The 56,336-nt window shown below is 65.4% G+C and carries 57 protein-coding genes (1 of these 57 running past the window's edge); 14 read left to right on the top strand and 43 right to left on the bottom strand.

What is annotated here, in order from left to right; genetic code table 11:
• Nucleotides 1-56: 56 nt before the first annotated feature.
• Nucleotides 57-2,600 carry a phenylalanine--tRNA ligase subunit beta gene (gene pheT / locus J2808_RS15230; RefSeq protein ID WP_309818268.1) on the bottom strand — a complete coding sequence of 848 codons (2,544 nt, stop codon included), beginning with the start codon at nt 2,598-2,600 and terminating at the stop codon, nt 57-59.
• Between the two features lie 2 nt (nt 2,601-2,602).
• Entirely contained in the window at nt 2,603-3,664 is a 1,062-nt protein-coding gene (gene pheS, locus J2808_RS15225) for a phenylalanine--tRNA ligase subunit alpha (protein ID WP_309818266.1), read from the bottom strand.
• Nucleotides 3,665-3,959: 295 nt separating this feature from the next.
• On the opposite strand from pheS, the gene J2808_RS15220 reads away from it, so the two are divergent.
• Together J2808_RS15220 and J2808_RS15215 are read left to right on the top strand one after the other, a co-directional pair.
• A complete protein-coding gene (locus J2808_RS15220; protein ID WP_309818340.1) occupies nt 3,960-4,406 on the top strand; it encodes a hypothetical protein in 447 nt (148 codons plus the stop codon).
• Nucleotides 4,407-4,408: 2 nt separating this feature from the next.
• Nucleotides 4,409-5,053: an SIMPL domain-containing protein gene (locus tag J2808_RS15215; protein ID WP_309818265.1), complete on the top strand. Its 645-nt coding sequence runs from the start codon at nt 4,409-4,411 to the stop codon at nt 5,051-5,053.
• Nucleotides 5,054-5,125: 72 nt separating this feature from the next.
• On the opposite strand, the gene J2808_RS15210 is transcribed toward J2808_RS15215, so the two are convergent.
• From J2808_RS15210 to J2808_RS15200, 3 genes are all read right to left on the bottom strand, one after another.
• Nucleotides 5,126-6,469, bottom strand: a complete 1,344-nt coding sequence (locus J2808_RS15210; RefSeq protein WP_309818263.1) for an MFS transporter — start codon at nt 6,467-6,469, stop codon at nt 5,126-5,128.
• Between the two features lie 113 nt (nt 6,470-6,582).
• Nucleotides 6,583-7,596 (bottom strand): PDR/VanB family oxidoreductase, encoded by a 1,014-nt coding sequence (locus tag J2808_RS15205; protein WP_309818261.1) that lies wholly within the window; start codon nt 7,594-7,596, stop codon nt 6,583-6,585.
• A gap of 29 nt (nt 7,597-7,625) precedes the next feature.
• Nucleotides 7,626-8,720, bottom strand: coding sequence for an aromatic ring-hydroxylating dioxygenase subunit alpha (locus tag J2808_RS15200; protein WP_309818258.1), 1,095 nt, complete (start codon nt 8,718-8,720; stop codon nt 7,626-7,628).
• Nucleotides 8,721-8,883: 163 nt separating this feature from the next.
• Between J2808_RS15200 and J2808_RS15195 the strand changes: the two genes are divergently transcribed.
• Together J2808_RS15195 and J2808_RS15190 are read left to right on the top strand one after the other, a co-directional pair.
• Nucleotides 8,884-9,483, top strand: a complete 600-nt coding sequence (locus J2808_RS15195; RefSeq protein ID WP_309818257.1) for a PadR family transcriptional regulator — start codon at nt 8,884-8,886, stop codon at nt 9,481-9,483.
• An 82-nt stretch (nt 9,484-9,565) separates the two neighbouring features.
• The gene (locus J2808_RS15190) at nt 9,566-10,681 is read left to right on the top strand and encodes an Rv2578c family radical SAM protein (RefSeq protein WP_309818256.1); all 1,116 of its coding nucleotides are present in this window, start codon (nt 9,566-9,568) and stop codon (nt 10,679-10,681) included.
• A 91-nt stretch (nt 10,682-10,772) separates the two neighbouring features.
• On the opposite strand, the gene J2808_RS15185 is transcribed toward J2808_RS15190, so the two are convergent.
• The gene (locus tag J2808_RS15185; RefSeq protein ID WP_309818254.1) at nt 10,773-11,225 is read right to left on the bottom strand and encodes a (deoxy)nucleoside triphosphate pyrophosphohydrolase; all 453 of its coding nucleotides are present in this window, start codon (nt 11,223-11,225) and stop codon (nt 10,773-10,775) included.
• A 217-nt stretch (nt 11,226-11,442) separates the two neighbouring features.
• Here J2808_RS15185 and J2808_RS15180 point away from each other — a divergent pair, with 217 nt between their 5' ends.
• Nucleotides 11,443-12,651, top strand: coding sequence for an MFS transporter (locus J2808_RS15180; protein ID WP_309818252.1), 1,209 nt, complete (start codon nt 11,443-11,445; stop codon nt 12,649-12,651).
• 78 nt (nt 12,652-12,729) lie between these two features.
• On the opposite strand, the gene J2808_RS15175 is transcribed toward J2808_RS15180, so the two are convergent.
• Entirely contained in the window at nt 12,730-13,677 is a 948-nt protein-coding gene (locus J2808_RS15175) for a cation diffusion facilitator family transporter (protein WP_309818250.1), read from the bottom strand.
• 203 nt (nt 13,678-13,880) lie between these two features.
• Here J2808_RS15175 and J2808_RS15170 point away from each other — a divergent pair, with 203 nt between their 5' ends.
• The gene (locus J2808_RS15170; RefSeq protein WP_309818249.1) at nt 13,881-14,156 is read left to right on the top strand and encodes a GlsB/YeaQ/YmgE family stress response membrane protein; all 276 of its coding nucleotides are present in this window, start codon (nt 13,881-13,883) and stop codon (nt 14,154-14,156) included.
• Between the two features lie 94 nt (nt 14,157-14,250).
• Here the strand turns inward: J2808_RS15170 and J2808_RS15165 are convergent, their stop codons facing one another.
• From J2808_RS15165 to infC, 4 genes are all read right to left on the bottom strand, one after another.
• Complete coding sequence (locus J2808_RS15165; protein ID WP_309818247.1) at nt 14,251-15,177, bottom strand: TrmH family RNA methyltransferase; 927 nt, start codon at nt 15,175-15,177, stop codon at nt 14,251-14,253.
• Nucleotides 15,178-15,227: 50 nt separating this feature from the next.
• Nucleotides 15,228-15,611, bottom strand: a complete 384-nt coding sequence (gene rplT / locus J2808_RS15160; protein WP_164201051.1) for a 50S ribosomal protein L20 — start codon at nt 15,609-15,611, stop codon at nt 15,228-15,230.
• Nucleotides 15,612-15,727: 116 nt separating this feature from the next.
• Nucleotides 15,728-15,922 (bottom strand): 50S ribosomal protein L35, encoded by a 195-nt coding sequence (gene rpmI, locus J2808_RS15155; protein ID WP_009358635.1) that lies wholly within the window; start codon nt 15,920-15,922, stop codon nt 15,728-15,730.
• Between the two features lie 115 nt (nt 15,923-16,037).
• Complete coding sequence (infC, locus tag J2808_RS15150; RefSeq protein WP_397428065.1) at nt 16,038-17,123, bottom strand: translation initiation factor IF-3; 1,086 nt, start codon at nt 17,121-17,123, stop codon at nt 16,038-16,040.
• A gap of 388 nt (nt 17,124-17,511) precedes the next feature.
• Here infC and J2808_RS15145 point away from each other — a divergent pair, with 388 nt between their 5' ends.
• Nucleotides 17,512-17,898 (top strand): DUF1844 domain-containing protein, encoded by a 387-nt coding sequence (locus J2808_RS15145; RefSeq protein WP_309818171.1) that lies wholly within the window; start codon nt 17,512-17,514, stop codon nt 17,896-17,898.
• 211 nt (nt 17,899-18,109) lie between these two features.
• Here the strand turns inward: J2808_RS15145 and J2808_RS15140 are convergent, their stop codons facing one another.
• From J2808_RS15140 to J2808_RS15105, 8 genes are all read right to left on the bottom strand, one after another.
• Nucleotides 18,110-19,426 carry an MFS transporter gene (locus J2808_RS15140; protein ID WP_309818170.1) on the bottom strand — a complete coding sequence of 439 codons (1,317 nt, stop codon included), beginning with the start codon at nt 19,424-19,426 and terminating at the stop codon, nt 18,110-18,112.
• A gap of 58 nt (nt 19,427-19,484) precedes the next feature.
• Nucleotides 19,485-20,381, bottom strand: coding sequence for an SseB family protein (locus J2808_RS15135; protein ID WP_309818168.1), 897 nt, complete (start codon nt 20,379-20,381; stop codon nt 19,485-19,487).
• An 8-nt stretch (nt 20,382-20,389) separates the two neighbouring features.
• Nucleotides 20,390-21,136: a bifunctional 1-(5-phosphoribosyl)-5-((5-phosphoribosylamino)methylideneamino)imidazole-4-carboxamide isomerase/phosphoribosylanthranilate isomerase PriA gene (gene priA, locus J2808_RS15130; protein ID WP_309818166.1), complete on the bottom strand. Its 747-nt coding sequence runs from the start codon at nt 21,134-21,136 to the stop codon at nt 20,390-20,392.
• Between the two features lie 55 nt (nt 21,137-21,191).
• Nucleotides 21,192-21,350, bottom strand: coding sequence for a hypothetical protein (locus tag J2808_RS15125; protein WP_309818164.1), 159 nt, complete (start codon nt 21,348-21,350; stop codon nt 21,192-21,194).
• Complete coding sequence (hisH, locus tag J2808_RS15120; protein ID WP_309818162.1) at nt 21,351-22,082, bottom strand: imidazole glycerol phosphate synthase subunit HisH; 732 nt, start codon at nt 22,080-22,082, stop codon at nt 21,351-21,353. It abuts the gene before it with no gap.
• Entirely contained in the window at nt 22,079-22,705 is a 627-nt protein-coding gene (gene hisB, locus J2808_RS15115; protein ID WP_309818161.1) for an imidazoleglycerol-phosphate dehydratase HisB, read from the bottom strand. The genes hisH and hisB overlap by 4 nt, the downstream gene beginning before the upstream one ends.
• Before the next feature lie 60 nt (nt 22,706-22,765).
• Nucleotides 22,766-23,884, bottom strand: a complete 1,119-nt coding sequence (locus J2808_RS15110) for a histidinol-phosphate transaminase (protein ID WP_309818159.1) — start codon at nt 23,882-23,884, stop codon at nt 22,766-22,768.
• A gap of 143 nt (nt 23,885-24,027) precedes the next feature.
• Nucleotides 24,028-24,342, bottom strand: a complete 315-nt coding sequence (locus J2808_RS15105) for a LysM peptidoglycan-binding domain-containing protein (protein ID WP_397428064.1) — start codon at nt 24,340-24,342, stop codon at nt 24,028-24,030.
• Between the two features lie 512 nt (nt 24,343-24,854).
• Between J2808_RS15105 and lexA the strand changes: the two genes are divergently transcribed.
• Entirely contained in the window at nt 24,855-25,601 is a 747-nt protein-coding gene (gene lexA, locus J2808_RS15100) for a transcriptional repressor LexA (protein WP_309818157.1), read from the top strand.
• Between the two features lie 142 nt (nt 25,602-25,743).
• On the opposite strand, the gene J2808_RS15095 is transcribed toward lexA, so the two are convergent.
• Complete coding sequence (locus tag J2808_RS15095) at nt 25,744-27,801, bottom strand: ATP-dependent DNA helicase (protein WP_309818155.1); 2,058 nt, start codon at nt 27,799-27,801, stop codon at nt 25,744-25,746.
• The gene (hflX, locus tag J2808_RS15090; RefSeq protein WP_309818154.1) at nt 27,794-29,359 is read right to left on the bottom strand and encodes a GTPase HflX; all 1,566 of its coding nucleotides are present in this window, start codon (nt 29,357-29,359) and stop codon (nt 27,794-27,796) included. The genes J2808_RS15095 and hflX overlap by 8 nt, the downstream gene beginning before the upstream one ends.
• A 459-nt stretch (nt 29,360-29,818) precedes the next feature.
• Here hflX and J2808_RS15085 point away from each other — a divergent pair, with 459 nt between their 5' ends.
• A complete protein-coding gene (locus J2808_RS15085; RefSeq protein WP_309818152.1) occupies nt 29,819-30,433 on the top strand; it encodes a class I SAM-dependent methyltransferase in 615 nt (204 codons plus the stop codon).
• On the opposite strand, the gene dapF is transcribed toward J2808_RS15085, so the two are convergent.
• From dapF to J2808_RS15055, 6 genes are all read right to left on the bottom strand, one after another.
• Entirely contained in the window at nt 30,414-31,358 is a 945-nt protein-coding gene (gene dapF, locus J2808_RS15080) for a diaminopimelate epimerase (RefSeq protein ID WP_309818150.1), read from the bottom strand. The two genes, J2808_RS15085 and dapF, sit on opposite strands and share 20 nt — an antisense overlap.
• A gap of 113 nt (nt 31,359-31,471) precedes the next feature.
• Entirely contained in the window at nt 31,472-32,368 is an 897-nt protein-coding gene (gene miaA, locus J2808_RS15075) for a tRNA (adenosine(37)-N6)-dimethylallyltransferase MiaA (protein WP_309818148.1), read from the bottom strand.
• A 3-nt stretch (nt 32,369-32,371) separates the two neighbouring features.
• Nucleotides 32,372-33,922: a tRNA (N6-isopentenyl adenosine(37)-C2)-methylthiotransferase MiaB gene (miaB, locus tag J2808_RS15070; RefSeq protein ID WP_309818145.1), complete on the bottom strand. Its 1,551-nt coding sequence runs from the start codon at nt 33,920-33,922 to the stop codon at nt 32,372-32,374.
• A 42-nt stretch (nt 33,923-33,964) separates the two neighbouring features.
• On the bottom strand, nt 33,965-34,528 hold the full coding sequence (locus tag J2808_RS15065) for a regulatory protein RecX (RefSeq protein WP_309818143.1): 564 nt from the start codon (nt 34,526-34,528) through the stop codon (nt 33,965-33,967).
• A 149-nt stretch (nt 34,529-34,677) separates the two neighbouring features.
• Nucleotides 34,678-35,733, bottom strand: coding sequence for a recombinase RecA (gene recA, locus J2808_RS15060; RefSeq protein WP_309818142.1), 1,056 nt, complete (start codon nt 35,731-35,733; stop codon nt 34,678-34,680).
• 203 nt (nt 35,734-35,936) lie between these two features.
• Complete coding sequence (locus J2808_RS15055; RefSeq protein WP_309818140.1) at nt 35,937-36,158, bottom strand: DUF3046 domain-containing protein; 222 nt, start codon at nt 36,156-36,158, stop codon at nt 35,937-35,939.
• Between the two features lie 41 nt (nt 36,159-36,199).
• Here J2808_RS15055 and J2808_RS15050 point away from each other — a divergent pair, with 41 nt between their 5' ends.
• Nucleotides 36,200-36,790: a MarR family winged helix-turn-helix transcriptional regulator gene (locus J2808_RS15050; protein ID WP_309818138.1), complete on the top strand. Its 591-nt coding sequence runs from the start codon at nt 36,200-36,202 to the stop codon at nt 36,788-36,790.
• Between the two features lie 73 nt (nt 36,791-36,863).
• Here the strand turns inward: J2808_RS15050 and J2808_RS15045 are convergent, their stop codons facing one another.
• The 8 genes from J2808_RS15045 to J2808_RS15010 all read right to left on the bottom strand — a co-directional run bounded on the left by J2808_RS15045 (nt 36,864) and on the right by J2808_RS15010 (nt 45,712).
• Nucleotides 36,864-37,316, bottom strand: coding sequence for a helix-turn-helix domain-containing protein (locus tag J2808_RS15045; RefSeq protein ID WP_309818137.1), 453 nt, complete (start codon nt 37,314-37,316; stop codon nt 36,864-36,866).
• A 166-nt stretch (nt 37,317-37,482) separates the two neighbouring features.
• The gene (locus tag J2808_RS15040) at nt 37,483-37,962 is read right to left on the bottom strand and encodes a CinA family protein (RefSeq protein ID WP_309818136.1); all 480 of its coding nucleotides are present in this window, start codon (nt 37,960-37,962) and stop codon (nt 37,483-37,485) included.
• Nucleotides 37,963-37,970: 8 nt separating this feature from the next.
• Nucleotides 37,971-38,606 (bottom strand): CDP-diacylglycerol--glycerol-3-phosphate 3-phosphatidyltransferase, encoded by a 636-nt coding sequence (gene pgsA / locus J2808_RS15035; protein WP_309818134.1) that lies wholly within the window; start codon nt 38,604-38,606, stop codon nt 37,971-37,973.
• Nucleotides 38,607-38,615: 9 nt separating this feature from the next.
• Nucleotides 38,616-41,528 (bottom strand): FtsK/SpoIIIE family DNA translocase, encoded by a 2,913-nt coding sequence (locus J2808_RS15030; protein WP_309818132.1) that lies wholly within the window; start codon nt 41,526-41,528, stop codon nt 38,616-38,618.
• A gap of 161 nt (nt 41,529-41,689) precedes the next feature.
• On the bottom strand, nt 41,690-43,381 hold the full coding sequence (locus tag J2808_RS15025) for a ribonuclease J (protein WP_309818130.1): 1,692 nt from the start codon (nt 43,379-43,381) through the stop codon (nt 41,690-41,692).
• A gap of 41 nt (nt 43,382-43,422) precedes the next feature.
• Nucleotides 43,423-44,331, bottom strand: a complete 909-nt coding sequence (gene dapA, locus J2808_RS15020; RefSeq protein WP_309818128.1) for a 4-hydroxy-tetrahydrodipicolinate synthase — start codon at nt 44,329-44,331, stop codon at nt 43,423-43,425.
• Nucleotides 44,332-44,533: 202 nt separating this feature from the next.
• A complete protein-coding gene (locus tag J2808_RS15015) occupies nt 44,534-45,280 on the bottom strand; it encodes a carbon-nitrogen hydrolase family protein (protein ID WP_309818125.1) in 747 nt (248 codons plus the stop codon).
• Nucleotides 45,281-45,289: 9 nt separating this feature from the next.
• Nucleotides 45,290-45,712, bottom strand: a complete 423-nt coding sequence (locus J2808_RS15010; protein WP_309818123.1) for a hypothetical protein — start codon at nt 45,710-45,712, stop codon at nt 45,290-45,292.
• Nucleotides 45,713-45,842: 130 nt separating this feature from the next.
• On the opposite strand from J2808_RS15010, the gene J2808_RS15005 reads away from it, so the two are divergent.
• A complete protein-coding gene (locus J2808_RS15005; RefSeq protein WP_309818120.1) occupies nt 45,843-47,078 on the top strand; it encodes a heparan-alpha-glucosaminide N-acetyltransferase domain-containing protein in 1,236 nt (411 codons plus the stop codon).
• Between the two features lie 102 nt (nt 47,079-47,180).
• Here J2808_RS15005 and J2808_RS15000 read toward each other — a convergent pair whose 3' ends face one another.
• The 7 genes from J2808_RS15000 to J2808_RS14970 all read right to left on the bottom strand — a co-directional run bounded on the left by J2808_RS15000 (nt 47,181) and on the right by J2808_RS14970 (nt 52,902).
• Nucleotides 47,181-47,663, bottom strand: coding sequence for a hypothetical protein (locus tag J2808_RS15000; protein WP_309818118.1), 483 nt, complete (start codon nt 47,661-47,663; stop codon nt 47,181-47,183).
• 3 nt (nt 47,664-47,666) lie between these two features.
• Complete coding sequence (dapB, locus tag J2808_RS14995) at nt 47,667-48,437, bottom strand: 4-hydroxy-tetrahydrodipicolinate reductase (RefSeq protein WP_309818117.1); 771 nt, start codon at nt 48,435-48,437, stop codon at nt 47,667-47,669.
• A 168-nt stretch (nt 48,438-48,605) separates the two neighbouring features.
• The gene (locus J2808_RS14990) at nt 48,606-49,067 is read right to left on the bottom strand and encodes a molybdenum cofactor biosynthesis protein MoaE (protein ID WP_309818115.1); all 462 of its coding nucleotides are present in this window, start codon (nt 49,065-49,067) and stop codon (nt 48,606-48,608) included.
• Entirely contained in the window at nt 49,057-49,590 is a 534-nt protein-coding gene (locus J2808_RS14985; protein WP_309818113.1) for a MogA/MoaB family molybdenum cofactor biosynthesis protein, read from the bottom strand. The genes J2808_RS14990 and J2808_RS14985 overlap by 11 nt, the downstream gene beginning before the upstream one ends.
• Complete coding sequence (moaC, locus tag J2808_RS14980) at nt 49,587-50,081, bottom strand: cyclic pyranopterin monophosphate synthase MoaC (protein ID WP_309818111.1); 495 nt, start codon at nt 50,079-50,081, stop codon at nt 49,587-49,589. The genes J2808_RS14985 and moaC overlap by 4 nt, the downstream gene beginning before the upstream one ends.
• A complete protein-coding gene (locus tag J2808_RS14975) occupies nt 50,069-51,313 on the bottom strand; it encodes a molybdopterin molybdotransferase MoeA (RefSeq protein WP_309818337.1) in 1,245 nt (414 codons plus the stop codon). The genes moaC and J2808_RS14975 overlap by 13 nt, the downstream gene beginning before the upstream one ends.
• Before the next feature lie 23 nt (nt 51,314-51,336).
• Complete coding sequence (locus J2808_RS14970; RefSeq protein WP_309818336.1) at nt 51,337-52,902, bottom strand: molybdopterin-dependent oxidoreductase; 1,566 nt, start codon at nt 52,900-52,902, stop codon at nt 51,337-51,339.
• A 210-nt stretch (nt 52,903-53,112) separates the two neighbouring features.
• Between J2808_RS14970 and moaA the strand changes: the two genes are divergently transcribed.
• From moaA to J2808_RS14955, 3 genes are all read left to right on the top strand, one after another.
• Nucleotides 53,113-54,273 (top strand): GTP 3',8-cyclase MoaA, encoded by a 1,161-nt coding sequence (gene moaA / locus J2808_RS14965; RefSeq protein WP_397428063.1) that lies wholly within the window; start codon nt 53,113-53,115, stop codon nt 54,271-54,273.
• A 5-nt stretch (nt 54,274-54,278) separates the two neighbouring features.
• Complete coding sequence (locus J2808_RS14960; protein WP_309818109.1) at nt 54,279-54,545, top strand: MoaD/ThiS family protein; 267 nt, start codon at nt 54,279-54,281, stop codon at nt 54,543-54,545.
• A 109-nt stretch (nt 54,546-54,654) separates the two neighbouring features.
• A complete protein-coding gene (locus J2808_RS14955; RefSeq protein WP_397428062.1) occupies nt 54,655-56,190 on the top strand; it encodes an HNH endonuclease signature motif containing protein in 1,536 nt (511 codons plus the stop codon).
• A gap of 75 nt (nt 56,191-56,265) precedes the next feature.
• Here J2808_RS14955 and J2808_RS14950 read toward each other — a convergent pair whose 3' ends face one another.
• Nucleotides 56,266-56,336, bottom strand: the end of a protein-coding gene (locus J2808_RS14950; RefSeq protein WP_309818107.1) for a DUF1579 family protein. 391 nt of this gene lie beyond the right edge of the window; only the last 71 of its 462 coding nucleotides appear in the window; the start codon falls outside the window, past its right edge — the gene reads right to left on this strand; its stop codon occupies nt 56,266-56,268.

The raw sequence follows: 56,336 nt of genomic DNA, 5'->3' as shown, positions 1-56,336 counted from the left end.
GGGCAGGAACGCAGGACCGGAACTGGTGCCGCCGGCCCCGCCACGGAAATCAGCGCTTAGCGCTGGACGGCGCCGAAGCGCTCGGCAGCCAGGGCCACGGCGCTCTCACGCGCGGCCGAAGCTTCGTCGGCCGTCAGTGTGCGGTCCGTCGCCCGGAACCGCAGGCCGAACGCCAGCGACTTCTTGCCGTCTTCGATGCCCTTACCGGCGTAAACGTCGAACAATGCCACATCCTCCAGCAGTTCGCCGGCGCCCTCGCGGAGCGCCTCAAGGACCTGGTCCGCGGGAATGTCCTGCGGCACTACGAGGGCAACGTCCTGGGTGGCCACCGGGAAGGTTGAGATGTGGCGGGCCACAATCACATCCGCAGCTGCCTCGAACAGGGCATCGGCGTTGAATTCCAGCGCCACCGAACGGGCGGGCATGTCGTGCGCGGCCAGGAGCTTCGGGTGCAGCTCGCCGGCGTAACCCACCACTTCACCGGTGCGGAGTGAGAGCTGCGCGGCACGGCCCGGATGGAACGCCTGGTGCGCACCCTGGCTCACCACAACCTCCACGCCCAGCACGTCCCCGGCAAGCCGGGCGATGTCCAGCGCGTCGGACCAGTCCCACAGGCGCGGCGTGTGGCTGGCGGCCGCCGGTGAATCGTGGCCCGTCAGGACAGCGGCGACGTACAGCGGCTGGTCCGGGACGCCGTCGTACAGTGCATCCAGTACTTCGTCGGCGGGCTTGACGCCCAGCGGCGGGATGGAAGGCGTTCCAACGGTGTCACCGGGCAGGAAGACGAGTCCTGACTCAAAGAGCGCCAGGTCACGGAAGCCGCGGGAGTGGTTCCGCTTGGCCACTTCGATGAGCCCGGGAAGGATGGACGTCCGAAGGTAGCCGTGTTCCTCACTGATCGGGTTGGCCAGCTTCACCGCGCTCCGGGCCGCGCCCTGCTCTGCGACGCCGAACGTGTCGTTGGCGGCCTTGGAGACGAACGGGTATGCCAGGACTTCGGTGAGCCCGGCGTCAGCCAGTGCCTGGATCAGCCGACGGCGCTGCTGCTGAACACGGGTCAGGCCACGTCCCGGAGGGGCCACCGGGAGGGTGGCGGGGATATTGTCGTAGCCCACCAGCCGCGCGATCTCCTCGGAGAGGTCTTCCTTGGTTTCCAGGTCGTTACGCCAGCTGGGGGCAGTGACGGTCCAGCCGCCGTCGTTCTTTTCCACCACGGCACCGAGGTCAACCAGCGAGGTGACAATCTGCTCCTCGGTGAAGTCGATACCGATCCGCTGGGCGGCGAAGTCCGCAGGCAAGGTGATGGCCACGGCATCCGGTGCGGTCCCGACGTCGGTCCCCGCCTGGTCAGCCACGCCACCGGCGAGCTCCACCAGCAGGTCAACCACACGCTGGGCGGCAATATCCGCCACGTGCCAGTCCACGCCCCGCTCGAAGCGCTTGGACGCCTCGGACGGCAGCTTGTGGCGGCGGCGGGAACGGCCGATGGACACCTCGTCAAAGTGGGCGGCCTCAACCAGGACGCTGGTGGTGGAATCGGACACCTCAGTGGCAGCGCCGCCCATCACGCCGGCGATCCCGATCGCGCCGGAACCGTCGGTGATGAGGAGGTCCTCGACGTCGAGCGCGCGCTCCTTGCCGTCCAGGGTGGTGATCTTCTCCCCTGCGACGGCACGGCGTACCACAATGTCACCGGACAGTTTGTCCTGGTCATAGCAGTGCGTGGGCTGGCCCAGCTCGAGCATGACGTAGTTCGAAATGTCCACCGGCAGCGAGATGGAGCGGATCCCGGCCAGCCGCAGCCTGGAGGTCATCCACGGCGGGGTGGGCCTGGTGGCATCCACGCCGCGGACGGTGCGGGCCACAAAACGGTCGCAGCCGGGCTTGCCATAGATGGGCGCGTCGTCGTTGAGCTTCACGCCGTAGCCGCCGGAGAGCTCAGCCGGGGCCTGCACCTTGGACGCCGGATCGGTGAACGACGTTCCGGTGGCATGCGCGTATTCGCGGGCGACGCCGCGGATGGAGAAGGCGTAGCCGCGGTCCGGGGTCACATTGATTTCCGCTGCCTCGTCGTAGAGACCAAGCAGGTCCATGGCATCCGTGCCGATTTCCGGGTCCAGCCCGATCCGGGACAGGACGAGGATGCCGTCATGGTCCTCGCCGATGCCCAGCTCACGGACGGAGGCGATCATGCCGGCGGACAGGTGCCCGTAGGTCTTCCGGGCAGAGATGCGGAAGTCGCCCGGCAGGACAGCGCCGGGCAGGGTGACCACCACTTTGTCGCCCTCCACGAAGTTGTGGGCGCCGCATATGATCCCCTGCACGCCGGAGGGGTCGATGCCCTCGCCGGTGAGGGTCTGCGCCTGGCCTTCGGGGACAACGCGGACCTGGCACCAGTTGATGGTCTTGCCGTTGGTCTGCGGTTCTTTGACGATGCTCAGGACCTGGCCCACCACAACCGGGCCCCGCAGGGCGTCCGTGGGGCGGTGGACGTCTTCTTCTTCAAAACCGACCTTGACCAGCTCGGCCATCACGTCTTCGGCCGTTGCTCCGGCCGGTACTGCTGCGAATTCACGCAGCCAAGAAAGTGGGATACGCACTGTTAGATCTCCATCCCGAAGTGCTCGCTGAAACGTACGTCGCCTTCGATCATGTCGCGCATGTCGCCTACCTCGTTGCGGAACATGAGGGTGCGTTCGATGCCCATGCCAAAGGCGAAACCTGAATAGATGTCCGGGTCGATGCCCGCGGCGCGGAGCACGTTGGGGTTGACCATGCCGCAGCCGCCCCATTCGATCCAGCGCGGGCCGCCCTTGGCACCGGGGTGCCAGATGTCCAGTTCTGCGGACGGCTCGGTGAAGGGGAAGTAGTTGGGGCGCAGCCGGATCTGGGCTTCGTCGCCGAACATCTGCCGGGCGAAGTGCTCCAGCGTGCCGCGGAGGTCCGCCATGCTCAGGTGCTTGTCGATGGCCAGGCCCTCGAACTGGTGGAACACGGGCGTGTGGGTGGCATCGAGCTCGTCGGTGCGGAACACCTTACCGGGGCACAGCACGTAGATAGGCACTTCCCGTTCCAGCATGGAGCGGACCTGCACCGGGGAGGTGTGGGTACGCATCAGCAGGTGCGCCTCGGGCGGCTCCACGAAGAACGTGTCCTGCATTTCGCGGGCCGGGTGGTCCGGCTTGAAGTTCAGGGCGTCGAAGTTGAACCACTCGGATTCCACCTCAGGGCCTTCGGCGATTTCCCAGCCCATGCCAACAAAGATGTCCGCCACGCGGTCCTGCAGCGTGGATAGCGGGTGGCGCGCGCCTGTCCGACGACGGCGGGGCGCCGCTGTGACGTCAACGGTTTCTTCCAGCAGGATCCGGGCGTCGTTTTCGGCTTCCAGCTCGGCGGTGCGGTCCGCGAGCGCCTTGTTGACCCGGCCGCGGGAGGAACCCATGAGCTTGCCTGCTACGGCTTTTTGGTCTTTCGGCAGGCCGCCGATCTCGCGGTTGGCCAGGCTGAGCGGTGACTTCTCACCGGTATGCGCCAGTCTCACCGCCTTGAGTTCGTCAAGGGAGCCAGCGCCGGCAATGGCGGCAATGGCCTGGTCTACAGCGGCAGTGATGGCGGCTTCATCCGTAGGGTTCGGGATGGCGGCGCCCGGCAAAGTTTCAGTCATCTACTGTTCTTAGCTACGAGTCGGGGCTGCCGGTGACCGGTGCAGCCGTGCGCGGTTTCCCGGCGGCTCATCCGTCACTGGCAGGTCATTTTCGTGAATCCATGCGTGATGAATGCACTCGATGACCAGGTCAGGGCCGCTGGGAATTGCCGATTGGAAAATACCGACTGGAAAATAACGGCGGCCACTATCCTCCAGTCTAATTGAATGCTCCGGCTACCATGGCCTCATGGCAGAACGGCGGCGCCCTGGAGCAGTACGGCCATTGACGGCTGTGCCGTTGGCGGCAGCCCGGTTGACGGGGGGACAGCGGGCGCGGCAGTTCGCCAACCTCGCCAACGGCACCACCCTGCTGGGGATGGCGCTGGCACGCGCCGCCGGGACTGCCCTCAGCAAGGGGCCGCGGGGGCTCGTCATCGCTTCCGGCTACACCTGGCGCGTCCCCTTCGCGGGCGCATTCGTCCTGGGCAACGTGGTGATCTGCCGGATCAGCACTGAACAACTGACAGCCAACCAGGCCCTCCTTGGGCATGAGGAAAAGCACTGCAGCCAATATGCCTGCTGCCTGGGACTGCCTTTTCTTCCGCTGTACTTCCTGGCAGCCGGCTGGTCACAGCTCCGGACCGGCAATCCGGCCTCGGCAAATTTCTTCGAACGGCGCGCCGGACTGGCCGCCGGCGGTTACGTTGACATCAGGACACCCAAGCCGGCCCGCCGCGGCGCCGGCGGAATCGAGGTCTGACCATGGCAGGCGAATCCAGCACCAGGACCATCACCGTGACGGGAACGGGAACGGCCGAGGCGCCGCCCGACTTGCTCACTGTTTCTGTGGGCGTCGAATGCCGCCGGGCCAGCGTGGGTGCTGCCTACGCTGATGCGGGAACCACGTCCGCCGCAGTGTCCGGTGCGCTGCGGCAGCACGGCCTAGCCGACACGGATATCCGGACCTCCGGGCTTAACGTCCGGCCGGAGCTCGTCTGGCGCGACGGCGAGGGCCAGCACGTTGCCGGGTACGTGGCGTCCAGCGTACTCACCGTTCGCGTCCGACAGATGGCCTCGGCCTCCACCGTCATCGCGGCCGTGGTTGAGGCCGGCGGTGACGATGTCCGGCTGAACGGGCTGGAGCTCGGCTTCGCGGATGAATCCGCTGTGATGGCCCGGGCCCGGGAAGCTGCGTGGCAGGATGCCGCCGCTGCGGCCGAACAGTTTGCTTCCCTGGCGTCAGCCAGGCTTGGCGCGGTGGTGTCCGTTGCAGAGCAGCCTCTCCCGTCCGGGCCGATTCCTGTGGCCAGGCTCGAGCGGGCCGTGGCCACGGACGCCATCAGTGTCGAGGCGGGCCACGCGAGCCTCGGCGCGAGCGTCACCGTGGTGTGGGAGCTGCAGCCCTGATTGCCGTCCGGGACTGCACTGGCTCTCGACGCAAAGGAGCCATCGAGAGCCAATGCAGCCGGCAGATGCGGGTCAGACTCCGCTGAGTTCCTCCACTGACGCGTCCTTCGTGACTGGCTCTTTGGACCGGATCATTCCAACAGCGACGGCGCTGATAACTACTACTGCACCCACCGCAAGGTAGAGCTGCACGGCGGACCACGACGCGTCGAGGAGGGCGCCGGTAATCAGCGGGGCAATGATAGCCCCGATGCGTCCGATGCCGATGCCGATGCCCCAGCCGACGCCCGTGCTGCGGACGGACGCCGGGTAAAGGGAAGGAGCGAGTGTGTAGAGTCCGGCGATGCAGCCGTTGATCAGCACACCCACGAGTACGCCTGCGCCAAAGGCGAGCATGAGCACAGAGGCGGCGGAAATAAAGACGGCCATCATAATGGCCGAGAGTACGGTGAAGACCACAAGGACAATCTTGCTGTTCCACCTGGTGGCTACCATGCCGTACAGGACAGCTCCGAATATTCCGCCCAAGGTGAGCATCAACCCGCCGGTAATGCCTTGGCTCTCGGTCATGCCGGCGCTGACCAGGAGCCGGGGAGTCCAGCTGTTGACGAAGTAGAAGCCGAACATTGTGGTGAAGAAGGCCAACCACAGCAGCAGCGTGGAACGCCGGTTGGCGGGAGACATGAGGTCGGAGATGGGATTGGTCTTCTTCCTGGGCGAGGCAATGACGTCCTGCAGGCTCGTGAGCCCGGGGTGGCCCGTTTTGCGTGCAATTCGATTGAGGCGGTCCAGGACGTTGCGCGGCCTCTTGGTCACGAGGAAATCGACAGACTCAGGGAGTACGAACAGCAAAAGTACCAGAATGCTGAGCGTGCTGATCCCGCCAAAAACAAACACGGAACGCCAGCCGTATTGGCTCTGGAGGTAAACAGCTGCAGCGCCTCCGAGGGTTGCGCCGACGCCATAGCCAGCCGTATAGATGCCGATGCTCAGTCCGCGGCGCTGCTTGGAGGAGTATTCGCTGGCGATGACGTTGGTGCATGCCAGGATGCAGCCAACTCCCAGGCCTGTCAGAAGGCGCCAGATTCCCAGCTGCACCATGTCTGCGGCCGTGGCGGCCAGCAACATGCCTGCACCGGCTGCTCCGACGGCAGCCAGAATCATCGGCCGCCGTCCAATGATGTCGGCCATTGGGGCGAGGCAGAGGGATCCAATGGCCATGCCGACGAGGCCCGCGCTCAACAAGACCCCCAGTTCCGAGCCGGTAAGGCCGAATTCCTTGGTGACCCCGTTGGCCGTGAAAGCCATTGCCAGGACGTCGAAGCCGTCCAGGGCATTCAGCAGGACGCACATCCCGATGATCGACCATTGATATGGCGACATGCGGGACGTGTCGATACGTTCGCGTAGATCCATTGTGTATTCCTTGAAGAGTCAGGAGCCCCTGGCGGGAGCTAAGTCTGTTGAGGGACAGCGGAGATGTCCGCATCCCGTCTGAGTTGATGCACAGGGTGTTGACGCAGGCGTGGTCAGGACACGTCGATCGTGACGACCGCCAATGACCCGGAGGCTGCAGCGTCTACGCGGGAGCCGGTGGCAGAGGTGACGGCCCGGGAGACACAGCAGCACATTTTGCGGGCAGCATGTTGCTGGCGTTCGCTGTAGAAGACGTCGCGATGGTCAACCGCGCCCTTCACATCCAGGATGCGAACCTCACAGAGGCCGCATTCGCCCTTGCGGCAGTCGAACATCATGTCCACCCCGGCATCCTCGAGCGCCTCGAGCATGGAGCGGCCCTGCCCCACTTTCGCCTCAACTCCCAGCCGCGGGATGCGGACTACAAACTCCTCCGGGTCGTACCACCCGGAATTGCCAAACGTTTCGTACCGCAGGTTCGGCAGGTCGAGTTCCCGTTCGGCCCAAGCGCGGCGCACAGCATCCATCAGTCGGATGGGCCCGCACATGTACAGTTCTGTTTCCATGTCGAGGCCACCGACCATGGCGGTGACGTCCAGGGTGCCGCCGTCGTCATCGACGTGGATCTGCAACCGGTCCCCGTGGAGGTCCTGCAAATCCTGCAGGTAGGCCATCGCGGGTGCTGTCCGGCCGGCGTAGACCAGGGTGTAGTCCGCCTTGACATTGCGAAGCACGGCGGCCATGTGCATGATCGCTGTGATGCCGATGCCACCGGCCAGCAGGACGTAACGCCCGGCCCCGATTCGCAATGGAAAATTCTGCAGCGGTTGGGTGATGCGCAGCATGTCACCTGGCTTGAGCGTGTGCATAAAGGCGGATCCGCCCCGCGAAACGGGAGCCTTGAAGACGCTGATGGCGAGGGTGTTTCCGTCGTCGATGGATTCAACAACTGAGTAGGAGCGTTTCTCCTGCTGGCCGTTGATGGTGACCGTGACGTCGACGTGTGATCCGGGCTCCGCGTGCTTCGGCACTGACTGTGCCAGTTCGATGCGCCGGATGCCTGTGGCCACGTCGGAGACAGCCACGACTGTTGCGGACTGCCATACTTCGTTGTTGGTTGCGGCCATTTGTTTTTACCCTTGTAGTCCCTGGCCGCTCAGAGCGCCGCCGCCAGGCGGCCCTCTGCCTGGAGCATCCGCTCGATCATCCGGCGGACCCACATGCCGCCGGCGTCAATATTCAAGCTGTAGAACTCGTAGTCAGGATTGGCGTCAATGGCCTCCTGCTGAGCCTTCAGCATGGCTTCATCCTCACCGAACACACCATGGACGCCGTTGCGAAGTTGCGTGGTGAGGAGCTGGCTGTCCAGGCAATAGTTGCGCATGAAGGCCCAGAAGTAGTGGCAGGATTTCGCGGTTTCCGGACTGATCGTGTTCATGACATAACCGTTGACGCCCTGGCTGCGGTCGCCCTCCGGGGCGCCTGTGCCCGCCTTGGCAACGCCGACGTCAATGCGGATAGTCGAGGGCGCCTCAAAGCGGATGATCTGCCAGCGGTCCACCTTGCCTTCGAAGCCGGGGAACCTGTCCCGCAGGTTCTTGAGCCAGAACGGCGGCGCATCGATGTTGAGCATCCACCGCGACACAGTAACCGTCCGGTCGTCATGCGTGACCACAAATTCGGATTCGCTGAGCTCTTCCTGGCCGATGCTGGAGGCGTGAACAAATTCCTCGTGGGTAAGGTCCATCAGGTTGTCCAGGACCAGCTGGTAATTGCACGGAGCGAAAATCGTCTCACCGTCACCTGCCCAGTCCGGGCTGTCCATTTGGTGCATGTCCGGCACCAGGTCGGGGTCCGCCTTGGTCGCATCGCCCAACCAAACCCAGACAAACCGATTGCGCTCAACCACCGGGAAGGACGGGACAGTGGCGGAGGGGTTGATGCTTTCCTGCGCCGGCATGGACGCACAACGGCCCGCGGAGTTGTAAACGATGCCGTGGTACGGGCACTGGATCCCGTCCTTGCCAACGGTCTTGCCCATGGACAACGGCGCCAGGCGGTGCCAGCACGCGTCCGCCAAAGCAACGGCCTTGCCGTCCTCGGTGCGGTAGAGAGCAAGGGGGCGGTCAGCGATCCGGCGGGCCATGGGCTTCCGGGTCACCTCGTGGTCCCACGCCGCGACATACCAGGCGTTCAACGGATAGCCCAGGACCTTATTCGTGGTGGAACGAGCGGATTGGAGCACAGTCATCTTTGACCTCTTTCGGGGGGCTGGGCAGCGTAGGTAGGAAGGCTGCGTCCAAGGTGAATCAACGGTTCCTGCCGGACCAACTAACTATGTACATAGGTGGTGGCTTGGGTCACACACTATCTATAGATATAGTTAGTTGACAAGACCCCGAAAGGAATTCCTCATGAGTCTTCGCTACGCGCTTTTGGCATTGCTCACAGTCGAGCCGATGACCGGATACGACCTGGCCAAGCGGTTCGAGTCCTCCGTAGCCTTCGTCTGGCATGCGCCGGACTCGCAGATCTACCCCGAACTGCGGAAAATGGCGAAGGAGTCACTCCTCGCGGCGGAGGAAATTTCCTGGGGACCCAACGGTAAAAAGACGCGGTACCGCATCACCCCCGAAGGCAGGGCTGCTTTTCGGCAGTGGATGAACACGCCATTGGAGTACTCCCGCGAGCGCGATCCGGTCCACCTGAAGGCCGCCTACCTTGAGTGGGCCGAGCCGAGCGCGGCCAGGCAGCACATGCAGGCCCACATCGATTACCACACGATGCGGCGCGCCCAGTGGACCGAGATGATCGCAGGGTTGCGCGGTGCCACCAACGAGATGCTGAATAAGCGGCTGGCTGCAACCGCCGAGGAGGACCGCCGACGCACCCTGGAATACAAAATCTTCACCTATGAGGGCCTGATTGCCCGGGCGGAGACGGAGATCGAGTGGGGCCTCCAGGGACTCCGGCTCATCGATTCACTCTCCGCACCATCGCAACAGGGCGGCTGATTCGAACGGATCCACTAACTTTCGGCTCACCATACCGCGCCGGTCCTTGACTTAAGTTCGAACATATCTTCGAATAGAGGGCATGAGATGGGATGCACAAGCACTGCTGCAGCGGCCTGCCGACGACGCCGGAAGCGTTGCATCACCCGCGTTACTACCCCTCGCCGGTCTGGTCCGCTCCGTCACCACTCCCGAATTCGCCGGCATCACCTTCCATGAGGTCACCGCCAAATCGGTGCTCAACAAGGTGGTCGCCGGTTCACGAATGCCATTCGAATGGACAGTGAACCCCTACCGCGGCTGCAGCCACGCCTGCGTCTACTGTTTTGCCCGCAAGAGCCACACATACCTGGACTTCGACGCCGGACTCGATTTCGACAGCCAGGTGGTCGTGAAGGTCAACGCGGCCGACGTACTCCGGAAAGAGCTCGCCAAGCCGTCGTGGGGCCGGCACCAGGTGGCGCTGGGCACCAATACAGATCCGTACCAGCGGGCCGAGGGCCGCTACAAATTGATGCCGGGAATCATCACGGCGCTGGCAGACTCGGGAACACCCCTGTCCATCCTCACGAAGGGGACGCTGCTGGCGAGGGACATTCCCCTACTGAAACGCGCAGCCGCCCAGGTTCCGGTGGGCGTTGGCATCTCGATCGCCATGACGGACAAGGCACTATCCGAAGCGGTGGAGCCCGGAACCCCCGGGCCCAGGGCCAGGCTGAAGCTGGTCTCCCGCCTGCGCGACGCCGGGCTCCCCTGCGGCGTGATGGCCATGCCCATTCTGCCGTGGCTCTCCGACAGCGATGAAGCGCTCGATGCCCTCTTCGGCTCACTGGCCGCAGCTGGTGCCACGGGAGTGACGGCCGGTGCGCTCTACCTGAAGCCAGGCACACGGGAATGGTTTATGCAGTGGATCGCCAAGCACCACCCTGAGCTCGCCGGCCGCTACAGCAACCTCTACGGCACGGGATCATATGCCTCCAAGGAATACCGCACCTGGCTCGCGGCAAAAGTCCGCTACTTCAAGCAGCGGCACGGCTTCACCAGCGGCCACGGCTTCAGCCACCGCGATCTTGAGGACGATCCCCGTGCCGAAGAAGCACAGTACCCGGAGGGCATCCTGCCTGTCTCCGGGTCACCAGGCCGGGACGGCCGGCATGGCACCGAGGCACCGGCACCTCGCCAGCCAACCTTGTTCTGATCCGAAACTTCAGGGCTCGCTCAGCTGCTGGAGGCTTGGGATGCACTACTCTCGCGGCGCAACGGCCCTGGCGGCGGCGCGGCATGATGGTTCAGGAAGTGCCGGAGCGCAGTACCTGTGACCTGAGCGAGTGCAGCAGAGCCTGGACAATCGGGAAATCGGCAGGAATCCAGGAGAGACCCAGCACCGCATGATGGTCGGACAGGTCCACCCAGCGCAGTTCGTCGTGGTCCTCGAGTGGCCGCGGCACCCCATCCGTGATTTCGGCCAGCCAAACCCGCATGCTGGCCCGGTGGTTCAGCCGCCACCCGGCGGGCTCCCCTGCCGGCAACTCCGGCCCCAGCCGGACTGTGACCCCGAGTTCTTCTTTGAGTTCGCGGTGCAGCGCGGCCTCGCACTCTTCGCCGGCATCCACTTTCCCGCCGGGAAATTCCCATAGTCCGGCAAATTGCTCGGGAGCCGTCCGCCGTGCCACCAACATGCGGGCCGGGTATTCCAGCGAGTCGAGTATTGCTGCGCCAACTACCTGTATTTGTTCACTCACCGCCCCAGTCTATGAGGGCGGCCTGTCGGGCGGGGAAGCGCCGGTCTCCGGGTGGACCCGGGACTTGGTGCGGGCCCTTCGCAATGGGGGACAATGGACGGCAGGCCTTCCCCGCCGTCCGGACTGGAATACGTGCGCCCTTTTGGGGGTTCCGTACAGTGGCTCCGGCAGCCCCTCCCCCGGCACCATCCCGGCATCTTCCTTGAAAAGCAGGCACATGAGCAGCATCACCCGAACCCCCACTACTCCCACAGTGAAGACTCCCAACATCGGTGCGGCAATTTTCGCGTTGGCCATGGGCGGCGTCGGAATCGGAGTCACGGAATTCACCATGATGGGCCTGCTCAAGGAAGTGGAGCAGGGACTCAACATCAGCACGCCGGAAGCGGGGCACCTGATTTCCGCGTACGCCTTGGGAGTGGTGGTGGGCGCACCGTTGCTCGCCGCAGTGGGAGCCAAGCTGCCGCGCAAGCACCTCGCGCTCGGCCTGATGCTGTTCTTCACGCTGGCAAACCTGACCTCCTACCTTGCTCCCGACTATGGCAGCATGCTGTTTTCCCGGTTCGCGGCCGGCCTGCCGCACGGCGCGTTCTTCGGCGTCGCGGCAGTGATCGCCGCGTCCCTGGTTTCTCCCAGCCGGCGGGGGTGGGCCATCTCCATGGTGATGGCAGGCCTGTCGGTTTCCAACGTCATCGGCGTTCCAGCAGCCACTTGGGTGGGCCAGACATTCGGCTGGCGGCTCCTCTTCGTCCTCGTCGGCGGCATCGGCGTGCTGACCTTAATCCTCCTCTGGAAGTACGTTCCCTACCAGGCACCCCATCCTGACGCGAGCATCCGCCGCGAGCTCGGTGCCCTCAAACGGCTGCAGGTCTGGCTGGCCATCCTCATCGGCATCGTGGGCTTTGGCGGCTTCTTCGCGACTTACACCTACATCGCCCACACCATGACGCTGGTGGCCGGCATTCCCGCAACACTGCTGCCTATTGTGGTGGCGCTGTACGGGCTGGGCATGGTTGCCGGAACTGTGGTGGGCGGCAGGCTTGCTGACAAATCCGTCATGGGGACCCTCTACTGGGTCCTGCCCGGCATCGCTGTCGCACTGGTGGTTTACGCCGTTGCAGTGCACTGGCCGTGGTCAGCCTTCGTGATGGTCTTTGTGGTGGGAGCGTCCGGCTCCATGCTTATCCCTGCCCTGCAGACCCGCCTTTTGGACGCGTCCCCGGATGCCCCTTCCCTGGCTTCCTCGCTCAACCACGCGGCGCTCAATGTTGCCAACGCTTTGGGCGCCTTCCTGGGCGGGCTGGTCATCGCCTGGGGATGGGGCTTCGTCGCGCCCGCGCTCGTGGGGGCTGTACTGGCCATCCTGGGGCTCGCAGTGGCGGTGGCCAGCGGCCTGCTGGAACGCAAAAAACCGCTGGCCGCCTGATCCAAGGGAACGGGCAGCCAGCGGCTCACCGGGGTCAACCGGCCCGCGAAGGCAATCAGGTGGTGAGTCCTGCGGCGCCTAATCCGCTGATACCTGGCCGGGTCCCGGGACGCCGTCACGGTGCAAATCCGGTTCGAGGTAGATGACGCGGGCAATAGGGACAGCCTCACGAATCCTGGACTCGGCGCCGTCAATCGCCGCCGCGATGTCCTTACCACTGTCCGCGGCCCCGACGGAGATCTTCGCCGCCACCAGCAGCTCTTCCGGTCCGAGGTGGAGGGTCTTGAGGTGGATGATGCGGTTGTGTCCCCCCGCTTCGATGGCCGCGCTGATCCGGACGACGTCATCGCGCGTGGCGGACTCGCCAAGCAGCAAGGATTTGGTTTCGATGGCCAGCACCACCGCGATGGCCACCAGCAGCAGGCCGATCATGGCTGTGCCTGCGGCATCCCAGAGCCCATCGCCGGTAATGAGGGTCATGCTCACGCCGACGAGCGCAAAGACCAGGCCGAGAAGCGCACCGAGGTCCTCCAGCAGGATCACTGGCAGCTCAGGCTGCTTGGCGGTCCGCACAAAACTCACCCAACCCTGCTTACCGCGAACGTGGTTGGACTCGATGATCGCTGTCCGGAACGAGAAGGATTCCGCCACGATGGCCCCGAACAGGACGGCCAGCGGAACCCACCAGAAGTCACCTTCAATGGCGTGCGGGTGCTGCAACTTTTCCCACGCTTCGAAAAGCGCGAACAGCCCGCCCACACTGAAAAGCACAATAGAGACGATGAAGGCGTAGATGTAGCGTTCACGGCCATACCCGAAGGGGTGTTTGGCGCTGGCAGCCTTGCGGGCACTTTTCCCGCCGATCAGCAGCAGCAGCTGGTTGCCTGAGTCGGCAACAGAGTGGATGGCTTCGGCCAGCATGGACGAGGAGGCCGTGAGGAAAAATGCAACGAACTTGAGGACGGCGATGGTCAGGTTTGCGGCAAGGGCCGCAACGATCGCCTTGGTACCGCCACTTGCAGCCACGGGGGCTTCTCCTCTTCAGGGTTACGGAAACGAGCATGAATATTCCGCGGCGCCGGCTGGGGTTCCGCCCACAAATACCGTACCTTTCGGGCCGATAAGACACACCTGCGACAGGCACTAAGCCTGCTGACAATGAAGCGCCCTTATGTTAGCTTGAACACTAATCGGGACAATTAAATCCCGACGAATATGAAGGAGGAGACATGGGTTTTCTTGCTTGGATTATTCTCGGCCTCATAGTGGGGGCCATCGTGAAGGCCGTTATGCCCGGCAAGGTCGGCGGCGGCTGGGTAACGAGCCTCGTGCTGGGCGTAGTCGGCGCGATTGTAGGCGGCTGGATTGGCAGCCTCCTGTTCGGCAGGGGCGACCTTGCCTTCTTTGATCTGGGTACCTGGATCCTCGCCATCGTAGGCGGCCTGGTAGTTGCCGGCGTCTATGGCGCCATCACCGGACGCCGCGGGTCAACCCGCGCACCCTGATTACCTCTCATCTCATCTGATTCATACAGCAAGGGCCCCGGAGTAACCGGGGCCCTGCCTTTTTGCGTTGTTCCGGCATGAGCCAGCCGTCGTGCTACCGGGCCCGTTCCTGCTGGGACAGTGCAGCGGACTCCTGCTGCGACCGGGCGCTGGCGTAGAGGCACACGGTTGCCGCTGTACCGAGGTTGAGGCTTTCCGCGGCTCCATAGACAGGCACAGCCACCCGATGGTCGGCCAGGGCGAGTTCGGCCTCTGACAGCCCCTGCGCTTCGTTCCCGAAGAGCCACGCGGTTGGCGCCTCCAACTCAAAGACCGATTCGACGGCGGAGGACGCTATGCGACGTGCGGCGTTTTCGTCCTGGAGCGTGTCCAGATTGACGTCACCCTCGCCGTCGGCGGCAAGTATTCCAATCCCCCGTGCCCGGCAGGCGGCTGCCACTGCCTCAATATCGGCGCCCAGGACCACCGGCAGGTGGAACAGGGAACCGGCCGTGGAACGGACCGCCTTAGGGTTATAGATATCAACGCTGGATGCGGTCAGGATGACGGCGTCCGCCCCGGCCGCGTCAGCTGCCCGGAGCACGGTGCCGGCGTTGCCGGGGTCCCGGACCTGGCACAGCACGGCCAGCAGCCGCGGGCGGGCGTCGAGTACCTGCTCAAGGCTCACGTCCAGGAAGCCGCAGACCGCGAGAATGCCCTGTGGGGTGACCGTGTCCGCCATCGCGGCGAGCACCTCGTCAGTGGTGAGGTAAGCGTCGATGCCCTCGGCGAGGGACTCCAGGTCCGGGTGCCGGTCGAGGCACGCCTCGCTCGCGTAAACCTCATAAACGACGCCGGGCTGGCCGGCAGCCACCCTTTTCTGGTGCAGCGTCAGGGCCTCACGGACAGCCTGCGGACCCTCCGCGAGAAACTCGCTGCGCTTTAAACGGGCCGGGCGCCCGGCAAGTTGCGCCACCTTCCTCACCCGATCAGCTCGGGGATTGGAAAGTGGCAAATCTTGCGGGCGCCCGGTTTCGTTCATATAAGAACCTTAGTGGCTTCAGCCACCAGTCCTCGAACTGCCTTCAGATGCTACTTAGCAGCCGGAGCCGACGTGTCAGCAGGCAGGGAGTCCTTGGCGATCTTCACCAGTGCGGCGAAAGCGTTGGCGTCGGAGACGGCCAGCTCGGCCAGCATACGGCGGTCAACCTCGACCTCAGCGGCCTTCAGGCCCTGGATCAGGCGGTTGTAGGTGAGGCCGTTGGCGCGGGATGCAGCGTTGATGCGCTGGATCCACAGGCGGCGGAAGTCGCCCTTCTTCTTTTTGCGGTCGCCGTAGCTGTACACAAACGAGTGCAGCAGCTGCTCTTTGGCCTTGCGGTAAAGGCGTGAACGCTGTCCACGGTAGCCCTTTGCGCGTTCAAGGATAACCCGGCGCTTCTTGTGGGCGTTGACCGCCCTCTTCACACGTGCCACGTGCGTACTCCTTCGAAAATCTGATCCCAAGCATCTACTGCCGGAAAACCGGCTGGCCTGAGAAGCCTTTTGGTAGTTGACTGCTGCCAGGTGGCATCAGTCAGAGAACTTGGAACTTAGATGCCGAGCATCTTCCGGATGACCTTTGCGTCACCCTTGAAGACGATCTTGTCGCCGGCGAGACGACGGGTCAGCCTGGAGGACTTGTGCTCCAGGTAGTGGCGGCGGTTGGCCTGCTGGCGGCGCAGCTTGCCACTACCGGTCAGCTTGAAGCGCTTCTTAGCACCACTGTGGGTCTTCATCTTCGGCATGGGAACCGATCTCCTTACGTGTCCACAGACATTGTCTGCAGTTCTTTCGAGCAGCCACCCCTGCAGGCGGCATGCTGGTTGCGTACTGCGGGAGGAAACCTTCCGCAGTTTTGAACTAGGTAGTCTTTTTGCCGGCCGGCTTCGGAGCTGCCTTGGGGGCAGGCCTCGCAGCAGGCTTCGGAGCCGCAGGCCGGGCTACCGGCTTGGGCATCGGTACCGGCGGCCTCGGAGCTGCCGGAGCCGGGGCCGGAGCGGCTGCCTTGACTGCTTCAGCGGGCTTGGCCTCGGGTGCCTTGGCGGGCGCCGGGGCTGCCTTGGGGGCCTCCCGCTTGGGAGCAGCGGTCTTCGGGGCAGCCTGCTTGGGCGCCTCCTCTGCAGCGGCTTCCTTCGCCGGAGTTTCCTTGGCAGCAGCTTCCTTTTCAGGGGCTGCCTTGACGGGAGCTTCCTTTGCAGGGGCTTCGGCGGCAGGAGCAGCAACGGGTGCCTCGGCTGCTTCAGCCGTGACGGGCGCTGCCGTCTCCGGAGCCTCCGTCTCAGTGGCCTCAGCCTCCGGCGCAGCCGTTTCCGGCTCCGTGGTGATGGCGAACCCTTCCGGCAGAAGGTCAGCCAGCGACTGGGTCAGCGGCGCCTGGTCGTCACCGGTGACATCAATGCGGCCCGAAGCCTTGGCTTCGTTCTGCGCCTTGGCTTCCGCGCGCTGTGATGCGCGGCGCGCCTCAGCCTTGGCCTCAGCCTTGTTCTTCAGAGGACCAACGACCATCACCATGTTGCGGCCATCAATGCGCGGGCTGGACTCAACAACGCCCACCTCGGCGACGTCGTCAGCGAAACGCTGGAGCAGGCGGATGCCCATCTCCGGACGCTGCTGCTCGCGGCCACGGAACTGGATCATGGCCTTGACCTTGTCACCTGCACCGAGGAAGCGAAGCGCGTGGCCGCGCTTGGTCTCGTAGTCGTGGGTGTCGATCTTCAGACGGAAGCGGATTTCCTTCAGAACCGTGTTGGTCTGGTTCTTCCGGGCTTCACGTGCCTTGACTGCGGCCTCGTACTTGTACTTGCCGAAGTCCATCAGCTTGCACACCGGAGGCTTGGCCTGCGGCGCAACTTCAACGAGATCAAGATCGGATTCGGCAGCCAAACGCAGGGCATCCTCAATACGGACGACTCCTACCTGTTCACCTGCAGGGCCGACCAGCCGCACCTCGGGGACGCGGATACGCTCATTGATTCTTGGCTCGCTAATGTTAAAGCTCCTGTGATTGAAATGGTATTCCACCGGCAAATAGAGAAGGCCCCCAATTGCCGGAGCAATCGAAGGCCTCAATGATCGGATACACGGGCCCCTGAAAAGAGGCGGTGCGCAGTCCCTCGGGCGTAACGCCTGATGAACTGTCCGACCGTTACCCGGCAACCTTGCTTCCCTGGAATGACTTCCGGTGGGAAAACGGCTGACGCGGGTGGGAGAGAACTCCGCTTGCAAACTGCATGCCATTCTACAGAAAAAATCCCTCACGACGCAGCGTGGCGCCGGCGGGACTTCAACATAGCAAAATAACGACATTCAGTCGGTCTGTGACAAGCTTACCAGTATGAGTACCCCAGACAGCAATTCACACGTTTTCGAGGCCGCCCCTGCCGAAGCCGATGTGAGCCAGCAAATCCGCGACATCTCCGAGGTGCCGGCCATTGAAGTCATCACCACCGCCGCCGTTCACCTGATGAGTGCAGCAGCAGTCAAGCTTGGCCTCGCCGCCGAGGACAACGCTGAGGAACTGAAGGACCTGGACGAAGCCCGCAAGCTCATCACCGCCCTCGCCGGCCTGGTAACAGCGGCTGCCCCCGAAATCGGCTCCCAGCACGCCGGACCGTTGCGCGACGGCCTGCGGTCGCTGCAGCTTGCCTTCCGCGAAGAATCTGTCATTCAGGACGCCCCGGGCAAGGGCCCCGGCGAGAAGTACACGGGCGCGGTCAACTGACAGGCCCTGCAACTCCATAAATTAATGACGACGACGGCGGGCGGACCAGTGCGGTCCGCCCGCCGTCGTCGTTTATTAAGGCAGACCCCCGCACCTTCGGGACGCCCCTTCAGCGCGCACGCCGGCAACATTTCTCATCGATTGCTCTGTAACCGCCGTTTTGACGGTTCTAAAGGGCAGATATGGAGCAATCGACGGGGAGGAATGGTGTTCAGACGCCCACCCGGCGGCGCCGCCGCACGGCCTGGAGCAGCAGTCCTACCAGGCAGAGCACAACGCCAGCCGCCCCCACAGCCACAAACCCGCCGGAGGGTCCTGTCCCGTCGATGAAGACGCCCGCAAGGGGCGCCCCGAGCGCCACGCCCGCGGTAAGCGCTGAGCCGTACCAGCCCATCGCCTCGCCGCGGCGCTCCTCAGCCACCAGGTCAGCCACTTTTTCGGAGGCCGATGACAGCACCGGTGCGCACAGGAGTCCCGGAAGGATAGAGACAAAGGCCAGGGTCCAGGTGTCGTGAGCGAAACCCATCGGGATGGTCAGGGCAGCCATGCCCAGCAGCAGCAGAATCGGCGACACCGGCCGGTGCATGGCGCCGTACACCAGTCCGCCGATCACTGACGCGGCGCACCAGAAGAGGAACACAATGCCGATTTCGCTTTGGTGCCCGCCCGTCTCCAGGGCGGCAACAATCCCGACGTCGGTGCCGCTGAGGACCATGCCCGTTCCCGCCGCCACCGCGAAGACAGCCGCGACGGTAGCCGTGAACCACGCAAAGTTGTGGGCCACCCTGCCTCGCAGGCCCGCCTGACCGTCTCCGGCCCCGGCGGCACCGGCGGCACCGGCGGGTACAAGGTCCGCCGCGGCCTCCTGGAGGTGGGCCGGAGCCGCGGAAACAACTGCGACTTCGGCCGCGTGGCGCTGGTCCGCCTCGCCTTCCTCGGTTTGTGTTGCCCTGCGGGTGGGCGGGTTGAACCAGATGAGGAACAGCCCGGCCAGGGACGTGGAGACGCCCACCACGGTGAGGCCCAGGACGGTGAAGCCGCTGGTGGCCACGACGGCTCCGGCTGCAGGCCCGATCATGAACACCATCTCGGTGGCGATCGAGTCCAGCGCAAAAGCGGTCCGCCGCTGGTCGCCGTCCGCAAGGATGCCGAGGGACTGGCGGATCACGCTGAAAATCGGGAGGGTCAGCAGGCCGCCGATAAAGACCAGCGGCAGTAGCCATTCATAGCTGACGTGCGGGACCACGGACCAGATCACCGCTTCGGATACCACCGACGGGATGAGGGCCCTGCGCAGGCCAACGGTGTCCACCCGCCTGCCACGCCACGGTGCTCCCACGGCGATGCCGATGGTCATCACTGCCGCGGCTGCACCGGCGGCGGCATAGCCCTTATCGAGGGTAAGGACGATGTGCAGGGTCAGCAGGACTCCCGCGGCCGAGTGGGGGATGCGGGCCACCATACCCACGAACAGGAGCCGCCTGATGGGCTGGACGGCGAGCAACTCCCGGTAAAGAGCGAAATTCACGGAAAATCCTTTGGGTCTGCCGCGGGCAGCCCGAGGGGTCCTCCCCGCTGACCGTCAGCTACTGAACTGCGCGCCGCAACTTGATTTCGATCGAGTCGACACGCTCCCCAAACAATACATTCCGCGACCAGGCAGCCTGCAGTCCGGACACCAGATCCTGCACCGCGGCCGCATCGAGGCCGTCCTCGAGGTAAAGCACCACCTGCAGTTCCGGTCCGGCGCCACCGCCGGAGAGCACGGCTCCCCCGCCGGTGACGGCTGAGACGCCGGAGCCGGGGAGGAGTTCGATGTTCCGGACTGCCCGAAATCCAGCCACAGCCGCGGCCATTTCGGATGCCAGTGCGGCGTCGCTGTAGGAAGGAACCCAGTCCTGCTGCTGTGCCAGCGCCCAGACGGCCGGCCGCCGGACCACCAAGGTGATCTCCGATCCGGGATCGAGCACCAGCAGCTCGGCTCCCTCGGCCACGGCTGAGAGGGCGGCCCGGGCAGCGTACACGGCAACGGGGCGGGCTTCCGGATGCCAGGCGGCCAGGTGATCCGCTGAGGTGAAGGCGGGCATGGCCGTCCGGCCGTCGGCGGCCTTCAGGGTGACCAGGGCCATGTCGGCCTGCTTGTCCGCTGTCAGGCCGTCCACACCCTCCGCCTCCGCGCCGAGCTGGGCGATGATGGGGATAAAGACCCGGGCGGTTGCGAGTGAAGCCACTACGGCCGCTTCGTCGCCGCTGCCGTCAACCAACGCCCTGACGGCGGTGAGGTAGCCGGGGTCGGCCGTTCCGTCGTCGTCTTCGAAGTTGTGGATCTTGCCGTCATCCCCGGCCAGGCTCCTGCCCTCCCAAGGTTGTCCGGCCGAATCCGCCGGGCCACCTGCGCCGGCGAGGGCGGCGGCGATGTGTCCGGGGAGGTGGCGCGTGGCCGGCTCCCCGGCGGGGGCGTCCGCGTTGTTCGTGCTGTCCACGGGTCCGGCTAGCGGCGTCCGGCGACGTCGAGGGCTTCGGGCAGCGTGAAGGCACCGGCGTAGAGCGCCTTGCCCACAATCGCGCCTTCAACACCCAGCGGCACCAACGACCGGAGCACCTTCAAATCGTCAAGGCTGGAAATACCGCCGGAGGCGACCACCGGCTTGCCGGTCTTCTCCACCATCTGACGCAGCAGTTCCACGTTGGGGCCCTGCAGGGTGCCGTCCTTCGTGACGTCGGTGACAACGTACCGGGAGCACCCGGCCTCTTCGAGGCGGCCCAGGACCTCCCAGAGGTCGCCGCCTTCCTTGGTCCAGCCCCGGCCGGCCAGGGTGGTGCCGCGGACATCAAGTCCGACGGCGATCTTGTCGCCAAAGCGGTCGATGGCCTTGCGCGTCCATTCCGGGTTCTCCAGGGCCGCGGTCCCAAGGTTGACGCGGGCCACCCCGAGGTCAAGGGCCGCCTCAAGGGACTCGTCGTCCCGGAGCCCGCCGGAGAGCTCTACCTTGATGTCCAGCCGGCCCACTACTTCCCGGAGAAGTTCGGCGTTGGAGCCGCGGCCAAACGCGGCGTCCAGGTCCACCAGGTGCACCCATTCGGCGCCCTGCTGCTGCCAGTTGAGGGCCGCCTCCAGCGGCGTGCCGTAGCTTGTTTCGCTGCCGGCCTCCCCCTGGACCAGCCTGACGGCCTGGCCGTTCACGACGTCGACGGCGGGCAGCAGTTCAAGAACCGGCAAATCGGTTGCGGTGGTCATCTCAAATCCTGTTCGGTGGTGGGGGTGCTGGTGAGGCGGGGCTGGCGGGTGTGGGCTATTCCCCGGTGAGGGTCAGCAGGTATGCGGCGACAAGCGACATTACGGCCAGGACGCAGAAACTGATCTGGGTCCACAGTGGTTTCTGCTGCTGCCTGAAGGCCCAGGCACCGCCCACCAGGAGTCCGGCCAAGCCCATCAGGACGACGGACCACATCTAGGCGTTACCCGCGGCGGCCGGCTTGCGAAGGCCGTCCACCCAATTGCGCAGCAGCCGGGCTCCGGCATCGCCGGATTTCTCCGGGTGGAACTGGGTGGCGCAGAGCGGTCCGTTCTCCACCGCCGCAATAAAGGGGGCGCCATGCTCGGACCAGGTCACGAGCGGCGCGGTCATCCGGGGCTGGATGACATCGAAGTCCCAGTCCTGGACACCGTAGGAGTGGACGAAGTAGAACCGCTGGTCCTCGACGCCCGCGAACAGCTTTGAGCCCTCCGGAACCTGCACAGTATTCCAGCCCATATGCGGCACCACGTCGGCAGGAAGGAGCTCCACCTTGCCGGGCCACTCCCCCATGCCTTCAGCTTCCGTGCCGTGCTCAACTCCGGCTTCGAACATCACCTGCAGGCCCACGCAGATTGCAAGGACGGGCCGGCCGCCGGCCACGCGCCTGCCGATCAGCCGGATTCCGTCCACGGCCTTGAGTTCGCGCATAACGGTTTCAAAGGCACCGACACCGGGCACTACGAGGCCGTCAGCGTTGAGGACATCCTCGGCCTTGGAGCTGAGGAGGACCTCGGCACCGGCCCGCTCGAGGGCCCGCACGGCAGAGCGTACGTTGCCTGAGCCATAATCAAGGACGGTGACGGTGGGCTTGCCTTCGGGCGAAACGGGCTTCTTACCCGTGGACGGATCGATCACCGCACCGTCCCGGAGGATCTGGCCGGTCACAGGGCACCCTTGGTGGAGGGGATGCCCTCCACGCGGGGGTCGGGTTCGACGGCGGCGCGCAGGGCGCGGGCGAAGGCCTTGAACTGGGCTTCGACGATGTGGTGGGGGTCGCGGCCCGCAATGACGTTCATGTGCAGGCAGATGCCGGCGTGCAGGGTAATGGCCTCGAAGACGTGGCGGGTCAGTGACCCGGTGAAGTGGCCGCCGATCAGGTGGTACTCCTGCCCGGCGGGCTCGCCGCCGTGCACGAGGTAGGGACGTCCGGAAACGTCCACCACGGCGTGAGCGAGTGCTTCATCGAGGGGCACGGTGGCCTCGCCGAACCTGCGGATGCCTGCCTTGTTGCCCAGTGCCGTACGCAGGACTTCACCGAAGGTGATGGCGACGTCCTCCACCGTGTGGTGGACGTCAATGTGGATGTCACCGGTGGCCTTGACCGTCATGTCGATGAGCGAGTGCTTGCACAGCGCCGTCAGCATGTGGTCATAGAACGGGACAGACGTGTCGATGTCCGATACACCCGTGCCGTCGAGGTTGATCTCCACGAGCACTGACGACTCACTGGTGGCACGCTCCATGCGGGCGGTCCGTGATTCGGCAGCGTTCGATCCGGTGGAACTCATGGTCATATGTCCTTATAAGCGCAGGAGTGGTGGGGCGCGCAGGGCGCCGGTACTTCAAGTTTAGGCTGGGAGCTTTGCCTGGCGGGCCAGGATGCCCTCCAGGGAGGTCAGGAAGGCTGTGGTCTCCCTCTCAGTCCCCGCCGTGACGCGCAGATGTCCGGGGATTCCGACGTCGCGGATCAGCACGCCCGCATCCAGCAGCTGCTGCCAGACCTCGTGGGGGTTGTCCAGCCCACCGAAGAAGACGTAGTTGGAATCAGAGGCCGCTGGCCGGAGGCCCATCCGCGTCAGCTCCGTGACGATGCGGTCCCGCTGTTCCTTAATGTCGCGGACGTCTGCCATGAGCGCGGTCCGGTGCTGGAGGGCGGCAAGGGCCGTCGCCTGGGTGATGGCGGAGAGGTGGTACGGCAGCCGGACCAGGCGGAGGGCGTCCGTGACCTCAGGCGCGGCGGCCATGTAGCCGAGGCGTGCTCCGGCGAGGGCAAAGGCCTTGCTCATGGTGCGGGAAACAATCAGGCGCTCCCGTCCAGGCAGCAGGGTGAGAGCGCTCGGCGTGCCGTCGTGCGCAAACTCGTGGTACGCCTCGTCAACGATCACGATGGTCTGGCTGGCTTCACCGGCCGCGTAAACGGCTTCCACAACGTCCAGTCCGAGGCCGGTGCCGGTGGGGTTGTTTGGCGAGCAAAGAAACACAACGTTGGGCTGGAGTTCCTTGACCTGCAACGCCGCCGATTCGGCGCTGAGCCCGTAGTCCTCGGCCCGTTGACCCACGATGTAGTCAGTGTCAGTGCCGCTGGCCAGGAGCGGGTACATGGAATACGTGGGCGGGAACCCCAGGGCCTTGCGGCCCGGCCCGCCAAATGCCTGCAGGATCTGCTGGAGGACCTCGTTGGATCCATTGGCTGCCCAGATGTTCGAGGCGCCGAGCCCGTGACCGAGGTATTCGGCCAGGGCTTCCCGGAGGTCGGTGAACTCCCGGTCCGGGTAGCGGTTGAGCCCTGCCGCCGCTTCCGTAACTGCCGCGCTGATGGCGGCCTGTACATCCGCCGGAACGCCATGGGTGTTTTCATTGACGTTCAGCAGGATGGGGACATCCAACTGCGGGGCACCGTATGGGGTCAGTCCGCGGAGATTGGTCCGGAGGGGAAGTCGGTTCAGACGCTCTAGCTGGTCATTCACCTGAACAGTTTAGTTCCGAAGGGGACACCCGGAAAATGTGACGGCACACCGCCGGCTTCTCCCGGCACGTCCGGCCAGCCCTCAGGCCACGCCGGTCCCTGCACATCCAGCCTGTCCCAAACGCCACCGGGTGGTGCGAACCGCTACTGCGTGGGGACGAACAGCTGCTGGCCGGGCACCACTCCGCCGGCGGTGAGGTTGTTCAGCTGCACGATGTCCGCGATGACGTCACGTGGGTCCCGCCCGGGTGCAGCGGCACCGGCGATGGCCCAGAGTGACTGCCCGGCCTGGACTGTCACCGTAACCGTGGGAGTCACGGAAAGGTCAGCAGCGGAATCGGCCGCCTTCGCCGGAGAGGTGAGGAACCCTGCCAACGACAGCAGAATCGCCGCAAGAATCACCAGTGGGATGCCAATGAGCACAATACGGCCCCGGCGGGTTAGACGGAGCGGCGGCAAGGACTCCTTTTGCCGCCCGGACGTTGCGGACTTCAGCGACGGGCCGCTTTGGCGCCCAGCCCCATCGTTCCGCGGCGCCCAATCAGCCCCATGCCCTGACTCAGGCCGCGATGTGAGGTGCTGGACTGAAACGAACTGCGGACGGGTGTCCTGCGAAGCAGATATAGCTGACATGAGATGAGCCCTCCTGGACCATACTGTGCTGCCCGGTGTGCCCTTCGCGTCGCCGACCCTTCCGGCCTGAGCCGTTACAGGATGCGGATATTCGAATCCGAAAGCAACGAGTAGAACACATATTCGAACTTTGCTTCTCCATTTTTAGCACTTATCAACGAATATTGTCGAGACTCGCTAGAACAAATGTTTGAAAAAGCCAAGTGGCTGGCCTACGTTTGGATCAAAGAACAACCACTTCTGTAGTTGATCAGCAGGGTCTGACAATCAATCAGCCCGGGCGTTCCCAGGCACCAGCGGCCGGGCCGAACCGGGGCAACCGAAAGGCATTGGCGAACATGGCAGCACCAGCCGCCGAGGGCAAGGCGACGCCGCAGGGCCGCCCGTCCCAAAGGACCCCCAAGGGGCTCACCGCCCGCCAGAAGAAGATCCTGGAGACCATCCAGCGGTCCGTGAATGACAACGGGTATCCCCCGTCGATGCGGGAAATCGGCGACACCGTGGGTCTGGCGAGTCTTTCCAGCGTCACCCACCAGCTTTCCCAGCTCGAAAAGTTGGGTTACCTCCGTCGGGACCCCAAACGGCCGCGTGCGATGGAAGTCCTGATGCCCCTGACGCTGGACGGCGGTTCGGCCAAATCCGGTGGCTCAGCTAAACCTGCGGTCCTGCACAGCATCGGTGGAACGGTCACCGAACTTCCGACCGCCATGGACACCGCCATGGTTCCGCTGGTTGGCAGGATCGCTGCCGGCGGACCGATTCTTGCAGATCAGGTAGTAGAAGATGTCATGCCGCTGCCCCGCCAGCTGGTCGGGCAGGGCGAGCTGTTCATGCTGCGGGTTGCCGGCGACTCCATGGTGGACGCTGCCATCTGCGACGGCGACTGGGTAGTTGTACGCCGGCAGGCGGTCGCCGCCAATGGGGACATCGTTGCGGCCCTGTTGGACGACGAAGCCACCGTGAAGACGTTCCGCCAGCGTGACGGCCACACCTGGCTGTTGCCGCAGAACACCCAATACGAGCCGATCCTTGGCGACCACGCCACCATCATGGGCAAGGTCGTCTCAGTCCTCCGGTCGCTGTAAAATCTGTCACCGCCAGACCGCGGTACCAGCCCACGTGATGCCCGGACTGTAGCGCCTGTGCTGTTGTGAAAAGTGCCACCGTGAAAGGTGCTGTCGTGGACATTGGTGTCACGCGGGATGACAGCGGCCTGCCATGACGCCCTCAGGCGCCCTTCCCTGCCAGCCTTTCGAGTGCCGCAAACGCTGTTTTGCGGTCAGTCGTCGGCCAGAACGGCGGCAGAGCCGCGCGGAGGAACCCGGCGTAGCGCTCCGTGGCGAGCCGTGAATCGAGGACGGCCACCACGCCTCTGTCCCCCGTCGAACGGATCAGCCGGCCTGCACCCTGGGCAAGGCGGATGGCCGCGTGAGTGGCCGACACCGCCATAAAACCGTTCCCACCCGCCTGCGCAACGGCGCGCGAGCGTGCAGTCATCAGCGGATCATCCGGCCGCGGGAACGGAATGCGGTCGATCACCACCAGCCGGCAGGAGCCGCCGGGAACGTCAACCCCCTGCCACAGTGACATGGTGCCGAACAGGCAGGTATCGGGCTCGTCGGCGAATTGCTTGACGAGCGCCGTCATGGTGGAGTCGCCCTGGCAAAGGATGCTGAGCCCCAGCCGCGGGCGCATCGCCTCAGCAGCCTCTTCGGCAGCACGGCGCGACGAAAAGAGACACAGCGCGCCTCCGCCTGACGCGCGGATCAGCGCCTCCAACTCGTCCAAGGATTCGGGTGACACGCCGCGCCCTGGCTTGGGCAGATGCCCGGCCACGTACAGGATTCCCTGTTTTGGATAGTCGAACGGCGAGCCTACATCGATGCCGGTCCAGCTCGGCGCGCCCTCCCCTACCAGCCCCAGGCCCCCGGCGGCGGGTTCGAACGCCGAGCCGATCGCCAGGGTTGCCGAAGTCAGCACCACGGTGTGGCCGGCGAAGAGTCCCTCACGCAGCTTGCCGGCGACGCTGAGCGGCGCAATGTTGATCAAGGCCGGAGCTGTGTCGTCGGGCTGCGCGTAGCCCTGCTGCGGGTCGAAGGAACTGGCACGGGAAAACCACACGACTTCCCGGTTCTCGCGGGCCACGATGAGCCGTTCACAGAGTTCCAGGATCAGCATCAGCCGCGAGCGGGCGAGCTGCCGCCCGCCGTCGGCCGTTTGGCTGCCGTCCCCCTTGGAATCTGACAGGGCGGCCCGGCAGGCTTCCCGCAGCTGGTCCACGCAGTCCAGCTGTTCATCGTTGAGTCCATTGGGCAGCAGCCCGTTCGGGACTCCTGCCAGTGCGAGTTCGAGGTTGGCGGCAGCTGCGTTCAGGGCGTCGACAGTAATGGCGGTGTGCTTCCTCGCGCCGGACGCCGCGGCGTGGATCATCGCCACGGAGAGCTGCCCGGAGACAGCCCCGGTGACCCTGTCCTGGAGTTCGTGGGCCTCGTCCACTACTACAACGTCGTATTCGGGCAGAACGGCCAGGCCTTCGAAAGCGCTGACGGCCAGCATGGCGTGATTGGTGACCACAACGTCGGCCTCGGCCGCATCGTGGCGTGCCAGTTCACTGAAGCACTCTGCGGCCATGGGGCACTTTTGCGCGCCCAGGCATTCCATCGAAGTTACTGAAACCTGCCGCCAGGCGCGGTCCGTGACACCGGGCAGGAGTTCGTCGCGGTCACCGGTAGCGGTTTTTTCCGCCCACTCGCGCAGGCGCACTACTTCCTTTCCCAGCTGCGACGATGGCCCGCCCATGGCAACGGCGAAATGCGGAACGCTTGTGTCCTCGCCGAGGGAGAACAGCTGGCCCTCGGCCGGCTCCTCGGAGGGGAACCCGCCTTCGAGCTTATGCCTGCACACGTAGTTGGAGCGGCCCTTGACCAGGGCCACTTTGACCGGGCGGTCCAGGGCAGGGGTGATGGTCTTGAGCAGCCGGGGTAGGTCCCGGCCCACAATCTGGGTCTGCAATGCAAGGGTTGCGGTGGAAACCAGGGTGGGCTTGTGGCTCACCAGCGAGTGCGCAATGAGCGGGATGAGGTAGGCAAGCGACTTGCCGGTGCCGGTGCCGGCCTGGACCAGGAGGTGGTCACCGGTTTCGATGGCCTTGGCCACCTGCCGTGCCATCTCATGCTGGCCGGCCCGGCTCTGGCCGCCCATCCCCGCGACGGCGCGGTCGAGCAGTTCAATGACGAACTCCTCGCCGGCCGCCTCGGAGATCTCCCCTGCCACCAAATCAGTCATTGCTGACGAAGGATTCCAGTTCAGCCGCGAGGCCCTCGCGGACCATCACCACCGCGCGGGTACCGTGCTCGCCGTGATCCAGGCTGAGGATCTCGGCGTCGGTCTCGTGCAGTTTGCTGATCAGGTCGCCACGGTCGTACGGGATAAGAAGCTCCAGTTTGACGCTGGGCCGCGGAATCCCGTCGCTGATGGCTTTGAGCAACTCGGCGATACCCTGGCCAGTCCGGGCCGACACCACAACGTGGCGCGGCTCGCGCTGCTTAAGGCGCTCCACCACAAACGGATCCGCGGCGTCGGCCTTGTTGAGCACGATGATCTCGGGCACCTTGCGGGCGTCCACCTCACTGAACACCTTGCGGACAGCAGCGATCTGGCCTTCGGGGTCAGGGTGGGACACATCCACTACGTGCAGGATCAGGTCAGCGTCCGCCACTTCCTCCAGCGTGGAGCGGAAGGCCTCCACCAGCTGCGTGGGCAGTGACCGGACGAAACCCACGGTATCGGCCAAGGTGTACCCGAGGCCGTCCGAGGTTTCGGCCTTGCGGACTGTGGGGTCCAGGGTGGCGAAGAGAGCGTTCTCCACCAGCACCCCGGCGTCGGTGAGCCTGTTGAGCAAGGAGGACTTGCCGGCGTTCGTGTACCCGGCGATGGCCACGGACGGCACGGAATTACGACGGCGGTTGGCCCGCTTCGTTTCCCGCGCCGGCTTCATCGCGGCGATCTCCCGCCGCAGCTTGGCCATTCGGGTGCGGATGCGGCGGCGGTCCAGTTCGATCTTCGTTTCACCGGGTCCACGCGAACCCATGCCGGCGCCCGCCCCACCCACCTGGCCACCGGCCTGGCGGGACATCGATTCACCCCAGCCGCGCAGGCGTGGCAGGAGGTATTCGAGCTGCGCCAGTTCCACCTGGGCTTTGCCCTCACGGCTCTTGGCGTGCTGCGCGAAGATGTCCAGGATCAGGGCCGTGCGGTCAATGACCTTGACCTTGACGATGTCCTCAAGTCCACGGCGCTGGGATGGTGCCAGTTCGGCATCAACCACCACGGTGTCAGCGCCGGTGGCCATCACGATTTCCTTGAGTTCAAGGGCCTTTCCGGAACCCAGGAACGTGCCGGGGTCCGGTTTGGCCCGGCGCTGCACCATCCCGTCAAGGACTTCCGAGCCTGCAGTCTCGGCGAGGGCGGCGAGTTCACGGAGGGAATTCTCCGCATCTGCCAGGGTGCCTTCGGACCACAGCCCGGCCAGGACCACACGTTCGAGGCGCAACTGCCGGTATTCGACTTCGGTGACATCTTCGAGTTCGGTGGACAGCCCGGCCACACGCCGCAATGCCCGGCGTTCCTCCAGGTCCTGCTGGTCGCCGTCGTAGCTTGTGTGCTCGTCATCCAGGCGGGAGATGGCCTGGGCCCTGCCAAACACAGCCCTGTCGCCGTCCGTGGCGGTGACGTTCCTGGCCGGGACATCCTTGGCGAGAATCCGGTCGATGACAGCTTGGATTTCCTCGGGACTCATGTCCTGGGCTGCTGGATCGGAACCGGTGTTGGGCTGGCTGGTCATGGTCTCCTTTGAAGATTCGGCATTTTCAGAATAGTGCCGATCGTTGGTCTGTGGTGAAGTATTCGCGCTGGGCTGACGGCTTGCAGTCATCCTGGCCTCCTGGTCTGCTCCGCGCGCCGGCCGAAGCGGCGGCGCGCAGGGTGGGTCCGCATCACTGCTGATGCGTGGAGTGGTGTGGCGCAGGCAAATCTCAGGAAGGGACCGGCACACGGGCTGATCACTCGAGTCTTGCCCTGCGGCAGGACGGGTACAGGAGACCAGTCCTGTGGCGCACATGCGGAAGGCTGGGACCTGCATCGCTGTGGGGCACGGCTTCGGAACGGGCGGCTTTGGAAAGCAGAGGCCCGTGCCGGCTACTCGAAGATCAAGAACATGGGTTCCAGATTAGCAGAACAGGAGGGCGCCGCTTCCCCGTGCCCGTTTCGCTTTGTCCACTGCGGCCAACTAATCTGGCCAGTTATGGAGTCCGCACACTATTTCAGCGCATCGCCCGCCGGGCCGTTCACCCGCAAGCCCCTCACGGTGGAACTGGCCGGCGCGACGCGCACGCTGCAGACCTCCGCGGGGATCTTCAGCCCCGACGGCATCGACAAGGGAACAGCGGTCCTCCTGGATGAAGTCCCGGCTCCTTCACCCACAGGGAACCTCCTGGACATCGGCTGCGGCTGGGGGCCCATCGCGCTGACCCTTGCCCTGCGCGCACCCCATGCAAAGGTCTACGCAGTGGATGTGAATGAACGCTGCATCACGCTGACTAACGAAAACGCGTCACTGCTTGGCCTGGGCAATGTAGCGGCCAGCACTCCCGACGCCGTCGATCCTGACCTGCGGTTCGACACCATCTGGTCCAATCCGCCCATCCGGATCGGCAAGGACGAGCTGCACAGCCTGCTGACGCTGTGGCTCCCCCGCCTGGCGCCGGGCGGCTCAGCCTGGCTGGTGGTGCAGAAGAACCTGGGCTCAGATTCGCTTCAGCGCTGGTTGTCCGCGGAGCTGGATGCCTCGTTCACTGTCACCCGCGAAAGCACCGCGAAGTCCTTCCGGATCCTGCGGGTCAGGAAAGCGTCCCACTAGCCACGATGACCGCGGGGCCACTGAGTTCTACGTGTTCGTGGCCGGCCGCACCGGCGAAGAATTTGACCCCGACAACGCCGCCCGGCACGTTGACCAGCCAGGAGTCCGGCGCCTCGGCCCCCGCCCAATGCCGGATGGCAACCGCGGCGGCGCACGCGCCGGTTCCACAGGACTGGGTCTCGCCGACGCCCCGCTCATGGACGCGCATGGTGACGGAGCCGACTCCGTCGTGGACCAGCGGTTCGGAGGGCACAACGAATTCGACGTTGGTGCCGTTGGCAGGCACGGGATCAACCTTCGGGGCGGCAAAGAGCCTGGTCGCTTCCAGCTCCGAGAGTTCAGCCAGGGCAACCACAGTGTGTGGGTTGCCCATACTGACAGAGAGTGCCGGGCGAGGGACCTCGAGGCCGTCTGCGGTGACGAGGGAATCCATGGCCTTGGCAGTTGCTTCCCCTGGGAAAATGAACTCCCACGGCCCCATGTCCACGGCGTAATTGTCGCCGGTCCGGACTACAGTCTTGACGCCGCCACGCGTACCGATAGTGAGCGATCCGCCGTCGGGCAGGTCAACCAGGCCCTCGGCACGGAGGAAGTGCACAAAAACGCGGACGCCGTTGCCGCACATTTCCGAGAGCGAACCGTCCCCGTTGCGGTAGTCCATGAACCATTCCGCCTCGGGGCTGGTGCCCAGGAGTTCGCGGCCTTCAGAAAGATAGCGGGACGGAACGGCCCTGATGAGGCCGTCCCCGCCGATGCCGCGGTGCCGGTCGCACAGTGCGGCAACCTGCCCGGCGTCGATGGTGTGGATGCCGTCCGGATCAGCGATCAGCACAAAGTCGTTGCCCGTGCCGTGGCCCTTGGAGAAGCGGAGTCCGCCCAGTGTCCGGAAGGTGGGCTCGGCGGTCTCTGCGGGGGTTGCGTCCATGCTCCTAGGTTACCGGGCGGGTTATGAACGGCTAAAACGGCCGACGGCGGCGGCGAGCCTGGCAGTGACGCCAGGGGTGTTGCGGGCGGCAGTTAGCAGGGCTGGCTCCGGTGTCATCCAGCCAGTGCAGCGGCCTGGGCAGCAAGGTCCGGCGTTTGCCAGTCCAGCCAGCTGATGCGGGGATCCGCACGGAACCAGGTGAGCTGCCGCCGGGCGAACTGCCTCGTGGCGACGATGGTGTCCTCTGCTGCCTCAGGAAGGGTTGAGGCGCCGTCGAGCACTTTCAGGAATTGGGCATAGCCCAAGGCGCGGGGTGCGGTTTTGCCGCGGCGCAGTCCCGCCGCGTCCAAACGCCGAACTTCCTCCAGCAGGCCCTTGTCAACCATGCCGTGGACCCTGAGGGCCAGGCGATCACGCAGTACTTCCCGGTCTACCCGCAGCCCGATCTGCACGGCCGGCTGGACGTACTCCCGCCGGGGCATAAAGGAACTGAACGGCCGGCCGGTGAGCTGGTACACCTCGAGCGCCCTGATGATCCGCCGCGCATCGTTGACGCGGCTGGCGGACACAGGGTCCACCTCCCGGAGCCGCGACAGGAGGGCCTCCTGGCCTGCTTCCTCAAGCTCGGCTTCCAGTTCCCGGCGGAGATCCGGGTCGGTGCCCGGGAACTCCAGCACGTCCAGGGCGGCCCGCACGTAGAGTCCCGAGCCGCCGGCCAGAATGGCGCGTTTGCCGCGGGCGTGGATGTCGCTGATGACCTCTCTGGCCTGCTGCTGAAAGTCAGAAACGCTGGCCTCCTGGGTGACATCCAGGGTGTCCAGAAGGTGGTGCGGAACGCCGTGGCGCTCAGCCGGGGTGATCTTGGCGGTGCCTATGTCCATGCCCCGGTAGAACTGCATGGCATCAGCGTTGATCACCTCGCCGTCAAGCTGCAGCGCAAGGCTGACCGCGAGATCAGACTTGCCTGAGCCGGTAGGCCCAACTACCGCGATGACCGGAGGCTCGGACACCGGTCAGCGGCTCCGGACGGGCAACGTGGGCATGCCCAGCGAGACCCCGGTCCGGCCGGCACCGGTGCCGGCGGCGCCTGGTGCGGGCGCTCCGCATGAATCGGCCTGTGACCTGTCCCAGGCATCCCCGGCACGGGAGCGGCGCAGGCTGTAGTCCTGGGGTTCCGGGTCGGCGACGAGGTGGAAGGCTGCGGCCTCGGTGATGGTGACGGTGACCAGGTCTCCGGGCCTGGGTGTCTCGGCACCGGCCGGAACCGAGAAGTGCACCAGGCGCTGGTCCTGCGACCGGCCGGAGAGCCGGTGGGTTTCTTCTGACTTGCGGCCGGACTGGGCCGTGACCATGACCTCCACCCGGCGGCCAAGCTGCCTGGCATTCTCTTCGGCAGCAATCCTGTCCTGCAGGGCCGTGAGGCGCTCGAAGCGTTCCTGCACCACGGCCTTCGGCAGCTGGTCGGGCAGGTCAGCGGCGGGAGTGCCGGGGCGCTTGGAGTACTGGAAAGTGAAAGCAGTGGCGAAGCGGGATTTCGCCACGACATCGAGGGTGGCCTGGAAGTCCTCCTCGGTTTCGCCCGGGAACCCCACAATGATGTCGGTGGAGATGGCGGCGTGCGGGATCTTCTCGCGGACCTTGTCCAGGATGCCCAGGAACTTGGTGGACCGGTAGGACCGCTTCATGTCCTTGAGGACTTTGTCCGACCCCGACTGCAACGGCATGTGCAGCTGCGGCATCACGTTGGGGGTCTCGGCCATAGCGTCAATAACGTCGTCCGTGAAGGCGGCGGGGTGGGGGCTGGTGAAACGTACCCTTTCCAGGCCTTCGATCTCGCCGCACGCGCGAAGGAGCTTCGAAAACGCCTGCCGGTCACCGAATTCCACGCCATAGGAGTTGACGTTCTGACCGAGGAGGGTCACTTCGATTGCACCGTCGTCCACCAGGGCTTGGATCTCGGCCAGGATGTCGCCGGGCCGGCGGTCCTTTTCCTTGCCGCGGAGGGCCGGCACGATGCAGAACGTGCAAGTGTTGTTGCAGCCCACCGAGATGGACACCCAGCCCGAGTAGACCGAGTCACGCTTGGTGGGCAGCGTGGAGGGGAAAACGTCGAGGGACTCGAGGATCTCCAGCTGGGCTTCGTTGTTGTGCCTGGCCCGGTCCAGCAGCGCCGGGAGTGCCCCGACATTGTGGGTGCCGAACACGGCGTCTACCCAGGGAGCCTTCTTGAGGATGGTCTCGCGGTCCTTCTGGGCCAGGCAGCCGCCCACGGCGATCTGCATCCCGGGGTTGGCTGCCTTCACCGGCGCCAGCATGCCCAGGTTGCCGTAGAGCTTGTTGTCCGCGTTTTCACGGACCGCGCAGGTGTTGAACACCACAACGTCGGCCTGCTCCCCATCGGCCGGGACGTAGCCCGCATCCTCGAGCATGCCGGCCATCCGCTCCGAATCGTGGACGTTCATCTGGCAGCCGAAAGTGCGCACCTGGTAGGTGCGGGGCTGTGGCGCGCCAGAGGCTACGGAAGGAATGGTGCCGGATGCGGGGGAAGGAATGGTCAAACTCACCTGTTAAGGGTACCGGCTCGGCGGAGACGCCGTCCCGGCGACCTACAGGTCCGGCTGGTTGCCGTCCTGGCTGGCCGCCCGCGCATCAAGCACTTCCCCTACCACCCGGAACGCTTGCGAGGGCTGGTAGCCCTTCCGCGCAAGCATCGAGGCAAGGCGCCGGGTGATCTTATCCCGCTCGCCCCTGTCCGAGAGGTCTGTGCCGGGCCGGAGCTTCCGTTCCACAAGAAGGCGGGCCGATGCCTCCTCGTCCGCGTCGGAAAGCTGCTCCAGCGCGGCAGCAGCCGTATCCGCATCGATGCCTTTGTCTGACAGTTCCCGGCGCAGCGCCCCTTTCGCCAGCTTCCGTGACTGGGACCGGCTGCGCACCCACATGTCGGCAAAGTCGGCGTCGTCGATCAGGCGGACTTCCTGGAACCGGTCCAGGACAGCCTCCGCCACGTCCTCGGGGATGTTCCGCTCGGCAAGCTTGCGGGCCAGCTGCAGCCGGCTTTTTGCCGAACTGGTCAGCTGCCGCAGGACAATGGCACGGGCTACAGACGCCGGGTCAGGCTCGACGTCCTCAGCGATCGGCGACTCCGCATCCGGTCCGTCCGGATAGCCCACCGAAGGGAGGCCAGCCGGTGAGGCGGCGCTTCGCCCAGTAGCGCTTCTGCGCCGCCCGCGTCCTGCCCCGGAGCCCCACTCACCCATGAATCTGCTGTGCCTTCGAACGCATTGTCCCGGCAGCCCTCAACCCCTGGTAGCCGTCAACCCTAGAAGCCGTCAACAGCCTTCAGCTTGGGCGCGTCCTTGGACTCATCCGCGGCAGGCTTGACGCCCACGCCCAGCTTCTCCTTGATCAAGCGCTCCAGCTCAGCCGCCAGCTCAGGGTTGTCGCGCAGGAACCGGCGGGAGTTCTCCATCCCCTGGCCCAGCTGATCGCCGTCATAGGTGAACCACGAACCGGACTTCTTGATGAGGCCGTGCTCTACACCCATGTCGATGATGCCGCCCTCACGGGAAATGCCCTGGCCATAGATAATGTCGAACTCGGCGATCTTGAAGGGCGGGGCCATCTTGTTCTTGACGATCTTGGCCTTGGTGCGGTTACCGACAGAGTCTGCACCTTCCTTGAGCGTCTGGATCCGGCGGACGTCGATGCGGATGGAGGCGTAGAACTTCAGGGCCTTACCACCGGTGGTGGTCTCCGGGGAACCGAAGAACACGCCGATCTTTTCACGGAGCTGGTTGATGAAGATGGCGGTGGTTTTGGTCTGGCTCAGCCGGCCGGTGATCTTACGCAGTGCCTGGCTCATGAGGCGGGCCTGCAGGCCAACGTGGCTGTCACCCATGTCGCCTTCGATTTCCGCGCGGGGCACCAGGGCGGCAACAGAGTCGATGACGATGACGTCCAGCGAGCCGGACCCGATCAGCATGTCCATGATTTCCAGAGCCTGCTCGCCGGTGTCAGGCTGGGAGACCAGGAGGGCGTCTGTATCCACGCCCAGTTTGGCGGCGTATTCCGGGTCCAGGGCGTGCTCGGCGTCGATAAACGCGGCAATGCCGCCCTGGCGCTGGGCGTTGGCAACGGCATGCAGTGCCACAGTGGTTTTACCGGACGATTCCGGGCCGTAGATCTCTACGACGCGGCCGCGCGGCAGGCCGCCAATTCCCAAGGCCACGTCCAGGGCGATGGAGCCGGTGGGGATGACCTCGATGGGGGCACGGACTTCGTCCCCCAGCCGCATGACGGATCCTTTGCCGAACTGCTTGTCAATCTGGGCCAGCGCTGCTTCCAACGCTTTTTCACGATCCGGGGCTGCCGCCATGGTTCACACCTCTAATGCTTTCTCGCTTTGGAGTGGCCTCAGGGGCCGTTATTGGTCATCTCTGACGCTAATGGCACCCTCCGACATTCAAGCCGGGCGACATCGCGTATGTGGATAACCCACTACAAAAAGCATAGCTTTACCCGAACAGATATTCGAACAGATCCAACGGCGTGTCAGCCGGTGGCAATTCGGCAGGGAGGTCAGTCGCGGGGTTTGACGTCACGGCCAAGGCGCCGCTCAGGTGGAACGTCCTGCACTTCGCACATTGCAAGCCAAACGTTCCGGGGGCTCACGCCGGCGCTGAGGGCCTGGTCAGCCGTTCGTCCGCCGACACCGGCGAGAACCAGGGTGCTGCTGAGGACCCGGGAGTAGCCTGCCCCGAATTCGTCGTCCATAAGCCGCCAATAGTCACTGATCCGCACCAATAGAGTCTCTCATGATCCCGGACCCTAGAATTGTTGCCATGAGCAACCCTGCCGATGGCCCTCCTGCGCCGGGCCCCGCCGAAGCTGGTCCTGCGGACCCAGGTTCCCGCCCGGATCCCGGCCCGGACAACGTCGATGAAGCACTGAATACCGTGGAACAGCAGATCAGCCTCTTTTGGCGTCGCGCCCGGTCGGTGTCATATCAGCTCTCCCGCCAGGTCCACCCGGACCTGGAGCCGGCGGCTTACGGGCTGCTGGCGGTGATCCGGCGCGAAGGTCCCATCCGCCTGACTGACCTCGCCCTGAACATCGGTGTGGGAAAGCCCTCGGTCAGCCGCCAGATTGCGTTCCTGGAAAGTATCGGGCTGGTCTTCAAGGAAGCGGATCCCCTTGACGGGCGGGCGCAGTCGATCCGTCTCACGGAAAAGGGTGAAGAAAAGATGCACCAGGTCCAGGATGCGCGCCGGAAGGATTTCCGTGAGCGGTTGGCGGAATGGCCGGTGGAGGAGCTGCGGACGCTTGCCGAATATATGGCCAAGCTCAACTCCATTTTTGACCTTGACGTCCCAGCCAAAGACACAGCCGCCCGGGTCGGCGGAACCAGCCCGCAGGGCAACACCCCAATGTAGGACAAACACCACAAAGCCTCCGGCTGATGCCGGAGGCTTTGTGGTTGATGCGTGCAGGGCTCCTGCGGCCGGTTTACCGTGCGCCGGAAAGGAGGCCTGTTGAGAGTTCGTTGGTCAGTTCAGCGTTGAGGTCGCGCTCAAGATCGCGGCCGTAGCGCTGTGAGAATTCCTGGGGAACAGTGTCGGGAACGGCAACGCCCTCGGCCACGGCTACGCGGTCGCTGACTTCACGGAGCATGCTGGACAGCGGCACGTCCAAGGCGGAGCAGATTGAGGACAGGAGCTCTGACGAGGCTTCCTTTTGGCCCCGCTCCACTTCACTGAGGTAACCCAGGGATACACGGGCACTGTGCGACACTTCGCGGAGCGTACGCCCCTGGCGCTGGCGGACATCGCGCAGGACATCACCGATTTCGTGACGAAGTACAACCATTTTGCGCTCCCTCTGTTCGCTCTTAGCCTGATCGGCGAGGCCCACATCCTTCCAGCGGACAACGCCGTTTACGGATACGGGCTGCTTTACCATCTGTATCGCCTTGCTCCTTCATAAGTCCGGTCCACCCGGAGGGAACCGTAGTTGTTTATTCATCCTAGGCGCCCCGGCTCTGCCAAAGCGACACAATGTAATAACTAATAGGTTCCGGGATTTGTTCCCGGCAACTTTACGCCCGGTAGCTTCAGGAATATAGGGCTCAGGAAGACAGGACTTCGAGCAGCCTTTCCAGTGCAGCCCCGCAGGCCTGCCCGCGGATGTCGGCGCGGTTACCACTGAAGGTGTATTGGAAGGCCGAGGCACTTCCCTCCGTGGCGACCCCAATGAACACTGTGCCCACCGCTTTGCCATCGTGTTCCTCCGGGCCGGCCACACCGGTGGTGGCGACGCCGATGTCGGCCCCCAGCGCAGAGCGGACACCTGCCGCCATGGCCGCTGCGACGTCGCCGTCCACCGAGCCAACGCCGCTTAGCAGTTCAGCCGGGACCCCCAGGACGTCGGTCTTGACGGAGTTCTGGTACGCCACCACGCCGCCCTGCAGCATGCCCGAGGCGCCCGGAGTATCGGCCAGGACGGCTGTGACCATTCCGGCCGTGAGTGACTCCGCAGCTGCTACCGTCCGGTCCGTGTCCAAGGCCTTGCGGACTGTCTGTTCGGCCAGGTGGTGAAGGTTCGTCACGTCAGCTCCTAGTTGCCAGGCGTAGTATTTCCGGACCGCTTGCCGTGGGCCCGGAGCCGCAGGGCTTCCACCACATATTCCACACCGGTCCACACGGTAATGAGAACCGCCACCATCATGACGGCGAACGCCACCCAGACAAGCCACGGCGCCAGCGCGCCCAGGGGCAGCAGATAGAGGAAGATCGCGGCCGTCTGCACAACAGTCTTAAGCTTTCCGCCGCGCGAGGCCGGGATGACGCCATAGCGGATGACAACAAAGCGGAGTGCTGTGATGCCCCATTCCCGGACGAGGATGACGATGGTGACCCACCAAGGCAGCTCCCCCAGCACCGAAAGCATCACCAGCGCCGAACCGATCAGGAGCTTGTCGGCGATGGGATCGGCGATCTTGCCGAAATTAGTGATGAGCCCGCGGCTCCTGGCGATGTCGCCGTCGAGCTTGTCTGTGTAAATGGCGACGGCGAACGCCAGCACCGCAGCCCAGCGCCAGAGTCCTGACTCGCTGCGCAGCCCGGGGGCATCGGCGAGGAGGAACCAGACGAAGAACGGCACCAGGGCGATGCGCAGCATGGTCAGGATGTTGGGAAGATTCCAGATCCCGGGGCTGCTGGAGCCGGCGGCAGTTGCTTCGGTGCTAGTCACCCTTCTAGGCTACCGTCCGGTGAGTGACCAGGCGTCCTCGGATCCGTCTTCATCCTCGCCGTTGGAGCTGGTGTCTGCTCCGTCGAAGTATTCAACGTTCTGGCTGCGCTGGTCCAGGTCCGCCTGCACGAGGTCCTCCGCGTAGCCGCCCTGGGCGATATTGGCGTTGGCATTATCGCTGAGCGCTGCAGTCTGGGAATCCGCAACAGCCGGGGCGTCCTGGCCCTTCATGGCCGCCAGCACGGCAGCCAGATCGTCGGGTTTGACCAGCACGTCGCGCGCCTTGGAACCCTCCGAGGGGCCAACCACTCCCCTGGACTCGAGGAGGTCCATGAGTCGCCCGGCCTTGGCGAAGCCCACGCGGAGCTTGCGCTGCAGCATCGACGTCGAACCGAACTGGGTGGTGACCACCAGTTCGGTGGCCTGCAGCAGCACTTCGAGATCGTCCCCGATGTCGTCGTCAATCTGCTTCTTCTGCGCCTCGGGGGCAACGTCGTCGCGGTAGTCGGCCTTCAGCTGGCCCTTGACGTGTTCCACCACCTTGTGGATTTCGGACTCGGTGACCCACGCGCCCTGGACGCGCATGGCTTTGGAGGCGCCCATCGGCAGGAAGAGGGCATCGCCCTGGCCGATAAGTTTCTCGGCGCCGGGCTGGTCAAGGACCACCCGGGAGTCGGTGACTGAGGAGGTGGCGAAGGCCATGCGGGAGGGCACGTTGGCTTTGATGAGGCCGGTGACGACGTCCACGGAGGGCCGCTGGGTGGCGAGGACCAGGTGGATGCCTGCCGCACGGGCCAGCTGGGTGATGCGGACGATGGAGTCTTCGACGTCGCGGGGGGCCACCATCATCAGGTCGGCGAGTTCGTCAACGATCACCAGCAGGTACGGGTAGGGCCGGATGACGCGCTTGGAGTCCACTGGCGGCTGGACCTTGCCGGCCCGCACCGCCTTGTTGAAATCATCGATGTGCTTGAACCCATAGTTGGCGAGGTCGTCGTAGCGGGCGTCCATTTCCCGGACCACCCACTGCAGGGCTTCTGCCGCCTTCTTCGGGTTGGTGATGATGGGCGTGATCAGGTGCGGCACACCCTCGTAGGCGGTCAGCTCCACGCGCTTGGGGTCCACCATGACCATGCGGACCTCGTCTGGTGTGGCCCGCATGAGGATGGACGTGATCATGGAGTTCACAAACGAGGACTTACCGGCACCGGTGGCACCCGCGACGAGAAGGTGGGGCATCTTCGCGAGGTTGGCCACAACGTAGCCGCCCTCGACGTCTTTGCCCACGCCCATGACCATGGGATGGTCGGTCCGGCGCGCGTTCTGGCTGCGGAGGACATCGCCCAGGGAGACCGTTTCACGGTCGGAGTTGGGGATTTCGATGCCGATGGCGGACTTGCCGGGTATGGGGCTCAGGATGCGGACGTCGCTGGAGGCTACGGCGTAGGAGATGTTTTTGGACAGGGCGGTGACCCGCTCCACCTTGGTGCCCGGCGACAGCTCAATTTCGTACCGGGTCACAGTGGGCCCACGGCTGAAGCCGGTGACCTGGGCGTCCACATTGAACTGGTTCAATGTCTCGGTCAGTGAAGCCACAATGGCGTCGTTGGCTTCGGTGCGTTCTTTGGGGATGGAACCGGGGGTCAGAACGTCCGACGACGGAAGGGTGTAAGTGACGTCGCCGGCCAGGGAGAGCTGCTCGGTCCGCTGCGGAATGGGCGTGGGCAGCGGCACCGGAGTGACAGGCTTGGCCGGAACCTGCGGAACGGCGACGGGATTAAGCGAGCCCGCGGCGACCATCCCGGGCGTCACCAGGGGAATGGCCTCGGTGGCGTTGTCCGCCGGGCTGTGTACGGCAGTGCCGAGGCCTTGGGCGGCCTTGATCTTTTCGACAGCGATTTCGGCCTGGGTGGGGCGGCGCACGCCCGGAGCGGGACGCGGTGCACGCCCTGGCTTTCCGTCTGCCGCATCGTCATCATCATCGATGACCGCGTGCTCGAAGGCTTCGTCGCCGACATAACCTTCCAGGCCGGCGTCGGATTCTTCATCTTTGCCGAAGAAGCGCCGTTTCTTCTTCTTCGGCGCCGCGGCGGCGCGCGATTCTTCAAGGTAGCTGCGGTCGTGGCTGTCGCCGGCCTCCCCGGGCTCCTGCAGGTCGACGCCCATCAGGTGTTCGTAGGCGGCGTGCAGCCGGCGTGGGATGGCTCCGAAGGGCGTGGCCGTGATGATCAGCAGTGAGATGAAGGCCAACAACCCATACAGCACAACAGGCACCACCGCATGGATGGCGGCAAGCGGTGAGGCTGCCAGGAAGCCGAGCATGCCGCCTGCCTGGCGGAGGCCGTCGAAGCCCTGGGCAACGGTGGGCTGCCCGCCCAAAACATGGGCCAGGCCGCAGCCCGCGAACGTCATGATGAGGAAGCCGATCCCCACGCGGTTGTTTCCGCGGCCGTCGTCGGGCCGCCGGAACAGCCGGAAAGCGCAGACAAAAAGCATCAGCGGCAACAGCAGGGACACCCATCCGAAGGTGCCGTTGACCACGCTGTAGACAGCGTCCGGGAACCATCCCGTCAGGCCCCACCAGGCGAACGTGGCGACAAAAACGCCCAGCGCGAGGTTGAACAGCGCTGCGCCGTCACGGCGCTCCTCGGCCGGCAGGTCGCTGACGTCGGAGCCGATCCTCCGGACTCCCCCGCCCACCAGGTGGCCGACACCCAGCCACGCGCCGCCCACTACCCGCAGGAGCCACGGCTGATGCTGCTCGACGGCGGGAAGCTGGCGCGTGCGCGCGGCACCGGCGGAGGATCCGGCCCGTCCGCTGGTGCGGGAGGAGCCTGCACCGCGGCCTGCGGAGCTGCCGGATTTGGCGGTGTTGGTGCCTCGGGCAGTGCCTTTGGGCGCGGGGGTAGTGCGAGTGGCCATACGTGCCACGGTACCTGAACTGCGGCGGTTTTCCGCGGATTTCCGGCCGTTCCGGGGCGTTTATGTTGCCGGTCGGGCGGCGCCTTCGGCGGTGCCCGGGCACAGGGAAAGGCCCGGTTCCGAAGAACCGGGCCTTTCAGATTCCGTGAGGTCCAGAGGTGTTATGCCTCGAGGACCACCGGGATGATCATGGGCTTGCGACGCAGCTTGCGGTTGACCCAGGTACCCACCACACGCCGTACCACCTGCTGGAGCTGGTGCGTGGTGTGGTCCGTGCGGTTCAGCACTGCTTCTTCCAGTGCGGCGTTGATCTTCGGGATGATCTCGTCGAAGACCGCATCATCCTCGGCCACGCCGCGGGCGTGGATTTCCGGCCCCGAGACCACCTTGCCGGTGGTGCGGTTGATGACCGTGATGATCGAGATGAAGCCTTCATCGCCGAGCGTCTGACGGTCCTTCAGGTCCGCTTCCGTGACTTCGCCGACGCTGGAGCCATCCACGTAGACAAAGCCCACTTCAACCTGGCCCACCACGTCAGCGCGGTGATCCTTGAGGTCGATGACGGTGCCGTTGTCGGCCAGGATGACGCTTGCGGTCGGGACGCCGGATTCGATGGCGATCTTGCCGTTGGCGATCAGGTGCCGGGTCTCGCCGTGCACAGGCATTGCGTTGAGCGGTTCAAGGATGTTGTAGCAGTACAGCAGCTCGCCGGCGGCTGCGTGGCCCGAGACATGGACCTTTGCGTTGCCCTTGTGAATAACGTCGGCGCCGAGCTTGAGCAGGCCGTTGATGATGCGGAACACGGCGTTCTCGTTGCCCGGGATCAGGCTGGAGGCAAGGATGACGGTATCGCCATCTCCCACCACCACCCGGTGGTCGCCGTTGGCCATCCGGGAAAGGGCCGCCATCGGTTCGCCCTGCGATCCCGTGGACATCAGCACAACGCGGTTGTCCGGCAGGTTGTCGATGTTCTTGATGTCCACCAGGAGGCCCTCAGGAACATCGAGGTAGCCAAGCTTCGCGGCGATGGCCATGTTGCGGACCATGGAACGGCCCACGAATGCGACCTTGCGGTTATGCTTGGCCGCTGCGTCCAGCACCTGCTGGACGCGGTGGACGTGCGAGGAGAAGGACGCCACAATGATGCGTTTGGTGGCCTGGCCGAAGAGCCGTTCCAGCGTGGGGCCGATTTCCTTTTCGGCGGTGGTGAAGCCCGGCACGTCAGCGTTCGTGGAGTCGGACATAAAGAGGTCAACGCCCTCTTCGCCCAGCTTGGCAAAGTGACGGAGGTCCGTGATCCGGCCGTCCAGCGGCAGCTGGTCCATCTTGAAGTCGCCTGTGTGCAGGACGGTGCCGCCGGCTGTGCGGATGAACACTGCCAGGGCATCCGGGATGGAGTGGTTGACCGCAACGAACTCGCACTCGAACGGGCCGAACTTTTCGACCTGGCCTTCTTCGACCGTCAGCGTGTACGGACGGATCCGGTGTTCCTGCAGCTTGGCCTCGATCAGGGCCAGTGTCAGCTGCGAGCCCACCAGGGGGATGTCGGCGCGGAGCCGCAGGAGGTAGGGAACGGCGCCGATGTGGTCCTCGTGGCCGTGGGTCAGGACAACGGCCACGATGTCGTCCATCCGGTCCTCGATGTACGAGAAATCCGGCAGGATCAGGTCAACGCCGGGCTGGGTTTCCTCGGGGAAGAGGACGCCGCAGTCGACGATGAGCAGCTTGCCTTCGATTTCGAAGACAGCCATGTTGCGGCCGATCTCCCCCAGGCCGCCCAACGGAACGATCCGAAGGGTGCCTTGCGGCAGGCGTGGAGGCGTGACAAGGCCAGGAAGGGCAGTTTGGGTCATAGTGCACTACTTTCCAGGCGGAAGGGTGCCGGTCTTAGCCCTCAGGAAAAGACCAGCCCCGCTTCCGCCAAATCCTCGCGGATGGTTTCGATCTCGGCTTCGTCCGGCTCCACGAGGGGCAAACGGACAATCGAGTTGGGCAGGACTCCCTGCCATTTAAGAATTTGTTTGGCTGCAACGGCCCCCTGGACGCGGGTCATCGTTGCCCGGACCACGGGCAGCAGCTCGAAGTTGATCTTCCGCGCGGTTCCGAGATCGTTCGCGTTGATGGCGTCGATCATGTCCCGGAAGCGGCGGGTAGCTACGTGGGTGGTGACGCCCACCAGTCCGACGGCGCCCAGGGACATCCAGGGAAGGGTCAGTCCGTCGTCGCCGGAGTAGAAGTGCAGGTCCGTCTCGGCCATTACGCGGCTGGCTGCCATGAAGTCGGCTTTGGCGTCCTTGACCGCGACGATGTTCGGGTGCTGGGCCAGGCGGATCATGGTGTCGGGCTCGATCGCGATGGAGGAGCGGCCCGGGATGTCGTAGAGCATAACGGGCACGTCGGTTGCGGACGCGACGGTTTCGAAGTGTGCACGGACGCCGGCCTGGCTGGGCTTGTTGTAGTAGGGCGTGACGAGCAGCAGGCCGTCGACGCCAAGGGCAGCCGCCTGCTGGGAGAGGCGCACCGAGTGCGCGGTGTCGTTGGTTCCGGTGCCGGCGATGATGGCCGCACGGTCCCCCACGGCCTCTTTGACGGCGCGGAACATGCCCAGGTTTTCTTCGTCCGAGAGGGTGGACGTTTCACCGGTGGTTCCGGTGACCACCAGTCCGTCGCAGCCATCGTCGACGAGCTTGGTGGCCAGTTCGGCCGCCTGCCCGTAGTCCACGGCACCGTCCTTGGTGAAGGGCGTGACCATGGCGGTCAGGAGCGTACCAAGGGCAGGAATGGTGGCGGATTTGTGAGGCATGGAAAAAACGTTACCCTGTCCGCAGCCGGTTAGGACAATGCCGGCGGCGTGATAAGCGTCAAACAGGCTCTACCGATGCCTCGGAAGGAGCAGCGCGCGGTGCCCGCAGGACGCGGAGTGCGGTGGCTGCAGGACCCGGAGTGGCGTGGCCCCCGGGAGTGCCGGCCGCGGCCCCAGGCCCTGTGGGCAGCACTGCCGGGCGTCAGCGGAATTTCCGCAGGGCGCTCCGCTGCAGGACTGCGGTGACCACCTCGGTGCCGGTTCCGGCCGCGTGTTTCATTTGGAGACCGTCCGGCCCCCAGAATCCGCTCTGTCCGCAGGACGGGCCCAGCGGCGTGGTTCCGCCCAGGTTCGCCAGGATGCCGAACATGCGGTTGTCCATGGCCCGGGCTCCAAGGTGCAGCGCGAGCCGCTGTTCTTCGGCCAGGGTGTAGACCGCCGACACCGCATAGACATCGGCGCCAGCCAGCGCCGCCCCGGTGGAGTGGGCAGGAACCGCCGCATCGGAGCAGATGGCCAGCGCGACCTGCCAGCCATCCATTTCGAGGATCACGGCACCATCGCCGGCGGTGAAGAGTTCCTGCTCCGGTCCGTGAAGGTGCGTCTTGAAGCCGAAATCGGTGGTGCCGTCCGGGTGGATGGCGAGGCACGCGAGCCGCGGCGTGCCGTCAGGCTCCCGGTAGCCGGCCCCCGCCACAGCGGTAATCCCGGTCCGGCGGCAGATTTCATGGAGATCACCCAGCCGTGGATCGGCGGGCCGAAGCCAGGCGTCATCAGCAGCCAGCAGCGGCAGGTTGTAACCGGTCAGCGACAACTCCGGGAAGACCACCAGCCGGGCGCCGTGCGATTCGGCGTCCTCGATCAGCCGGACGTGTTCGTGGACATTCGGCATGATCCCGCCATCCAGGGCCTGGTACTGGACAGCGGATACAGTCAGGGCTTCGGTCACTCCTTCATCCTAGGGACCACCCTGCAGCCGCGCACCATGAAGGTTGCCGGCCTGCGCCTCGCCCGGCTGGCAATACCTCCCCACCGCCGCCTCCCTCAGTTCCTCAGCCCATGCCGCCAACCGCTGGGCTGCCCGGACGTAGTGGAACAGCTCGATGGGTGTGAGGGCTTCAAGATCGGTTTCGGCCAGCCGGCGTGCCAGCTCCGCTCCGGCTGGCTGCGCGGTCAGCGTGATGCCTTCGTCCTGCCACTGAACATCCTCGGCGGGCCGTCCGGCGACCAACTGGCGGAAGAGGAAGTCGACCACCCCGGGGCTCATGGCCTTCATGAGTCCTGCCGGCTGACCCGCGCCGCCACCGTCCGGCGCGGACCACTGGGAGGCCCCTGCGGCTGGAAGTTCCGGAAACTGTTGCGGCTGGAATGGGGTCTGCATAGCCTCATATTATTCGAACATATATTCGAACACAAGAGGGCGTTCCGCAGCCGACGCCCGAGGGGCGCTGCGTCATCCCGTCCGTCATCTTGACTGGGGGCTCTGCAGGTTCGTGTGAGAACATCGCCTCATGACGTCCCGAGCCACAGCAAGACCCTCGCGGGCGCCTCGCCCCTCCGTGGCCGCGGGCCGCCTCCGTGGCATTGACGCAGCCAGGGGGCTCGCGCTCCTTGGCATGATGGCCACGCATCTGCTGCCCACGTTCGAGGCCAATGCCGATCTCACTCCCACGTGGATCGGCCTGACCTTCTCCGGCCGGGCAGCAGCTCTCTTCGCCGTGCTGGCCGGGGTCGGGCTTGCGCTATCCACCGGCAAGCAGGTGCCGCTGGAAGGAACTGCCCTGAACGCCGCGCGCCGCGGCATCGCCCTGCGCGCGCTGGTGATCGCCGCCGTCGGCCTTTCACTGGGCGGGCTGGAAGTGAATCTCGCGATCATCCTGGTCCACTACGCCCTGCTGTTTGTGTGTGTCCTGCCGTTCCTTGGCCTGAAGGTCAAAGCGCTCTGTGCCTGGGCGGCAGGCTGGATCCTGGCCTCACCGGTGCTCGCCTACTTGCTCCGCCCCTGGCTCATGGCGTCGAACCCGCCGCTGCACCTCGGGCACAACCCGTCCTGGGAAGACCTCACGACGCCTTTTCCCCTGCTGGGCGACCTTTTCCTGACCGGCTATTACCCGGCGTTCCAGTGGTTGGCCTACTTGCTGGTGGGTCTGGTCATAGGCCGGCTGGCACTCACCAAGGCGATGATTCCTGTCCTGTTGCTGACCCTTGGCACAGCAGTGGCAGCCCTGGCCAAGGCACTGGGAACTGCCGCGATGGAGAACTGGGGCGGCCGCGCAGCACTGGAGGACGTGTTGAACGCCCCGGATTATCCGCTCCACAGCGTGCTCCAGGTCAACCTCACCGGAATCCGGCAGGAAGGATCGTGGTGGTGGCTGGCGTCGGCTGCACCGCATTCGGCCACCAGCCTTGACCTTGCGCACACCTCCGGAGTGGCCGCGGCCGTGGTGGGTGCGTGCCTGCTGCTCGGCAGACTGGCCGACTGGGTGGACCTGGACCTGCTGCTGCCGCTGCGCGGGGCGGGTGCCATGACGCTGACGCTCTATTCGGCCCACGTCTGGGTGGTGTCCGGTTTCTACCGGAAGCCGCTGCCGGCCGGCTGGACGGAGGACGGCATGTACTTTGCGCACGCCGCCACAGCCATCATTGTAGGCATGGTGTTTGTACTGCTGAAATGGCGTGGCCCGCTCGAATGGCTTGGCCACGCCGCCAACCAGCTGGGCCGAGGCGGGCAGCCCGGCCCGCGCTAGCTGGAAGAATGCGGTAGCTGGAAGCGGCCCGTGTTGCCTTCAACCGGCGTTTTCCGGAAGAGGCCCCCACCCACTTGAAAGTCAGGTGACCTGCAGCAGGTTTCAGCTGGCCTGAACGTTCCCGCGGAAGAGACGCCCGGCATCACGCATGGAGGCGCGGGCGCGCTTACGGTCCCCGGCGGCGTCGTAGGCGCAGCTCAGGCGGAACCAGGAGCGCCAGTCCTCGGGTGCGGCTTCAGCTTCGGCCTTGTACTTCTCGAATTCCTGGTCAGCGGCCGCCCGGATGATCCGGCCGGCCGGGGTGCGCGGGAGCTCGTCCACGGGCAGTCCGCCCTCGGCTTCCAGGATCCGGGCCATCTGTTCCGTGCGGGCACCGAACATCAGCTCCCGGATCAGGGCCCAGGCCCCGACGATCGGCAGCACGAGGTACGCAGCGCCGATGGCTTTGGCCGCCATGTTGTTGTCCATGAGCAGCAGGATGGAGCGCTGGAAGGAGACCACGAGATAGAAGACCAGCAGGAGTGTGACGGCACCCACCCAGATCTTGGTGCGGTTCTTCCGGAAGGCAGCCAGGAACGCGCCCACGGCCTAAACTCCCAGGTCCAGGTAGCCGTCCAGGCCCACCGTCAGGCCCGGGTTCGCGGCAACGTTGCGGATACCCAGCAGCACGCCGGGCATAAAGGAGGCGCGGTCAAAGGAATCGTGCCGGAACGTCAGCTGCTCCCCCGGCCCGCCGAGCAGGACTTCCTGGTGGGCCACGAGCCCGCGAAGCCTGACGCTGTGGACGCGCACTCCGTCCACGTCGCAACCCCGGGCGCCGGCGAGCTCGCTGGTGGTTGCGTCAGGGCTGGCCGGAACCTGCGCAGCGGCCCGCTCGGCAGCGATGAGCTGGGCGGTGCGGACGGCAGTTCCGGAGGGCGCATCCACTTTGTCCGGGTGGTGCAGTTCGATGATTTCCACAGACTCGAAGTACTTTGAAGCCTTGGCGGCGAACGCCGAGGCCAGCACCGAGCCGAGGGCGAAGTTGGGGGCGATCAGCACGCCCGTTTCCGGGTGCTTCGCGAGCAGTGCTTCCAGGGCGGCGAGCCGGGATGAATCCCACCCGGTGGTTCCCACCACGGCGTGCATGCCGTGCTCGACGGCGAAGCGTACGTTCGCTTCGGTGCTCTCGGGAACAGTGAGGTCCACTACGAATTCGGCTCCGGCGGAGGCCAGCTGGTCCAGCGAGTCGCCGCGTCCCAGGGCGGCCACGAGGGTCATATCGGAGGCGGCTTCAACGGCCTTGACGGCCTCGGCGCCCATGCGCCCGTTGGCGCCAAGGACAGCCACGCGGCTGGGAGCGGGGTGTTGTTCGGTCATGCCGTTAACCCTACCGTCGGGCCGGACGCGGGACGGAACCTGCGGACGTGCGTTACCTCGCATGCCGGGGTCCGGAAGAGGGATGGCCAGCTCCCATCCGGGGTACGCCGGCGCCGGCCCGCCCTGTGGCAGACAGACTTGCCGGGGCAGACAGACCAGCTGGCCGGTTCAGCCGCCCGCGCCCACCCATTCAACGGTGCCGTCGGCGAAGAACTGTTCCTTCCAGATGGGAACCTGCTCCTTGATGCGGTCCACGAGTTCCGAACACACAGCAAAGGCCTGGCCGCGGTGGGCAGCAGAAACCGCGCACACCAGCGCAGGATCGCCAATCTCAAGCATGCCGATGCGGTGTGCAGCCCAGATGCGCACCGGCTGACTGGCGGACCCGCCTTCTGAGTGCTCGGCGACCAGCGTGGCGACGACGTCGGCCATCACCTGGTGAGCCGTGGGGTGCGCACTGTAACTGAGCCGCTCAACTGATTTGCCGCCGTCGTGGTTCCGGACGACTCCGCTGAAGCTGACCACGGCCCCGGCCGTGTCCGATTCGACGGCGGCGATGGCCTGATCCACGGAGATCGGCTCCGCACTCAGTACTGCGTGGACTACTTCGAAAACTGATTCAGTGCCCATGGCCACCCTCCAGCTGGTCGCAAAGATGCCCGATCACGGGATCCAGGACGGACAGTCCGTCCATGACGCCTTTCGGCGAACCGGGCAGGTTGATGATGAAAGTCCTGCCGGCAGCTCCGGCATGGCCGCGGCTCAGCGCGGCGAGCGGCGTTTTGGCCGCCCCGGCACGCCTGATGGCCTCCATGATGCCCGGGATTTCCCGGTCCAGCAGCGGCAGCGTGACGTCGGGCGTGCGGTCGTCCGGGCTGAGTCCGGTCCCGCCGCTGGTGATGACGACGGCGGGGTGCTGGGTCAGGAGCGCGCGGATGGCCGCGCCCACCGGTTCGCCGTCCGGGACCACCATGGCAGGGTAGGCCTCGAAGCCGTGTTCGGTGAGCCAGTCGATTATCACGGGGCCGGTCTCGTCGTCGTAGGTGCCGGCCGCGGCCCGCGTGGAGGCGATGACAACACCGGCCTTCCGGCCCTGCACCTCGCCGTGCGTGTGCGGCTCAGGCGTGAAGGTACTTTCGGTGGTGCCGCTCATAGTGTCCAGTCCCCGCTCTTGCCGCCGCTTTTCGCCAGCACTTTGATGTCCGTCAGCACGGCGTGCTTGTCCACCGCCTTGATCATGTCGTAAACGCTTAAGGCGGCCACTGACGCCGCTGTCAGCGCTTCCATTTCAACTCCGGTGACGCCGCGGGTCTTGACTGTGGCAAGGATGTCCACCGAATCGGCGCCGAGGTCAAAGTCTACGGTGACTTTGGAAATGGGCAGCGGATGGCACAGCGGGATGAGTTCGGGGGTCTTCTTTGCGGCCATGATCCCGGCGACCCGCGCTACCGCCAGGGCATCGCCCTTGGGCAGCCCGCCGGAGCCGAGCAGGCCCAGCACTTCCCCTGTAGTTCGGACGGTGGCCGTGGCGGTGGCTTCCCGGGTGGTCTCTGCCTTGTTTGACACGTCCACCATCTGGGCGCTGCCGTCCTGGCGCAGGTGGGTCAGCGCCGGCGGGGTCTGTTCTGGATTCACAACATCCATACTTCCACCTCGTCACCCTCGGCGAGCGCCGGAACCCCGGCCGGCACGTGCACCAGCGCGTTGGAGCCGGCGAGCGCATGCATAAGGTGGGAACTGTCGCCCCCTTCCAGGCGGACGGTGCCATCGCCCTGGAAGCTCCCCCGGCGGACCTGGTGTTTGTGTTCCGGCGAGGTGAGGCTGTGGGCCAGCCGCGCATGGATGGCGGTCCGGGGAGCGGGCGAGCCAAAGAGTTCGGACAGCACCGGCCGCAGGAACATTTCGAAGGACACCAGGCAGCTCACCGGGTTACCCGGGAAACCCAGGAACGGCACGCCGTCGAACGTTCCGATCCCCTGCGGGCCACCGGGCTGCATCGCCACGTGGACGAACTCGGCGGCCTGGCCATCCATGGCCTGGCGGACCACTTCATAGGCTCCCTTGCTGACCCCGCCGGTGGTGACAATCAGGTCAACGGTGCCAGCGTGACTTCGCAGCAGTGCCCGAAGCTCTTCGGGACGGTCCGAGACGATGGCAGTGCGCACCACGGCCAGGCCAGCCTGGCGCATGGCACTTTCGAGAAGGGTTCCGTTGGAGTTGTAGATCTTTCCGGCGGGCAGCGGCTGGCCTGGTTCAACCACTTCATCGCCCGTGGTGGCCAGCAGGACCTTCAGTGACCGGCGAACCGTCACCTCGCCGATGCCCAGGGCGGCAAGCAACCCGAGCTGTGCCGGGCCGAGGAAGGTTCCTGCTGCCAGCGCCCGCTCCCCTGCCGCAATGTCACTGCTGGCGGCGCGGATAAAGGTGCCGGCAGCCGTCGCGGGCAACCGCACAGTACTGGGCACTCCCGGCGTGGGGAACCGATCCGGAACGGCACGTTCCACCGGCACGACGGCGTCAGCACCGGCAGGAATCATGGCCCCGGTCATGATGGGGGCGGCGCAGCCGTGCTCGAGGGCCGCGGGCGTGGCACCTGCCGGAACGGGATCAACCACCCTGAGCTCCGCACCGCCGTCGGGCACGTCCGCACTGTTGATGGCGAAGCCGTCCATTTGGGAGTTGGCGAACGGCGGCAGGCTAAGCGGCGCCGTGATGTCCTGGGCCAGGCCCTTGCCGAGGGCGTCCCGCAACGCGAGCGTTTCCGCCTTGCTTTCAGTCAGCAGCGGCGCCAGCAGTTCGGCGACGGCGGCCCGGTGTTTGGCAACGGACCGCGACTGGTGCGGGGCACCGCCGTGCTCGTGCGGGGAGCTGTGCATCGTCCTGCCTTCGGTGGGCGCCGTCATGGATTCACGTCAACTCTAATGGTGTGGAAGCCGGTGGCTCCGTCCGGCGCAACGGGCCGGCGTTCCTCAGCCTGCGGTTTGCCGCTGAGGTCGGTGGCGCGGACCTGCACCTCGTATTGGCCCGGCGTCAACTCGATGCCCAGCTGCCACTGGTACCACGTGTCCAGCGAGATCCCCGGTGCGAGGTCCGCCTGCTGCCACGGACCGCGGTTTATTCGCAGCTCCACTTTGCTGATGCCAGTGTGCTGCGACCAGGCCACACCGCCGAATGTCACTGTGCCGGCACTGACTCGCCGGCCAGTGCGGGGCACATCGATCCTCGACGCCGTCTTGATGGGGCCGCGTTCGGACCAGCCACGAGGCGTCCAATAACCCTTGTCGTCGGCGAACCTTGTGACCCGAAGCTCCGTCAGCCATTTGGTCGCGGAAACGTAACCGTAGAGGCCAGGCACAATCATCCGGACCGGGAAGCCGTGTTCCAGCGGCAAGGGTTCCCCGTTCATTCCCACTGCCAACAGGGCGTCCCTGTCGTCGGTGAGGACCTCCAGCGGTGTGCCTGCAGTCCACCCGTCGGAGCTCCGGGACAGCACCATGTCAGCGCCGGGCCGTGGGGCGGCCAGGGCCAGCAGTTCCCGCACGGGCCAGCCGAGCCAGCGGGCATTGCCGATCAGGTCGCCGCCCACTTCGTTGGAGACGCAAGCGATGGTCACGTGCCGTTCAATCAGGGGTTTGGCCAGAAGATCGGCAAGGTTTAGTTCAATCTCGCGGTCCACCAACCCGGTCACGCGGAGCGTCCAGGTTTCGGGGTCGATGACGGGAACGATCAGCGCGGTGTCGATCCTGTAGAAGTCCCTGTTTGGCGTGACCAGCGGCTGCATGCCGTCCACGCCTACCTCTGCGCCTGCCGGAATCGCAGGCGCCCCAGATGCTGCGCCGGGCAGCTGCAGTTTTTCGCGGGCAGTGCTGATGCCGGAAGCTGCACCGCGCCAGACACCGGCAATAATCCCGCCGACGGCCGTCACGCCGGCAGCGGCGGCCAGGCTCTGCAGGAAGGTGCGCCGCCCGCTGCTTTGCGCTCCCGCGGTCCCCGCCGCGTCACCCGGCGCCTCATCGTCGAGCCGGCGGATCAGGAACCGAATCAGGAGGGCCCCGGCCAGGGCCGCCACCAGGGGCACTGGAACGGCGCCGGGAGTCAGCTGGGCGCGCGTAAGGACGGCAGCGAGCCCCACGAGCCCAAAGGCAGCAATCACGGCGGCACCGGCAAACCGCCTCGGCTGTTCCAGGACTCCGGCCAGGGCCCCGACGGCCGCAATGACCAGCAGCATCCCGGCCAGGAACACAGCTTTGTCAGCGGTGCCGAACAAGGCAACGGCCCAGTCCTTAACCCCTGGCGGAACGGCGTCAATCACCGCCCCGCCCACCGCAGTGAGCGGCGACAGCGATGGACTCAGGAGTCCGGAAAGCAACTCCCCGGCCACCACCGCGCCGACTGCGGCTACAACCCCTGACACCGCAGCCCACCGGCGGCTGCCCGGAGCGGCACTTTGGATACCCGTCCGCATTTCGGGGCTCGCGCCGTCGTCGGCCGTATCCGGCAGGGGCTGGGACGTGTTCACTCCTCCAGCATAGGTTCGCGGCGGCCGAGCGGCATTGGACTTTCGTCGCCCTTCGCAGGGATTCCCGGCGGGATCCCGGACGGCTACCTGGCCGGGCGCCCGCTGCCGGGCGTCATGGGCGTGATGCCTGGGGCAAACGTGGCGTAGCCTGAATTCATGAGCGTTCAGCTAGGCATGCCGCAATCCCGGGACAGTGCAGGTCCGGCACTGCCGCCTGCCCGGCCGGCTGGCACCCCCGCCGGGCTGCTGGATCAGTACGGCCGCCGCGCCACCGATATGCGGCTCTCCCTGACGGATAAATGCAACCTGCGCTGCACATACTGCATGCCTGCCGAGGGGCTTGAGTGGCTGGCCAAGCAGGCCGTTATGAGCGCCGGGGAGATCGTGCGGATTGTCCGCATTGGGGTGGACCTGCTGGGCGTCCGGGAACTGCGCCTGACGGGCGGGGAGCCCCTGGTGAGGGCGGATCTGGTGGACATCATCGCCGCCCTTCGCAGCAACCATCCGGACCTGCCCATCTCCATGACCACCAACGGTGTTGGCCTCGACAAAAAGGCCGCCGCGCTCAAGGCTGCCGGCCTGACCCGCATCAATGTTTCGCTCGATTCCCTGCACGAAGAGACCTTCACGAAGCTCACCCGGCGCCCGTTCCTGGACCGCGTGCTGGCCGGGGTGGACGCCGCATGGGCTGCGGGCCTGGGTCCGGTCAAACTCAACGCCGTGCTGATGCGCGGTATCAATGACGCCGAATCGCCTTCCCTGCTCGCGTGGGCACTGGACCGCGGCTACGAGCTGCGGTTCATCGAGCAGATGCCGCTGGACGCCGACCACGGCTGGACCCGCCGGAACATGATCACCGCGGCCGAAATCCGTTCCCTGTTGTCTGTGGATTACGTCCTCAGCCCGGACCCCCGCGCCCGCGACGGCGCCCCCGCAGAACGCTTTGAAGTGCGACGCCGGGTGGCCGGGTCAGAGAGTAGTGCAGTGCCTTCGCTGGGTGCTGAGGGGCAGTCGGTGGGCGCCAAGGGCCCGGTGCTGGGGACTGTGGGGATCATCGCCTCCGTCACGGAGCCGTTCTGCTCGGATTGCCGACGCACACGGATCACCGCGGAGGGCAAGATCATGAGCTGCCTCTTCTCGCGTGAGGAGTTTGATCTGCTTGGCTTTCTACGCGCGGGTGCGAGCGATGAAGCCTTGGCCGAACGCTGGCAGGACGCCATGTGGGTCAAGCCCAAGGCACACGGAATGGACCACACCGGTCTCGGCGCAGCGGACTTCGTCCAGCCGGACCGCAGCATGAGCGCCATCGGAGGCTAAATCTGTTGAACGTACGTTACTTCGCTGCCGCGCGCGCCGCCGCCGGGGTGGAAGAGGAAGGCTTCGACCTGCCGTCAGGGGCAACCGTGGCTGACCTGCTGCATGCTGTCCTGGCCGTGGACCGTGCCGTGCCGCCTGCCGGCACCCCTCCCCTGCAGCGCATCCTGTCCCGAAGCAGCTTTCTCCTCAACGAGGTGGCCGTCCGGGACCACACGACTGTGTTAAATCCGGGCGACGTGGTGGACGTGCTGCCTCCGTTCGCGGGCGGATAAGCGACTCTTTGCCTTAGGGGCTGGCCCGCTGCTGGGGGTATCCGTCGGGTTATCCACATAGGCGGTTTGCTTAGCGTCTGTTGTTGGTGGGCGCTGTGATGCTTGGGGTATGGATTGCACAGCGGCTGCGGAGACGGCGGAGGAACTGTCGAGGACTTTCGCTGAGCTTGCTGTGCGGCTCCGTGGGGGCGGATTTCCAGGCACGTGTGGTCCTGATCCTGATCCTGATGCTGATCCGCTTCGGCGGCGGGCGGATCAGTGCTTGGAAGCGCTGGCCACGGTCTCGCGGGCGGACGCGATGATGGCCGCCCTGAAGGTTTATGCGGCGGCGGACTTCGCAGCCACTGCCCGGGCTATTGCAGGACCGCCGGTATCGCCGGAGGACCACACCGGTCAGGAGATGAGTATCGTGGCCGAGGTCGCCTGCGCACTGACGGTCAGCGAACGCACGGGCAGCGCGCTGCTGGGCGAAGCGCACCGCCTGGCCACCGCGCTGCCGCTGACGCTTGCCGCCCTGGAAGCAGGATCGATTTCGTGGCAGCACGCCCGGATCGTGGTGGACGAAACCCTCAACCTGGACGCCTCCGGCGCGGCTGCGTTGGAAGCCCACTTCTTCGACCCTGATGCGCCGAACCCGGCCCGGGGGCCGGCCGGGGAGATGGTCCCTGGCCGGTTCCGGGCCAAGGCGCGGACCTGGCGCGAACGCCACCACCCGGACAGCATCGAAAAACGCCACACCCGGTCCGCCGCGGACCGGCGGCTGGAGTATTCCCCGGACCGGGACGGCATGGCCTGGCTTTCGGCCTACCTCCCCGCCGACCAGGCCGCCGGGATCTGGGACCGCGCCACCGCCGCCGCCCGCGCCCTCCAAGGCCCCACCGAGGCCAGGACCCTCACCCAACTCCGCGCCGACACCGCAGCGGCCTGGCTGCTCGGCGGGGAAGCTGACCTGATCCCCTCACCGAAGGCCCAGGTCTTGGTCACGGTCCCGGTGTTTGCGCTGATGGGCCTCACCGAAGAACCCGCGATCCTCGACGGGTACGGGCCCATCCCGCCGTCCATGGCCAGGGCGCTCGTCGCTGATGGTGCCGAGTCCTTCCACCGCGTCCTGACCGACCCCCGCGACGGCGCACCCCTGGAAATCGGCAGGTCCAGCTACCGGATCCCCAAGGCACTGCGCCAATGGCTTAGATTGCGGGATGGGAAGTGCCCGTTCCCGGGCTGCAACAACCAGTCCCTGGACAACGAAGCCGACCACCTGACGGCCTGGGCCAACGGCGGAACCACCGGGATCAGCAACCTCGCCCAACCCTGCCCCAAGCATCACCGGCTCAAACACACCACAGCCTGGCAACCCACCGAGGCCAGCCCCACCGAACCACCCGGCTGGGTATCACCATCAGGCCGCCGCTACCAAAGCGAACACGCCGACTGGGAACCACCCCACTGGCCCGTCACCATCACCACGGCAGCCACCGGCATCGATCCTGAATCGCGCCTGGACTCGCAGCTGAATGTCGATGTGGATGTCGACAAAAACGTCGACACGGACATGGCTACTGTCACGGATGTGGACGTTGATGCCGATCCCGGACTCATCCCTGCCACCAGCCCTGGAAGGCCCACTTCCTGCCTGGGTGGATAAGTCTCGCGGGCAGGCCCTGAGAGTCTGATCGTTTGTGGCCAAATGTCAGTGCAGGTTCCTGCAGCCATTAAGTGCTTAGGTGCGGCGGCATTCGGAGGTCATGAACGGGACATAGTTCTGGCCCTCGCCGAGGCGCAACTCGGCGG

Origin of the sequence: Pseudarthrobacter sulfonivorans (assembly GCF_031454915.1) — a bacterium.
In the GTDB taxonomy this organism is placed as follows: domain Bacteria; phylum Actinomycetota; class Actinomycetes; order Actinomycetales; family Micrococcaceae; genus Arthrobacter; species Arthrobacter sulfonivorans_C.
The sequence above is the reverse complement of the archived record's forward strand: the minus strand, read 5'-3'. Positions and strand labels throughout refer to the sequence as shown.

Bases quoted from the DNA above. Each gene is read 5' to 3' on its own strand.
- pheS (WP_309818266.1), bottom strand. From the start codon at position 3,664: ATGACTGAAACTTTGCCGGGCGCCGCCATCCCGAACCCTACGGATGAA.
- J2808_RS15215 (WP_309818265.1), top strand. From the start codon at position 4,409: ATGGCAGGCGAATCCAGCACCAGGACCATCACCGTGACGGGAACGGGA.
- J2808_RS15210 (WP_309818263.1), bottom strand. From the start codon at position 6,469: ATGGATCTACGCGAACGTATCGACACGTCCCGCATGTCGCCATATCAA.
- J2808_RS15205 (WP_309818261.1), bottom strand. From the start codon at position 7,596: ATGGCCGCAACCAACAACGAAGTATGGCAGTCCGCAACAGTCGTGGCT.
- J2808_RS15200 (WP_309818258.1), bottom strand. From the start codon at position 8,720: ATGACTGTGCTCCAATCCGCTCGTTCCACCACGAATAAGGTCCTGGGC.
- J2808_RS15195 (WP_309818257.1), top strand. From the start codon at position 8,884: ATGAGTCTTCGCTACGCGCTTTTGGCATTGCTCACAGTCGAGCCGATG.
- J2808_RS15190 (WP_309818256.1), top strand. From the start codon at position 9,566: ATGAGATGGGATGCACAAGCACTGCTGCAGCGGCCTGCCGACGACGCC.
- J2808_RS15180 (WP_309818252.1), top strand. From the start codon at position 11,443: ATGAGCAGCATCACCCGAACCCCCACTACTCCCACAGTGAAGACTCCC.
- J2808_RS15170 (WP_309818249.1), top strand. From the start codon at position 13,881: ATGGGTTTTCTTGCTTGGATTATTCTCGGCCTCATAGTGGGGGCCATC.
- J2808_RS15165 (WP_309818247.1), bottom strand. From the start codon at position 15,177: ATGAACGAAACCGGGCGCCCGCAAGATTTGCCACTTTCCAATCCCCGA.
- rpmI (WP_009358635.1), bottom strand. From the start codon at position 15,922: ATGCCGAAGATGAAGACCCACAGTGGTGCTAAGAAGCGCTTCAAGCTG.
- J2808_RS15145 (WP_309818171.1), top strand. From the start codon at position 17,512: ATGAGTACCCCAGACAGCAATTCACACGTTTTCGAGGCCGCCCCTGCC.
- priA (WP_309818166.1), bottom strand. From the start codon at position 21,136: ATGACCACCGCAACCGATTTGCCGGTTCTTGAACTGCTGCCCGCCGTC.
- J2808_RS15125 (WP_309818164.1), bottom strand. From the start codon at position 21,350: ATGTGGTCCGTCGTCCTGATGGGCTTGGCCGGACTCCTGGTGGGCGGT.
- hisB (WP_309818161.1), bottom strand. From the start codon at position 22,705: ATGAGTTCCACCGGATCGAACGCTGCCGAATCACGGACCGCCCGCATG.
- lexA (WP_309818157.1), top strand. From the start codon at position 24,855: ATGGCAGCACCAGCCGCCGAGGGCAAGGCGACGCCGCAGGGCCGCCCG.
- J2808_RS15095 (WP_309818155.1), bottom strand. From the start codon at position 27,801: ATGACTGATTTGGTGGCAGGGGAGATCTCCGAGGCGGCCGGCGAGGAG.
- hflX (WP_309818154.1), bottom strand. From the start codon at position 29,359: ATGACCAGCCAGCCCAACACCGGTTCCGATCCAGCAGCCCAGGACATG.
- J2808_RS15085 (WP_309818152.1), top strand. From the start codon at position 29,819: ATGGAGTCCGCACACTATTTCAGCGCATCGCCCGCCGGGCCGTTCACC.
- dapF (WP_309818150.1), bottom strand. From the start codon at position 31,358: ATGGACGCAACCCCCGCAGAGACCGCCGAGCCCACCTTCCGGACACTG.
- recA (WP_309818142.1), bottom strand. From the start codon at position 35,733: ATGGCGGCAGCCCCGGATCGTGAAAAAGCGTTGGAAGCAGCGCTGGCC.
- J2808_RS15050 (WP_309818138.1), top strand. From the start codon at position 36,200: ATGAGCAACCCTGCCGATGGCCCTCCTGCGCCGGGCCCCGCCGAAGCT.
- J2808_RS15045 (WP_309818137.1), bottom strand. From the start codon at position 37,316: ATGGTAAAGCAGCCCGTATCCGTAAACGGCGTTGTCCGCTGGAAGGAT.
- J2808_RS15030 (WP_309818132.1), bottom strand. From the start codon at position 41,528: ATGGCCACTCGCACTACCCCCGCGCCCAAAGGCACTGCCCGAGGCACC.
- J2808_RS15025 (WP_309818130.1), bottom strand. From the start codon at position 43,381: ATGACCCAAACTGCCCTTCCTGGCCTTGTCACGCCTCCACGCCTGCCG.
- dapA (WP_309818128.1), bottom strand. From the start codon at position 44,331: ATGCCTCACAAATCCGCCACCATTCCTGCCCTTGGTACGCTCCTGACC.
- J2808_RS15010 (WP_309818123.1), bottom strand. From the start codon at position 45,712: ATGCAGACCCCATTCCAGCCGCAACAGTTTCCGGAACTTCCAGCCGCA.
- J2808_RS15005 (WP_309818120.1), top strand. From the start codon at position 45,843: ATGACGTCCCGAGCCACAGCAAGACCCTCGCGGGCGCCTCGCCCCTCC.
- dapB (WP_309818117.1), bottom strand. From the start codon at position 48,437: ATGACCGAACAACACCCCGCTCCCAGCCGCGTGGCTGTCCTTGGCGCC.
- J2808_RS14990 (WP_309818115.1), bottom strand. From the start codon at position 49,067: ATGGGCACTGAATCAGTTTTCGAAGTAGTCCACGCAGTACTGAGTGCG.
- J2808_RS14985 (WP_309818113.1), bottom strand. From the start codon at position 49,590: ATGAGCGGCACCACCGAAAGTACCTTCACGCCTGAGCCGCACACGCAC.
- moaC (WP_309818111.1), bottom strand. From the start codon at position 50,081: ATGGATGTTGTGAATCCAGAACAGACCCCGCCGGCGCTGACCCACCTG.
- J2808_RS14975 (WP_309818337.1), bottom strand. From the start codon at position 51,313: ATGCACAGCTCCCCGCACGAGCACGGCGGTGCCCCGCACCAGTCGCGG.
- J2808_RS14970 (WP_309818336.1), bottom strand. From the start codon at position 52,902: ATGCGGACGGGTATCCAAAGTGCCGCTCCGGGCAGCCGCCGGTGGGCT.
- moaA (WP_397428063.1), top strand. From the start codon at position 53,113: ATGAGCGTTCAGCTAGGCATGCCGCAATCCCGGGACAGTGCAGGTCCG.
- J2808_RS14955 (WP_397428062.1), top strand. From the start codon at position 54,655: ATGGATTGCACAGCGGCTGCGGAGACGGCGGAGGAACTGTCGAGGACT.